Source organism: Cytobacillus horneckiae (assembly GCF_002835735.1).
In the GTDB taxonomy this organism is placed as follows: Bacteria; Bacillota; Bacilli; order Bacillales; family Cytobacillaceae; genus Cytobacillus; species Cytobacillus horneckiae.
The window spans coordinates 1-42,456 of record NZ_PISD01000053.1; the positions used below are offsets into that span (position 1 = coordinate 1).

Consider the following 42,456-nt stretch of genomic DNA (forward strand, 5'->3'; position numbering starts at 1 on the left):
GTGCGTTCTCTTTTGTTTCAAGTTAGAAATTAGTATTAAAATAAATTACAATAAATTTAATATTTTGCAGGAATATGGTATTTAATGTCGAAATCTATAAAAGTATGAAAATATATACAACAAAGGAGGATATTACATGAAGAAAACAAAAAGTATTTTAGGAGCGTTATTAGTCACCTTATTGTTTATGATTGTATTAGGTATTAGTACTGACGCTTCTGCAGAAGAACAAGACTTGGATCAGAGCATTGAGATTGAAATGATTGTGGAAAATCCCGGCGGAATCACACCACTTGCAACCTGGCAGGGAACTGCAGGATCTTTAAGATTGGATTACATGTCAGCTGCTAAATCTTTTAGTTGGGGAATGGTAATTCCTGAAGCTGCAGGAATGCCTTTAGTGTTTGCAGGCGTTATTCAAATTTATACTCAAAGCACAGGCGCATATAAAGGAACTGTTTATGTTACAGGCGCAGGTACTGGAAGAATGAGTGGAGTCGCTCCTATTACAAGTAATATTAAATTAAAAAGCGGAACTAACTATAAAGCAAAGTTTACAGGAACAGCTACTGCTGCAAATAAAAAAACCTATAAAACAAACCCTTTGGCATCAAAAGATGGACTTAATTTCAGATATTAAATAACTGTAAAACTAGAATAATTTGATTTTTTTCTATAAATGAGTTTAATCTTAATATGTAGATTAAACTCATTTATTATTTTTAAGGAGGAAAATTTCATGATTATAAATGAACCAAGTAATACAGAATTAAATTTGGTTATAGAAGCTCCATATTCATTAAACTATTTGATTTTCATACAAAATATATATCTGAATAACGATAGTAAATGTGAAAATTCGAACCGGCTTTTTCCCTATTTAGATAGTTCTAAGTGGGGGTTACTAGAACAGAAAAAGTTTAGTATAAAATTTAATGAAGTTTGGAATGAAGTAGTTCATAAAAATAATAAAGACCAACTATATGAGCATAATGGGGTTTTATATGATGATAGTCAGTTATTTAAGCAACTTTTTGAAAGTGATTCAAAAGGAGAAGTCGGCTTTTCTGAAAGTGTAAAATTATTTATGTCATGGTGGGATGAAGTTTTTGGGAAAATGGCTATAAGTCGAGTTTATGAAACCGAGGGCAGTGATATCTACAATGAATTTCTGAAAGCTATACAGTCAAATCAGTGTACTATTACAAATAATCGCTTTAATATTGATCTTATTTATGATAAAAACTCTATAGTTAAATCAACAAATACACCCTCATACTATTATATAATGCCGATTCAAGATCTCTTTTTTAACAGAGAAAATATTGTTCCTGAATTACTAAAGTGTCTGGATTAGTTATTAGCATAAACTCTTAATAGTGATTGTGAAGTAGAGAAGCAAATATAAAATTAAGACCATCTATGTGGTCTTTTTTTAAGAAATTTATACACAAAACCAAACATTTGTTCTATAATATACGTAAGGAGCTGGTTTTTATGGCCTTACGAGACAGAGGAAAAGTAAAATGGCAAAGTGCGTTTATGATGCCGGAACATTTAGCTGCTTTGAAACGATTCGAAAATGATTATTATCAAGAGAAGAAACCTATGTTAGATCAATATGAAATTGATGAAATTGAAAGTAAGATCCACTATGCAATGGAGTTTGCATTTAAAGTTAAGCTTAAGGTATGGAGAGACAGAGCGGAGGAGATTAGGGGTAGGATTTGTAGGTTAGATGGGATAAATAAGATGGTTTATGTAGACATTAATGAGAGTAAAGAGAAAGTGTTTTTTTGCAGATGTAATTGGAATTGAAGTGGAGGACGGAACCACCAGTATATAATTGGTGGTCTTATTTGTTTCTTTCCATTAACTTCCTGTATCTATTGATAAATAATCAAATTAAAATATTTAGGTATTTATTATTAGTAGTTTGTAGATAGATTTAAATAACATCAAGGTGGAAACTATATGACTGAAGAAGAAATTCTAGAACACTCAAGGCATTTAAAGAAAGAAGATCCTTAAGGTCATAGCAAAAGAAAATTACGGTATTGTATTTTTGAAACAAGAAAACCATAAAGGAAATCCCAAGGAACTATATAAAGTCATAGCAAAACTATTATATAAGCAAGCTAAAGAAGAATTAAATCGTAATAAAGTATAAGCATCCTTATAACAAAACCACCAGCAGATTATGGTTGGTGGTTTATTCGTTTTTTCCCCATTAATTATCCTATCTATTAATCAAATTAAAATAATTAAGTATTTATAATTTCAAGGGTGGATCCATATAAAAATGAAAAAGAAAAAGCAAACAATACACGACTATAAAATAATTCATACATATCCTAAAAATAATCCAGTAACACTCGATTACATATTAAGCAGCGAAGAGTTTAAAAAAATTGTACGTGAAATATTGATTAAATATTCTTAAAATAAAAACAACCACCAGCATTTATTGTTGGTGGTTTTGTTCTGTAGGTATAAATTCCACTACTTCCTCGATTGGACAATCTAAGTATTCGCAAATACTCATGATAACGGATAATGCTACATTTTCACCTTTTGACATTTTAGCCAATGTTGCTGGTGAGATTTTTAAATCTCTTTTTAAATCTGTCTTTGTTCTATCCCTTTTTATCAATGTTATTTCTAAAGGTTTGTAACTAGGTTTAAGCCCCATATGATATCCTCTCTCCTTACTAAATCCTTAAGTACATTATATTACAAATGAATAATTAATTCTATAAACAATAAATAAAGTTCAACTTGTTGAATTTTATTTTCACAAAAGTGTTGACTCTTGATTAAAGAAAGTATATATTGAGTTCAAGAAGTTGAATTAAATATATCGAAAAGTGAAATCGGGGTGAATCATGAAACTGAATCTTGAAGAAATCACAGTACAGTATGATGTAGACGACACGAAAGGTGAGTACTTTATTTCCTTCTTATTTAATCACGAAAATTGCATAGCCTTTGATCATCAACAAGTATATCTCATGAGAGTTAAGGAAGTTTCACCAGGGTTATATGAACATGAAGATAATACTAAGCCAATTATATTAGGCGATATTATGCGTGACGATTTATCTTATAAGGATTATGCTACACGAATTATAAGACACATACAGAATATGAGCATTTTTAGTTATCTAATGCAGATATACATTTGGGTTGGTGTTGATTTCATTGAGGATGATTTTAGGCTTACAAATATCAGACAACTGGAAAGCAATGTGAACAAATTAAATTTGTATTATGTAATAGAAAAGAAGCAGTGAACAAAATTTTAGAGTTTTGAAGCATGTATAAAGGGGATCGGAGTTTAACACCAATTTGTTGCCTCGTGGCAACGTTTCCTCACTATAAAACAAAGGGAGAGATACATATTGTGAAAAATTTCGTAAACGGACAAATCACATTAAACATTGCGGCATTAACTAATTTAAATTTAAGTGAAATTGAAGAAAGGTTAATGCTTGATATACAGCAAACTTTTAAAAGTGTAAGTGCTGACTTGGAAACTCTAGAGCTTGAAATTGAGAGTGTGGAGAGCATGGATTTACAAGTTGTGGATGCTGAGACGGGTGAAGAGGTATATGATGAGGAACTGGTGTGAAATGAGCAACTTTTGGGCAACGGATTATAAAAGAATAGATAATTCTTAATGATATTATAGGTAATTAAAACATTGATATATAAGTAATCGAAGGGAAAAGGTGAGAATGAAAAATACGCACTCCCTACCTTGACAGGGTAGAGGTCGCTGGTTCGAACCCAGTCGGAATCATACTGAAAGCCTTGATATATCAAGGCTTTTTCTTATGTCTAAATTTCTAAAAGTAATAGAAAAATCAATTTGTCGTCATTTTGTCGTCAAAATAGAGGAATTAGGATTTTTTTATGAAAAGTGTATCTAATTTATTTGCTGCTTCATGATCAGCTTTTCTTAATGCATGACCGTAAGTATTCATTGTAACTTTAATATCAGAGTGACCTAATCGCTCGGATATTATTTTTGCGTGAACACCTTGATTAATTAATAGAGTAGCTGAGGTGTGTCGTAAATAATGAAGACGAATAAATCTTACATTAACTCTTTTTGTAAATCTTCTCCACCAGGTAGTAGGAGTAGTAGGGTAGAAGTGGGTACCATCTTCATTGCAGAATAACCACTCGTGTTCGTTTTCAATCCACATATCCCTAGATTTCATTTTTTCCTTTTTCCAATGTAATTTATAGTGCTTCAATTCCTCTACTACAGAGCTGGGAATTGAGACAAGACGTTTTGACTTTTTTGATTTGGGAGTCTTAATTACAGAACCACTTTTTCCGCGAACAATTACTTGTGTTATATCTAAAGTTCCTTTTTCTAAGTCTACATGTTTCCATTCTAGCCCTAAACATTCACTTCTCCTTAAACCTGCAGCAAGACTTAGCATTAGGTATATCCTCCAATGAAACGGCTCATTTATTGCTGCTTCAAAAAGTGATGCCACTTCTTCTTCATCATAAACGCTAGATTCTTCTTTCATCATAAACGCTAGATTCTTCTTCATCATAAACGCTAGATTCTTCTTCATCATAAACGCTAGATTCTTCTACATCATCAATTTTTGGTTTAGGAACACCAGTAACAGGTGTTGTTTTTAATACTTTCCACTCTACTGCACGATCAAAGACAGACTTCAGTACTTTGTATATATCCTCTTTTGTTGATGATTTAAGAGGGAGGCCGTCGACTCTTTTGGTTTTATCTAATAAATCTATAAGATGTATTTTTTTTATTTTATCTATTTGTTGGTGACCGATAACAGGGAGTATATGAGTTTGTAAATGGTTTAATTGTTTATTTAATGTTGTTTCTGAGAGTTTTTTTACTGCAAATTTATTTTCCCAATCAACAACAAACTTTGAGAAAAGCATTTTTTCTGGTTTTATATATTCTTCAGAAAGTACTTCTGCTTTAAATTTATGGTATTCAGATTCAAGATGGTCTTTTAGTTTTTTCCTTGTCTTTAAAAGTGCTTTGTCACTAATTCTGTGCGTTTTGTATCTCCTTAATCTTTTTCCTTTTGCATCGAAGCCAAGATCAACAGAAAAAACATAGGAATTTTCACTTCTTTTACGAATGTTTGCCATGTTAACCCTCCTTATAAGAATATTTGTTCGATTTTGTTTGTATAATAAAAGCCTAATCTGGTTAGGCCATTATTAATATATCATTTGATATCTATTTTAATTTATTAAAAAAACTATCGATATCATCTACTTTAGAAGTGAGATTTGGAATATCTCTAAAAGATAAGTTTGGTATACTACTTTTTAGAAAATACTTAATTTCATTAGTGTTTTTATTCAAACGAGTTGCGAGTCTAGCATTAATAAATCCTAACTCTGATACAACAGGATTTTCCTTAATGAATTTTTCTATTTCGTTCGATTTAACTGTATATAGCGTAGTATCTTGACGATTGTTATAGTAGTGACCAATTAAATATCCTACAATGGAATTTCCTTGAACAAGTACAGATGATACAAAAAAATCACTTAATGGGTTGCCTTTTTCCACAGAGTACTCTGAATCTGGAATCTTGATCAGATTTTTATAAGATTCGACATTGGGAAGTACAACTTTAATACTTTCAAATTCTTCAAACGTTCCCAAAGTATTAATCTCTTCTTGTGAATAATACATTTTCTTCTCAGTAACTACTGACACTTCTGTTGTAACTGATACTTCCTGTAATTCATGATGATTCAAAGATAAATCAAATCGTTCACTTATAATTTCACTTAATGATTCTTGAATACATTTCTGCACCAAAGGTCTAGAAGTGTTAATAAATTGCTGAGTTACTTTGAACTTGAATCGTTCTTTAATAACAAACCTGATGAAATCATCACTTGGATTTTCGAATATTTCTTTAATTACAGACTTAAAGGAGTGAGTATACATTAGGGATTCAGCCAGAGATTTAATTCCTTCATAATCATATAAGTTTTTAGAGAATTTTATTAAGTTATTGAAATCTTCATCGTTATAATCAATTATGTTGAAAACAAAAAATGGGCTTGAATCCATAATATTTGTATTATTTAAGTCTGTGAAAAAATGATATTCAATTCCATTTGTTAGAATACCTAAACGAACGCTAGGGAAAGTACTAAAATATCTACTTAATTGTGGAGCACTCTTATTAATCTTTTGATTAATAGATTTTGCTTCAAGGAAAATCTTCGGTTCTCCATTTAATGTGATTGCATAATCAACTTTCTCGTTTTTTTTGTGAAAGTCAGCCGTAAATTCAGGTGTTACCTCTTTAGGACTGTATGTATCGTATCCTAACCCTCTTAATAAAGGAAGTATTAGGAATTGCTTGGTTGATTCCTCGTTTTTTATCAATTCACTGTTTTCGGTCACAACTTTATTCAACATTTCTAATGTTTCTACAAGGTTCATTAACTTATAACCCCCTATATAATATTTATTCTTTAAAATTAATTCCAGAAAATAATGTGCATTAAACTCAAAGGAAAACCATTAGTAAAGAGGGGGGATACCCCCCTAAATTAACGCTCACAAGCCCAATTATCTTTGTCTCTATCCATTTTTGGCTGATATGCTGGATGATCAGAAGCTACTCCGTTTGGATAAACCTTTGTTAATTCTGTACAGTTTTGAAAATACTCAGTTTTATCTGGTTCAGTGGTCGTTGTTGATGTACTATTTGAATTATTGTTATTGCTGGCCGAGTTATTATTATTGTTGCTGCTGTTTGAAGTATTGGAAGAGCTTGCTGTTTTTTTAGTCTCTTTAGGGTCTAAATCACCTTTTGTTGTTCCATTTTCTCCAAATGCCCATAAACCAGTGTTTTGCTCTCTGGCTACTTTAGCAAATTTAACAAAGTAATCACTGTACTTTACGTCTGGTGGATATGTAGAAGGTTCCGCAAATCCGTTAATTACAAAGTCAGCATTGAACATTTTTGCTCTAATTTCATTTTCATTCATATCATCGGATGGGATATCAAGCCAAACGATTCTAAGTAAACGATTATATCTATCTGAGTCAGATACATCTTTTTGTAACCATACTTTTTTACCTTCAAGTATAGAAGAGGTATAATTACTAGCTTCTTTACCGTATTCTTCAGTTCGGTTTGTAGATTCAGGAGTATTGACTCCAACTAAACGAACCTTACTTCCATCGGAGAGCTCAATAGTATCTCCGTCAACAATTCTAGAAACTGTAGCTTCTATTAATCCTAAGTCGTTAGCTTTTGCTATTTTTTCCTCTTCAACTTTTTTAGCAGCATCTTTTTTTGCTTGTTCTTCCTTAGCTTTTTTCTCAGCCTCAGCTTTAACTTTCTGTTCCACATCTTTTTGTTCGCTTTTTACCTCGTTTTCTTTCTCTACCTCTTCATCCAGAGGTTCTACTAGTGTTAATGCAATAATAAAACTTAGAATAAAACCTCCTGCGATTTTTACAGCTGGCCTAGAAAAGAATGATTTTTTTTTGAGAACTTCTTGGCTTCTTTATTTGGTATAGACCAATTGCTGTGATTATAACGCCTATAAATACAGCTGGTGAAATTGTTATAAGGGATAATTGAATTAATAAAAGTAAAAATGCAAAAATCCAAAAGAGTGCTTTTCTCATGATTTTCCTCCTTTTTATGATATATAGATTAGATATCTAACAGTTAATAACTATATATAAAGATAAATAAAACTATAGATTTAAAACTATTTTCCTATAAAATTAGTAAAATTTTTTAACCAAATATGATAATTCTGTTGGGATACCAAAATGCCGACATAAATGTTCCAGATTATAAAAATCAGTTAATTTGTAATTATGAAGAAGGAGGGAGAGCGAGAATAAATGCGCTTCCCTTTCTAATCGATCTTTAGAATACCAAGTTTTTGATTTTAAGAAGAACGTGTTAACCTTTGGATGAATAAATGAATGGCCAATTTTATGTCCACAGACAAATGCTTTCTTCTTTTCATCTAGATTGGAGTTAAGATAAATAAACTTATTTCTTTTGTAGTATTTATAAACACATTTTATCTCTGAAGGGAATTCCCACTCATAAACATGAATGTTTAAGTAACTCGCTAATTCAAATGGATTATTGGTTTTATATGTGACTATTAACTTTTCCGCTTCCGGTATAATCCAAGACAGTTTAATTACCTCCCGAATTAATCCTCTTCCTTATACTTTTTCGGAGTATATTTCCTGTTAATTCTCTTAGCTTGCTTTACCATATGTTCCATAGATTCAAGAAGTGATTCCATAGCTTCTTCACTTAAGGGTTCACCGTAAAAGCTGAGTCCTTCTTGTGATTCCAAATTCTTTTTTATTTCTTCCACTTGTTTAGCGATATCTTTTTCTTCCTTTACCGTAAACGATTCATTTGAATCTTCTATATAGCCAGCCACTTTCATTAATTGTGCATAATCAGCTTTAAGAGCATCCGCAATTTTTCTGATAGTAGATGGTTTAGGAATACCACGCTTCCCAGTTTCAATTCTTGATAATTGAGCAGCACTTATTTCTGAGTACATAGCTACTTGATTTAAAGTTAAATCTCTAGATTCTCTTAGGTGTTTAATATAAGAACCAAAATCAGTCATAATAAACCATCCATTCAATTTATTTCTTAATATTTACATTTTAGGATTACTTATTACCAAAAGGCAATAAAAGAAGAGAAATTTTGAAAAAAAGTATTGCCTTATGGTAAAAAATACCTTTTATTATTACCAAAAGGTAATAAAAGGGGGGTCAATTTTGAAAAACTCAGTTGATATTGTAGTAAATACTGATTTCTTAAAAGCATATCTAATCAGTAAACAATTATCTGAAAGTGAATTTGCAAAAACAATCGGTGTCTCACACAGCACAGTTAACCGAATACTTAATGGTAAAAGAAACCTTGGAAGCAAATTTATTGGAGGTTTATTGAAGAACTTCCATGATTTAAGTTTTGAATTAGTATTTTCATATGAAAATAAATTACCAAAAGGTAACGAAGTTCAATCTGTAATATAAGGAGTGTAAAAAATGAAACGTAAAACACTAACTGTACATGAAGTGGCTGATTATATCGGCGTAAGTATCGACACAATCTACACCATGGTTAGAGAAAAACAAATCCCGCATGTTCGAGTACGTCGCCGTATTTTCTTCTCAATTGAAACTATTGACTCTTGGATGAAAGATCAGGAACAAAAAAGTCTGGAAGTAATTTAAATAGGTTGGAAGAAAACTAAATTCCGAAAAGAAGCTGCCAAGCAAAGAATCGGAAAAGTTCCTTCCTAAAATATATTTTATTAATTATCTATGAATCTAGCTGTTCAACTTACGAACTTGTTCAAACTTAGAACATTGAGAGGAGGTGAGAATTATGCAATATGGCTCTCTATTGAAACAGGTAAGAAAATTATCAGGGCTTTCTCAAGAGAAGCTTGCAGAAAAAATGTATATGCCTCGTAGCACGATTTCAAAAGTGGAGAATAACAAAATGGAGTTGAAGCTTTCAGATGCAATTAGATGGTTTCAAGCTTCCAATGCACCGGATGCCTTGGCAGCTATGCTTTGTGGAGTGGATGTAGCATCATTAGCTCAATTTTTATCACTATTTTTTGGAGGGGTAATTAAATGGATGTAGGCTACATAGTCGCTATTATTGTATATCCATTACTGACTTTCTTTATAGGAGTTATTTATGGGGATTATAACAATAGAAAACAAGAAAAAGAGCAGTAAGTTGGCAGACTCACTACTCTACGACAAATATGAAAATAACAACTATATCAATAGTAGCACACTAAAAAAGGTGAGACAAGAACCTTTGTTCTCACCGTGATGAGTCAGAGTGATTCTCCCCCTTTTCCATTCGTTGTGGCTTATCACGGTGCGAATAAAGCACTGTAAAAACAGACTAGAAGGGAGGTAATAAAATGGAGCATCCATTAGTTACACAAATTGAACGAACAGGCTATCCGAACATGATTGAACAACCTGAACATATTGGGATTGATTTTTTCGGTGATGAAATCCTTGATGGTGACGAATTTGTGGAATACGAGGATGAGTTAATTTTAATAGATAACTTGAATCGTTATCTTGTAGAAGAAATGGGCTTTTAGTTTAAAACGGCATGAAAAAACTCCTGCTGGAACAGGAGTCGAATAATTGCTAAACAAAAATATGTCATTGTCATTCTAGCATAATCAATTATTACGGTAAAGGGAGGAGATTACTTGGCTATTAGTAATGCTATTTCTATAAAGGATATGACACGTTTCGAATGGCTACAGGAACGTAATAAAGGCATTGGCGGGAGCGATGCAAGTATCATCCTTGGACTAAATAAATATAAGACAGCATTTGAGCTGTGGCTTGAGAAAACAGGCCAAGTGGAGCCTAGTGAACTTGATAATGAAGCAATTTACTGGGGAAATCAAATGGAGAATGTCGTCGCGAAGGAGTTTGAAAAGCGCACAGAAAAGAGGGTGCGTCGCCGTAATTTTATGTTTTCCCATCCAGATTATCCTTTCATCAAAGCAAACCTAGACAGAGAGGTATTAAGGGAATCTGCCATTTTAGAATGTAAAACAGCGAGTGCTTATTTAAAAGGTGAATGGGAAGGTGACGAAATTCCTGCTTCTTATCTTGTACAAGTTCAGCACTATCTCGGTGTAACCGGGAAAGAGAAAGGCTATATTGCTGTTCTCATAGGTGGTAATTATTTTGTCTGGAAAGAAGTTGAGCGTGATGATGAATTAATACAAATGATTATCAAGGCAGAGGTTGATTTTTGGAACACTAACGTATTAGGAGGAATACCTCCCAAGTTAGACGGGTCCAGTGCCTTTATCATCCACGGAAATAAATTCCGCGGATAGTGCCGGAGGTCGTTCCGCGGGTAGTTCCGCAGGTAGTGCCCGAGATAGTTCCACATTAAATAAACTAAAAGAAACTAAACAAAACGAAACTATTATATCTGCTACTACAAGCGTGAATTATTACGATGAATATTATCTCTGTTTTGAAACCTACCCGAATGCAATACAAAGAGACGAGATTAATAGTTATATTGATTGTGACGGAATAAATGAAGAAGTCATTTGTGCTGCATTTAAAAAAGCTGCTGAAGCTGGAGCAAAGTATCCTTATGCAAGAAGTATCCTAAACAATTGGGCCAAAAAAGGCATAAAAACAATCGAAGACGTAGAATATGAGCATCAAAATTTTCTTGCAAAGAAGCAACAAAGTCGTTCGATTAAAAGAAAAGGAGCTATACGACAAGAGCTGCTGCCAGATTGGTTTGATGAAAAACCTAAAAATTTGGACAAGCCTACATTAAAAATTGTCGGTAAAAATAATCAGATGGATGAGTACCAAAGGCTTATGGAAATGCGAAGAAAAAATAAATTAGGGAGTTGATTTTTATGAAGAGAAGCCGAAGAGTTGCTGAAAACACAAGAAATTTGAAGAGAGAGGCGTTCTTAGAAAAACTAACATCTATGGGAGTCACTGTCAGTTGTGTTACTCGGAAAGGGTTGCCTATAAGCGAATTGACGTATCAAGAACTTAAAAGTGAATGCTTATTTGCAGCTGTAAAAAATGAGGGGCGATTGCTATGAATATTCAAAACGTAAAGCCTGTTACTAAATGTCCACGTTGTAAGGGTGATGGTTTTGTGATTGCTCCTAGAGAAAATCTTGTCATGTTGGAATGTGAAGAATGCGCTCATATGTGGTTAACTCACTCTAAAATTTGTCCGGATTGTAAACAACCAAATGGCTATTTTGTAGACGGTCCTTGTAGGCCCTGTTATTCGGTAAGGAAGCAATTATTATGAGGAATTTTATATGCAATTTTAATGTTAGAAAAGCTTCATTAAGCCAGCTTTATTACATAGCAAGGTATACACATTTTGGTTTTGAAGCCAAGGAAGAGATTCTCAGAAGGTTGCAGACTTATATTAGAAGGTGAGTTAGATGATTAAATTTACTGTATTTGGGGAGCCTGTTGCTCAAGGAAGGCCGAGAGCAACCACAATCAATGGTCAAGTTAGGATGTACGATCCAGCGAAGTCTAAAAATTTTAAGGAATATGTGAGGTATCCTTAATCCCTTTTACATAATTATCAACATCAGGTTTTGTCACAGGTCGCAGTTCCCCACTTTCAGCAGCTGCAACCTTATTTTTGCTAAAGCTTTTTAATACTGGCTTATACACTATTACTGACATCACCAATGGACCTGTTAACAATTCGGGAGGTCGATTTTGTGAAGCTACTAGCCTTAAAATCAGTAATTTGGAAAGATGACAGCCAAGTGGTGGACTTATTAGTGAGTAAGTATTATAGCCAAAATCCGAGAGTAGAAATTACCATTCAGCAATTTTAAAAAAAGGGGATTTTTATGAAATTAGTTAGCTGCAGTAAATGTTTTAATATTCTCCCTCCTAAACAAACTGTGGTAATTGAGAAAAAACGCATTTGTGGGGAGTGCCGCAATAAGGCGAAAGAACAATAATTTAAGATCAGTTAGTCAACTCTTGAATTATTATGTTTCGTGGAAAAAAACACAAAAAAGAAGTGGTTTTTATCCCACTTCAATTAATTTCACAGTGTTATTTTGCCTTCAAGGGATAAAAACAATTCTTTATAGGTCTTTAGATTTTGTACCTTTCGTTTTAGTTGAGCTTGGAATCAATAATCGTTCGAATCTTTCATAAAAATCTAATAAACGGTAAGTTAATTTTAGTTTGGGGAGAACATTGAAAACGAAAGTTGCAGATATAACACTAATTATAGCACCAGCAAAGATATCTGCTGGATAATGAACTCCAACCCAGATGCGCGATATACCTACTAGGCAGGCAATTATAATCAATAAAAACCACAACCCTTTTCTAAAAAGCCAAATGGATACACAAAACGAGAAAAATAAAATCGTATGGTCACTCGGAAAGGAATTATCGACAGTTTTTTCAATCAACTGATTAACATTTGATAACTCAGCAAACGGTTGATGATTAGAATAAAGTTTCCCGGATAATTTTCCAATGATTTCAGCAAATACAAAAGTAATAGTTCCACAAATAATCATTATTCTATTTCTTTCTTTTCTGGTAAGCCAAAAAGCTAAAACAATAGCAGCTAAGAAATATACTAAGTATTCTGCAATGAAAATCATAGGAGGGTTTAAGAGAGTATATTCTTTTCCTAAATTGTTAATCAATCTAAACAAATCTGTATTCATTTCTAATAATGACATTTTTCATTCCCCTAACGCTAGATAGTATAAATTCATACTAAAGGTAATGTTGTTTATTTTCCTTTGAAACGACTAACAATTAGCGGGAATAAGCAAACGTTTTTGTGTGATTAAAGTGACATTTTTGTAACTTTAAACTTAATTTTAATTAACAAAAGAGTAAATGAATTTCATAAAAAAAGAAAAGTCTTATTGGGACTTTTCAAAGTGTGGAGAAATTGTACTCCTTATTATTTATGAAAGCAAATGTAAAAATGATTGGCAAAACGGTGTTATTAGGGGTAAATCGGATACTCAAAACATTTTATGATAAATGCCTAGTAAAGGTTCCAAAATTAAAGAAATGGTTATCCTTTCAATGTGGAGTATGAAAAGAAATGTCCCTGCTGCGGAAAACTTCACAAAATAAAAGAGTAAAGGAATTTCCAAAACAAAAGAGCCCATAAAGGGCTCATCCTATAGGAGGAAATCTTGGCTACAAGATCTATATATTTTATGAAAATTTATCAAAAAGTGCTTGGATAAATTAATTGCGGTATGCATGGAATTTTAGATAACACGATAAGCAGCGAGTTTCGTTGGAAAGAAGAAATAGCTATAGTTAAAAATAATAACTATAGCTCAGAAGTTTAACAATTGCAGATCATTAGAACGTTCCCGTCTAAGTCTTGAAAATTAAAATAGGCGAAATCGCCAATACGTTCTATTTCTCTTACAATGGTAATTCCTTTTCCTTTTACAAAGCTATATGCCTCGTCTATATCTTTTGCAAAAAAGTTAAATAATACGTGGCTAGAAGGATTGAATTTAAAACCAGGATCAAAGCTATGATCGTCTAAAGTAAGTCCTGTCATAGAAGTGACAGGGATATTAAACACGGGAGAATTTATTTCGTCTAGGTTGATAGTTAATCCAATTAAACTGCTGTACCATTCAGCCGACTTTTTCAAGTCACTTACATGAATAAAAACATTGTTAACTTTACTTTCAATTGGACTAGATATTGACTGCATAAAAAAAATCACCTCAAAATTAGATTCACTTAATATTTCTATAGATTAATAAGATTACCTTTAAAATATTTAGAATAACTAAACAAAATGATAGATAAGTAAACTAATTCTAGTCTCGTCTCAAATAAATAACAGTATTCTTAAGAATCTGATGCTAATTTGGAATATATTTTAAGATCAATATATCGACCCTTAGATTTCGCTGATTGTCTTAATGTACCCTCATATGTGAAATTTAGCTTTTCAATCAATTGTATTGAATTAGTATTTTCTGGTTCGATTTTAGCTTCTATTCTATTGAGATTTAAATCATTGAAAGCATGTTGGATTAAACAAGTGATTGCCTCTTTAGCAAATCCTTGTCCCCAATATATTTTATTTAGGTCATATCCAATTTCGGCTTTAGCGTTCTCAAAATCAATATAATTAAATCCACATGTACCAATAATTTGGTTTGATTTTAATTCGATTAGAGTGAAACGAATTGCTTCTTCATTTTTTGAAAGTTTGTCAAATAATAAAATCATTTCTTTGACTTGATTTTCATTATTAAAACTTTCGATGTTCATAAATTTTGTTACTTCAGGATTAGACCATATCTGAAAAAGCTCGGCTGAGTCTAATACGTCCATTTTTTTTAATAATTATCGTGGTGTGTTGAGTATTTTAATCAATATTTTTACCTCCGTATTGTTTTTATTATCTGAGGGTTTGATATTGATATCTGTGCATAGTTCAGTCCCTTCATTTAGGTGTTTTTATATTATAACAAAATTGTTTTTAGAAATAAATTTGATGGGAAACAAAAGGTAGGGGTGTAAATTAGGAAATAAAAAAGCACCTCAAAAGAGGCACCTAATAATTATGATTCTGTTCCTTTACTGATATGCAATGGTGGGGGAATTAACCACCCTTTTTCCTTATTAAGTTTTAACATTTTTGCACCAAACTGAGCTTTATTCATATGGAACTGACCATACATCATTGCTACATCTTCTCTAATTGATTGTCCAATAGCCTGACTACAGGCAACCAAAGCTGCTGCGGTATCAGCAGAAATAGCTGCGCTAATTTCCGGATCAGTGGATCTTGCTCCAACAGGAATGTCATCTAAATTTGCATTAGGACGAGCGGGTGGTGAAGGAGGAAGTCCAACACCGTTACTTTTCAATAGTTCTTCTAATTGTTGGTTTTCAGCTTGTAGACCTTTGATTGCTTCTTCAATAAGTTTTTTTAGGTCTTCATCACCTGCGTGATTAATCAATGTTTGATAACCGGAAATTGTACCGGTGTTTGCTAAAAGGTTGGTGAACAGACCATAAACCTCACCATAATGTAAAGGTTCATCTTTTGGGTTTCCGCTTAAAATGCCCATAATTACACTCCCTATCCTATTAAGTATCATGATTTTCTCCTTATGTAAGGATGTTGGTCACGATAGATAGTTTGTGTTTGAAATATGTAAAGTATTCATGAATCTTAAAAAAATAAGAAACAAAAAGTAGGGAGAGTTAAATTAGAGGTTAATTCTAAAAAGTTTAGGCTGACTGCATCTATGCAAACTATAATTTTTGTATAGTCAGCCATTATTATTTGTAACTTTGTTTATCTAATTAATTCGCACGCTTTACCCCATGCTCCGCATGATTGAGGTTCCATAGTTGCTGCTGAAACATTCCCAGCTAAACCAATAGTTAAGACTGCTACTAGACCTAGTCTTATTATCCATTTTTTCAATATTTTCACCTCCTTTTGTATGAATCTGTAAATATATTAGCAGAAAAAACTTGTGTTGTTGAATAAAATTTTGTCTATTCTGAAAAATGATTATCATTTACTATCAAGCTGACGTAAGGTAGATAAGTTAATTAGGAGGGGAAAGGATTGAGGTTAAAAGTAGGAGACACGGTAAAACATGAAGATGCTGCATTCTCTGAGGATTTCCGTGCCGTGAGTAAATGTGAGAACAAAAAGGGCTTTTATATGATTCAAGGTCCTAAACCTAAATATAGTGAGTCGTTCATTGTAGCAAGGAAAAAGTTGATTAAGGCTTAGTAAACAAAAGGTAGGAGGAGTTAATCAGTGGATAGTGGATGGATTATTAATTATAAAGACGGCACCGCCGTCATCCTTTCAGGAAGCAAGTATAAGGAGTATGAAAAAACTGTTGATAAAAATACAGTGGCATGTGAAGAACATTGGTTTGACATCAAAGAAGCAATAAGAAAGCATCCATGGATTGAGGTAAATCAATAGGTAGGAGGAGTTAATTTGGAACGAATTGAAGGTGAACTTTCTGCTTATTGTTATCAAGTAACTAGAGGAAAGGCAGTTGCTTGTATGGCTGTTCAAGAACGATATGTACAGAAGTGTATAGTAATAGTTTCTCGTGAAAATTTATTTCACATGGTTGCTCCTCTATCCGATGGCTGGGTTACATTCTGGGTTTACAAATACCCTCACATGTTAGAAATAATTAAAAATATACCTGACAAGCCAAAAACTGTTACAGATCATTGGGTATTAGGTAAGCTCTTTGGATATGATGAACTGTCAATAAGTGACTTCTTAATAAAGGAAGGTAGGAAACGTTGAATAAAAAAGCACCATTAAAGGTGCTGAAAATTTAATTTACTTGGATTCGAAATTTTAATAGATAGCACCTCTCCACAATCTAAGCAGAAAGTATAAATTTTTTCAGAACCAATTGTAAACTTTTTATCTAATGGTCGGATATTTATGTAGTCACTTCCTCGGGCAAATGATGTTCCTCCACATTGAGTGCATTTTTTGTCTGTTGGATTCATTTTTTATCACCTCTTAATAAATAGTTACGATTTATTTATAAAAAGGTTTCAAGTAAACAAAAGATAGAAGGAGTCAATTTGAAGAAGGCTGACAAACGGGATAGTAATTTACAAGGTTGAAGTCAGCCTTGAGAGAAATTATTTGTCAAACTCGCATAAATTTGTACCTATAGAACAACCTTGCGGGTCAACCTTTGCAGCGGAAACAGTAGTTGTCAAAGCAAAGGATAAAACTGTTATTAAGCCTAGTCTTATCAATAACTTTTTCATAATCTCACCTCCTTATAGTTATTCGATAATATATTAGCAGTTATTGGAAGAATATTAAACATATTTTTGTATTTTTCTGGTAAAATAGTTACTTATAACTATAAGTAAAGCGAGGGGTAAACTTGGAATTTACAAAACGATTTAATCAGATCAAAGATAGGATTGAGCGGTTAGAGGAGCACAGTGTTAATGGATATGTAAAATTAAATGTATTTACTTTGACCAACGATATAGAGTGGCTTTGCCATGTAGTTCATCTTCAACAAGAGGAGATAGTAAGGCTAGAAAAAGAAAATTTAAGATATTTTCAAGCGTTAAATCAAATAGAACCTATTCATAAAAGTGGAAAGGTTAAGCAAATAGCAAGAGAAGCTTTAGGAAACAAAGGATAGATAAAGTACAGTATTTAATAAATGAACAAAATTCTTCCCGGAATATTAGATGTTAATATAGTAAAATAGTCATGAAATTTAATGGGGAGATAGGTGACTTTTGTGAAGTGGATTAAATATATCAGACAAAAAAAAGAAAAAAGAGATTTACAAAGATAATTATATAGGTAGTGAGATAGAGGTTTATAAGCAAATAAAAGAACATATTGTTTCTGTAGAAAAAAAATTAAATTATACAGGTGCAAGATTGTTGCCCTTGACATTTTTGGTAGGAATTATAACTCCAATTTTTGTATCAGTATTTTTTAAAGATGACAATGAAAAAGCACTTTTAATTCAGTTTAAAAATAGTGTGGAGGATTTCACAACTCAAATCAATGATATATTTATGATTATTTTGTATGGACTTTTACTATTATTAACAATCATCATCATGTTTGTAATAACCGTGATGTGGATAATTTTTTTATTTCAATCTTTTGATAATAGATTCAGGAACTCAATATATAAAATAAGTATGATAAATGAAATATTAGATGGAAAGATTAAAGATTTAGAAAAAGATTAAAAGCCAGGACTTCTCCCGGCTCATCCAACTAAATTATATCATGGGAGGGGTCCTCGCCCCCTTTAGTTTATAATAATTCGTATAACCAGAATATTTTACCATTCAACCCTTATCATTCTTTTGAAATCGGTTGAAATAAGTCAAATGCGTTACCATACAAATCTTCGAAACCTACGCCTTTTCCGCCTGGAACATTTTTCGGTTCCCCATGAAAGGTCACGCCACGGTCTTTCATTTCAAGATAGTCCTTTTCAATATCGTCACTTAAAAACATGATTAACACCTGGTTTGCTGCTTGTCTACCAATAATCGCTTTTTGCCCCGGTGTGTCTGCTTTGACTAATTCTAGTCTCGTTTCATTTGCAGAATTCGGTGAAACAGTTAGGTACTTCCACCCCGGTGAAAACTCTATTTCATCACGAACAATGAACCCTAATTTTTGGGTATAAAATTGTTTTGCTTTTTCAAGATCCTTAACTAAAATAGAAACTTGGGATGCTTGTGTAATCATCTCAACATTCCTCCTCTATCAATTATCTTACCAACTATTAGCCAAAAAAACACATTATCAGACATTTAATATATACTTTTTAATTTCTCAAGTTTCTGTTCTATCAAATCCCAAATCGCCCCCTCTTTTTATTGCTCTTATTCGCTCATTTTGATGTAATATCCTTCTTTCACTAACCTACCCAGTTTGTTGAATAATTAGTTATTGATCTCAAATGTGCTTAAGGAGGTAGGGAGTGCAATTTAATACTTTAAAAAATGCTGAAAAAACAACTTTCGGCAACAGTTCAGCCACAGGCATTTTTTAACAATCATTTTGGATAAGACAAAAATAAAGGAAGCCAAGATAAATCAAGGTTTCTTGGTATAGAGAATAAGGGCTCGAACTCCTGACCTCATTGTTCCTAGAGTAAAGATTATTGGTCGAGAAAATGATAATTGTGTAAATTAAAAAATGGCAGTTCTAACTTCCGGCAAACCTTTTTAATCAAAGTTTATCGGCTGAACTTTAATTGTCGTCAAAAGTCGTCATCTTGTTTCAAAACTAAACCTAAAATATCCTACAAGTGGTTTATAGAAGCTTAATTTATATAGCTTTATAGTATGTGAACTATCTATACCTTAATAAGGATGTTACATTGACAGGGTAGAGGTCGCTGGTTCGAACCCAGTCGGAATCATACTAATAAACGTTGAAATGGCGCTATTCCTAGATTATCTGGAGTAGCGCCATTTTCTTTTTTTGTTATATGGGCAACGTTTTTTATTTTTCATTATTTGAGCAACTTATGGGCAACAAGCTAATTTTTTATAAGGTGGTTATCCATTGCTTTAACTGCTTCAATTTGCATAGTTTCTAATACATGCGAATATATATCTAATGTAATAACCACCCAACTATGCCCAGTCTTTCACTTATTACTTTAATATTTACTCCATTTTCTAAAAGAAAAGTAGCATAAGTATGTCGTAAGTCATGAAATGTTATTTTAGGTAATTTAGCTTTTTCAGTTAAACTATAGAATGATCTTAATAAATTTCTTGGGTTAATTGGTGTACCTGTTTCTGTACATATGACTAAGTATTTTGTATCTATAATAAGACCAAAGAAAAAGCAATTTTTTCGATGGAATTTTTTCCTTTGTACTCTTCAATGAAAAGGGACATTAATACAAACAGTATAAAGTTGGAGCTATTATATGTCCATGATGAATCCTTAAGACGAAAAGGAATCACAGGATATTACATCGATAAACTTAAGAGACTTGCAATTGATGTAGGTGTCGAATGTATTTATGTTGTTGCAAATGTAAGTGTTGATAATTTTTCAAAAGACAAAAAAGGGAATGCTCTATCTCAAAATGATTTAGAGGAATACTACAAAAGAAAAAGTTCTCCCGAAATGCCAATAATAATTATGGATAAATAAAACAAGTCCTTTGCATAAAGCAGGGGACTTGTTTTATTTAAGATGAAGAGATTATCTAAAAATAATATTTAAGCTCTCTCAGTAATACCGTTTACATACCATGTGCTCTTGGAAATTTTCAAACCAGATTCACTATTAGTGATTTCAATGGCATATTGAGTATTTGTCTCTTTTTCAAATTGTTCTGGTGAAAATTGAACTTCTGCTTCTTGGTTCGCAAAAGCATAATCCCAATTAATATTTTCACCTATTTTTTCTATAGTATTGATGATATTTTTTTCTACTGATTCTAAACTATCTACATCATAATTACTTAATATATCAACTTCTTCAAATTCAAAGCCAAAGCTATAATAACTATTTTCATGTTTTTCAATCTTAAGCAGCCCATCTATAAAGAGGTTTCCAAATGGAAAATTATTAAATGAAAGCTTCAAATAATAAAAGTCAGGTGATTTATCCATTATATTCTCCAAAAATGTCTGGTTAGGATTATTGTAATCTATTCCATTAAATCCTTCTTCATCATTAGAAATATGTAAAGAAGAAAAACCAATAGAATTATTTAAAAAATAATTTAAGAGTGAGGAAAAATTATTTTTCAAAGTAGATAAATCGCTTTTAACAAAAATCACATTCATTGTTGCACCCATAATATAATGACCACCTTTATTTAATATTATTGCTTCTTAGCCTTCATTCCATTGCTTCTATGATAACTGCCTTGAGCGTCTGTGTATTTCCATCCTGAGATAAAATCACCTTGTGTATTAGTATAAACGAAATTATCACCTTTAAAAAACACAAAAACATCCTGTCCGCTGTATTTTGATAGATAAATTTCTGTAGAGTCTCTAACGTGATCTCTTAATGCATCTTCAAATTTCGCACGATTGATTAAGTTGTAATTACCAGTTACGCCAAAGTCTTTTGCATGTTTAAATTTCTTTTGTAGTTGAGATGCACTAGCTGAATATTTTATTGCATATTCAATCCCCTTTTTAGCACCAGTGGTTATTAATAATCTTAATGCTAATGCTGGTAAAATCATTGGCTGTACTTCCCCATTTAATGACTCAGTACTTTCAGGAATTTGAATTGTTGACGGAACTGTAACCTCAACAGATGATGCTTCCTTAGTTGGTGTTTCTGCATTGGCGAATAACGGCCCTAAAGAAGAAACCATTAATACAAATACCATAAAGATCGATAGTGCTTTAAAAATCCCTTTCATTGTTTGATGCTCTCCTTTTCTGTAAATATTTTACTTACAAATGGAAGTATATAACATATAATGACAAATTAATAGACTATTAACTGCTAATATTTTTTAAATTAATTTTTTAAAAAATATATAAATAATTACAAAATAAAGTATAATCGGCTTACCTAACTTTTAGAAAATTGTACTTTTGGGTAATGTTTGTTAGGTTAAAGAATCTTTCGGTAAGTTTTATTGAAATAAAAAAGACCCACTAGGGGTCTTATGCATTCTCTTCCTCTTCATCATAAGGCTTGTGATCAATAATAACTGTGCGGGTAGAGAAATCAATTTTATGATTAAAATTATATGCACTTTGATGGAATTCAACAAAATTCTCTTCGACTGAAAAGATTGCTAAACCATCATTTTCAGAATCAATAATTGAAAATTTATTTTGTGATTCTACATCTACAAATAAACTATATTTCTCATGCAAAGTAATATTCCAATTGTTCACTAGCTTTAAAGTTTTAGTTTTCATTTTTATTCCTCCGAGAAAAAGTTTGTAAATATACCATATTATTGTAATATATTTGTATAATTATAACAATTATTTTTTTCTTTTTTGTTTTAATATAGTCTAGCAACATTCCGACTACTAACCCAGTAACGATTAACTCGCTTATCTTACCAAATAACACACGGAAAATTTGTAGGTGAAATTGCTATCTCTAATGTCTTTGAGCTTGAGTATATAGTAAAAGAATTTGTAAAATTAGAAGAAACACTAAAGTATAGAATAGAGGAGTTTTCTGCTATCATGGTAAAAGACTTTTTGACTTTTGAAGCATATGGAAATTAGAGGCGTTAATAAAGGATCAAATGGCGATAACGTTTACATTATAATCCATTTGGATGACGGTGATTATGTATTACTTGAAAAAGCAAAGCAGTTAAATATTAGAACTATCCCATTATCCAAGTTTAATAGTATGATTTTAGCAAATGACTCTTTATATCATTAAGTTGATCTCTACAAATATCTAAAAAAATCCACAATTTATTTGCTAAAAAAATATTTTACAACAGATTAAAGAAAAAACAAGGAAAAGCCATCAAAAATAGATGGCTTTTCCTTGTTAAAGTATATTATTTCATGATTCAAAAAAACTATAAACCCCAAATCCTAATAGTACTATGAGGATTAAAGAAACAACCAAGACAGAAGCAACTAAAATTTTATTATTCATAAATCGTTTGATAGACATTTTATAGGTCCCTTAACTGCTTGCAAGCTTTTTTTATCTGGGAATATTTTTTCATTTTTTACAGTAGCCTGCTGCGGCAAGTTTATACATATCAGCAATCATGTTAGCAGCGATCGTTGCACCAACAAAAGTTACTACTACCATCACTGCTGCTAATAGAGCTACGGAAATTATTGGTGAGAAAAGAATAATCTCATCTTTTATCTCACTTTTATAAATTCATACATCATTGCTAGTTCTTTTAAAGAAAGATAATCTGAATAGAATGCATCAATATATTAAATTGTTCATCAGTTAGATTATTTTCTCCAACTCTATATGAATCGAACTTATAAACGCCATTCTCGATAAATAGTCCATTTTTAATTACTTGAACAGCATGATCGAATTCTTCATCTGTAATCTGTTCAACTTCGTTATTTATCCTTTCAACAACATCAGGTGATTCTGCAGATACGTGATTAAAAGAAGGTAAAGCAATACCTAAAGCTAACATCAAAGACATTTAAATCACAGTAATTCTCTTCATTTCCAATCAATCCTCATATAGGGTATTTATTACATGATAATTATATACCAAATTAATCCAAAAAATATATAAAACTCTTAAAGAGTGATTAAGTACCTATTTTTATATTCATAAATTAATTTTGATTTAAATTTGCTAATGCATCTTTTGATATAATCTCACTTATCCTAAATAAGCATGAATGAAGTATATTACAAAATAGTAAAATTTTCAAATATCCTACATAACAATAACGTTTGTTCTGTGATAGGATTGCTTTTTTAAAGATAAGCTAAAGTGGTATGGAGAGACAGTGCGGAGGAGCTTAAGGGTAGGATTTGTAGGTTAGATTGGATTAATAAGATGGTGTATCTACGCCACCAGGTGGTAGCGGTAGTGGGGGAGAAGTGAGTACCATCTTCTTTCATGTGTATCTTCTATCCATGCATCACCAGTTCTCATTCTTTGCTTCTTCCAGTGTAGCTTAAACTGATGCATGTCGAAAGTGGCTATGAAACGATTAAGGTTAAGTTTATAGATATTCTGTATATACTAAGCACTCCACAATGAGAGAGCTTTTTTTATTGCGCTGCCAGTACTATTTAGATCAACTAATATGTGTCCATGAAAAAATACGAGCAAGCTGCATTAAATTGAACTTAGATAGGAGATTTACCAATTTTTTATTTATATAAATCAAAATAGGTCAATATCTAGAACGCCTGTCCAGCCTTATTCATATGATATAACAAAGGAGGTGATTGGAATGTCTGGTTGCTGTAGAGACAATGACAGAAGAAGAGATTTTGAATTTGATGCTAAAATTAAAATTGACCGAGATGATTTCTGTCGTGCTGTAGATAGTTGCATTGAGGACTTACTTGATCGTCGCAGGGATGATCGTCGCAGGGATGATCGTCGTAGAGATGATCGCCGTAGAGATGATCGTCGTAAACGTTGCTGTAATTGGAATTGGGGCTTCTAAAAAAACTCCTTGTAATAAGACTAACTCCCCTGTCTAACATGACAGGGGAGTTAGTTTTTATTACAGATTTTTCGCTGGATCTTAAACGTTTTGAGCACTGCCATAAAATGGTGTAGCTGGTTTAATTCAGTTTTCATCCCCAATTACTCTAACAGCCATATTGAGTTCTTTTGAATACTAGAAAGAAATTCTAAATGGTTAATTACAAGTGATATTGAATAGAGATAAAAAGCAAACAACGTAATAAAAATCACCATGTAAAATATGAATAAGACCACCACCAACTGAATATTGTCGGTGGTAGTCTTATTTTTATAGATTTATTAAATTGCCCATTAGGATATTAAAAATATGATCAAATGATGGAGACGATTTAATCCAGCCATTCAGTTGGAATTGGATGGCTGGTATTGGCGTAGTCTTAGTTTCTAGTTATTTATTTTTTACTACGTATATAGACTATGAAATTAAAATCAAGTTTACTAAACAGATGTTATGATTAGGAAGGCAACCCTAAAATGGATAGTCGCGATAAGTCCAGTATTAAAGGTAACCAAGATAAGAAAGAGGCAGAAAAGGTTGGTGGATTTAACTTCGCATGTGAAAAATAGAGCTTTTTAATGATCAGATGTATATTCATTCTGTCACTATCGTTTTTTACAGGAATTGTATATAATGATGTGCTACATGGGTATGAATATTCAAAAAATGCAAGTGGTTAAAGTCTATTTTGACCCTGAAGGAGGGGCGATTATGTCTGTATCCTTACGTAACTATGCAATCATTGGCCTGGGATTATTATTTTTAATTTTATTCTTTTTATCAGTTAATTCTTATTTCGGTCATAAAGAAATTTTGGCTGCATCAAATGGCTGTTATGAATCAAATGGGATGCCAGTAGTATCCAAAGACCGGTTTGCCCTAAACTGGTCATTTAGTTGTGATTATAGTCAAAAATAAGTAACTGCAGAGGCGTATAAGCTACCTATCTAAAATGTAAGGAATTTAAAATTCTATAGGTAGGAGGAGTTAATGATTCGTATCTTTTTCTCTTTCATAAAAGTATTTACGGAATTCATAGCCTGATGCTAGTAACTCTAAGATCATCATAATAAAGAATAAGATTTGACTCGTTGAACTAAGTGAATCAGGCGACCAACCGCCATTAATAAAGTGTCTGAATGAAGTTAAAGTTGCACCTAATGTAGCAACAAATAATAATATTATACGAATCATTACAGTACTACCCTTGTTTGATTAGTTTATTTGAAATTAACATAATTTGGATAATTAAACAAGGGAAGAAAAATTTTATAAAGGTCCATTTATCCAATTAAAAAAATAAAGGACATACCAACAAACTTAACATGAAATTTTCTTGGTGATGGGCAAGCCTGCGGGAGATATTTTAAATCGTATATATAACAGATGTGACCAAGGTGAAGGGCAATTGCTAATCCACTTGGAAATACTATTACAGGAGAGCACGAAATTGTGCTCCCCCGATACTAACGTCGATGCTCTACAAGATCAATTGCACCTAAAACAACGTGGGCTAAACCAAATTCAAAAACAGTGTCTGCAATCATTTTATTTGAACCACGCTTTTTCCTCAATGCATATCCAGTAGCCGTAACAGCTGAACCTAATACAGTTGGGATTAAACCTTCGCGAATATTCATGTAAAAATCCCTCCACATCTTAGTTAGTAGGGCGTAATTTCTTGTAACACCCTAATATACTATTTGTAAACAAATCATTATATATGCAAAAGACTAATTGAACAAATACTTAGACGAATTAATTTAAAATGATAATATATTACCAAAGCAACTAATGGAGAAGTCATTAGGTAACTTGTACATATAGATTTTCTATGCCTTTTAGGAGTATTTGTTCGCTTAATTCTCAGCGTGTCCTTACAACAAATTGAATAGAGAATTTCCCGAAAGCAATCTAATATTAAACAACGGTGCATGTATTAGAAAATTCAACAGCCTTTTAAAATAGAGATGATTTTTTTTACCAATTCATAGTATTTAATGGCTTGGAGATATGAGAGAGTTTCTTGATGAGAGTGAGCTGCGGTGTTTCGGAGTTCTCTTAAGTCGTGTAAGGTTGCAATGGTTTCATTATCTAAGAGTTCATTTTTAAGAAGTAGATTTATTAAGCTTAAAGGGTTTGATTTTTTATTTTCAAGGAGATTATTACTGTTTAATAAATTTTTAAGCTCGTGCTCTATCAATGCCCATGCCATAATAATTGCGGCATTTGGAGAAACTTGCGCAATCGTTAATATTTCTAAATCTTTGTTATTTGTTTGATAAATGTCAAAGTTCATTTGTTCGTTATCATCAAGAGTGGTTTCGAGTTGATTCAGTTTTTGCTCGAATACCATTTCTAGATTGTTATAAGATAACCTATTTAGATTGGTTAGAATTTTGCTTAGTGGATTCCTTAGTAAGAAAACACAAATAAGAACGACCATTGGCCATGAGAGCGCTTTTATGATTGCAGAAACGAATTCTAAAGTGTTCAATGTATTCATCCTTCCAAGTGAAATGTGACTAAATTTACAGCTGGAAAAATAAATGTAAACAAGAGATGATTTAAACTTTTGGAGGAAAATGAAAAGAAACGTAAAATGATTGAAAATAGTGTAAGGTTATAGACTCTATAAAGATGTATACGGAGGTTTATTGAACAATATTCGTTATGGATTATAAAAAGAATTGAGCGAATTAATACCCGATAATTAAGCCTATAGCCATGAGGATTACTGCAACAGAGGGTTTTTTAAAGTAATTCCTCCTGATTTTTAAGTTAATATAACTAGAAAGATTAAAAAGAACCAGAAAAATAAGGCACCAGTAATTGGCACCTTATTAAGAAGAAAAAATTTAATTTTTTTCACGATCATAATAAATGGCTATAAACACACAAATTGCAATTGGTATCCAAAGGGCAAATTCCATTTATACACCAGCCTTAGTTGTAGATTTATTATATGACGGATGTATAAGCAATTAGTTCATTTTAATCGTTTATTCCATTAGTTTTTTTTCGAATATAATTTCCATTGTAAGGGCCTGTCCTCCGGCAGCAAAAGGAGGGGTTAATATTTGATGTAGCCTCCAGCCTTCTTTTGCGTGTGTATGAATAATTTCTTGATAATCCTCTTTAGGGGTCCCTGTAAATGAGCCAACAGATATTTCAACAAACTTATAATCGTACATATTTCCCACCTGCTTAAAAAGTATTTATTATTTTTACGAGTGAAATGGAAAAAAGTTTCAAGCTAATTTTTCTTCAGGAATACGGAAGTTCGTTTGTCTCGACAAATGCTTTTGATTTGCCAAGATTTGCTCGAATCCTGTCTATTAAGGCACTTTTGATCCTTCATTTTGAGAGGATAATTCGAAGGAAAAGCAGAGGTTGTTTGAATCTGAACAATAAGTGGATTTTTGGTTCTGTTTAGTTTTATGTTCTAAAGCCGTACCTCTGCTACAGAATAAATACTAATACAGCCCTTCACAAAAATTGAGAGGGACTTAAATACGAAAAGCACTTAATGAAATTTCAATTTAATCCTTCGGCCCAAATAATAGCTTCTGAAAACCATAATTAATAAACGACAAAATGTATGAAGTAAGGAAAAGTGTAGCTGAATTAAATTTTTTCAATTTATAATGGCCGATTTTTTGAAAGAGGTCATTTAGTGGATAGGCAAAGATTAAATCCATCAATAAATTTACTATAGAATAAAGCGGGAATTTTCCATAAGTAAAGTGAAAAACCCATAGGTTAATGGTAAAGAAAGGGCCGAAAATAAAAGCGAGGGCATCGAATACTAAATATTTTACTCCGCCTTTGACTTTCCACCATTTAAACACAATTGATAAAAGTGTTTCAATGAGTAATAAACATGAGGTGAAAATTGTAACCGGTATATATTTTCTAAAGGAACCTTTAGGTAGAAAGAGTATGGTGATTACCCATAAAAAAATAGCGTTTCCAATTCTGAATAAATTTGCAGTCACATTTTCCCCGCCTTTCTATTTAATATAATTTGATGCAGGCCTTTATTTTATTCTTAAATTGATACAGGATTGTTAAGTAAACCTGCCTTTTTACTATAAAAACTTATATATAATGATTGAGGATAAAAATATGAAATAGTAGGGAGGCTGTCCACACGGGCAGCCTTTCCTGTTACATAAACTATGAGAAAGGAGTGAATAATTAATGGTAAAGATTTTTATTGATCCCGGTCATGGAGGGACGGATACAGGAGCAACTGGCAATGGCTTGCAAGAGAAAGCATTAACTTTACAGATTGCTACGAAAATTAGAGATTTATTACTGCGTGAATATAATAATGTAACCATTCAGATGAGTAGAACAGGGGATCAAACGGTCTCATTGAATCAGCGAACAAATGCTGCGAATAGTTGGAATGCTGATTTTTATCTTTCCATTCACATTAATGCTGGCGGTGGATCAGGGTATGAGGATTATGTTTATACAAATGTTGGTGCTTCGACAGTATCCTACCAAAATATTATACATGGAGAAGTAATGAAAGCAGTCGATTTTGCAGATAGAGGGAAAAAGCAAGCTAATTTTCACGTTTTAAGGGAATCGAATATGCCAGCCATTCTCACAGAGAATGGGTTTATTGATTCAGCTGCGGATGCCAATAAACTTAAACAGTCGTCCTTTATTGAAAATATCGCGAAAGGACATGTAAATGGTTTGGTCGAAGCATTCAATTTGTCAAAGAAAACACCAGCCACCAAGCCAGTCGAGCCTAAGCCGACAGTTCCTGATAGCGACCCAAAACCTCGTGCAAGCAGCATTGTTGATTATTTAAAATCAATAGGTGTTGATTCTTCGTTTAATCATCGGAAATTATTAGCATCACAGTATGGAATTAAAAATTATACTGGTACAGCCGCGCAAAATACGCAGTTGCTTAACAAGGTGAAGAAAGGGCACACACCAAGGCCTAATGCGCCAGTTAAAGGAGATATGGAGACAAACAGTATAGTGGATTATCTTAAATCCATTGGCAGAGATTCCTCTTTTTCTGGCAGGCAAAAACTTGCCGCCCAATATGGTATTAACGCTTACACAGGTACAGCTGCACAAAATAGCTTATTATTAAAAAAAATACGAGGATAAATGAGTTACCCTTCAATAGGGTATTTTTTTTGAGAAAATATGTGTTCTTTGGCAGAAGGGAATGAGATTCCCAAATAATGAATAAAAATCTGCTCCTTGAACAAAATGAAGCAGAGTAATTTAAAGGAGGTAAGTACAGTGGATCGTAATGAATTGCTCGAACAAATTAGTTGGAAAACCGATGAACTAGCGCATTTAGTGGCTGAATATTGGCATCAGTATTCTGATTATACTAATTGGCAATTTTGGTTTGTTCTTTTTGTCTTAATTGCTCCTTTAGTTTTGCTGTACTTTACTATAGATAGAAACAGACTCTTTGAAATATTTTTTTTCGGATATACTGTCAATATGCTTTGGACAATGGTTGAGGCCGTTTTAACAAGAGAGGGCTTATTTGTTTATCACTATTTTTTAATGCCATTTTTACCTAGTGCCACGAATATGACCACTTCGCTATTGCCTGTAAGCTTTCTTCTTTTGTATCAATACTGTACAAACAGGGGTAAAAATTTTCATTTGTATGTTTTAGTTCTTAGTGCATTATATGCTTTTGTGTTTGCAAATGTAGAAGAATATGTTGGCTTGCTTTCATTAAATAGAGGAATGAGTAATTTTTATATATTTTTTATTGATGTTGTTATAGCTTATTTTTCCTATTGGTTTACAGTATTTTTGCTGCGATTTAAAGAGATGCCCAAATTTAAGTAATAAATCAGTTAAAACAACCAATGTCAGTTTATTTACATTATTATGTTAAATATATTAACAAAAAACAAAAAAGAGGTGTCAACAATTATTGTTGACACCTCTATCGGTTTTGAGCGGCTTAGTCTATTGCTTTTTGTTGTGGAGCTGCTGCTCTCCTAATGCGACGAGTCGCTTCGTCATTTCCCCGCCGACAGAGCCATTTGCACGTGCGGTTGTTTCTGCACCTAGCTGTACGCCAAACTCTTGAGCAATTTCTTGCTTCATTTGATCCAATGCGTTATTTGCACCGGGTACTAAAAGTTTGTTTCTTGCCACGGATACATCACTCCCGACAAACGATTTTGAGCAATAGGACTATCGCTCGTTTTTAACCTTTCCAAATGTAAAGGTTATCATTCGCCTAGGTAAATTTTATTAGTAAAATTAGTAACTAAATTTTCTAAAAAATATAAAAATATCATTGACTTATAGGAATTTTGCGATAAAATAAAAAATAACTTAATTAATGTCATATAATCTAACATCAGTTAGTTAAAATGTATGACGTGAAATGAATGAGGGGGAATATAGATGGACGAAATGTTCTATTTGAACAGTTTATGGACGATGCTTGCTGCAATTTTAGTTATTTTTATGATAGGCGGCTTTATATTACTTGAAGCTGGTTCAACAAGAATGAAAAATGCTGGCCATATTGCCGGTAAAACCATTTTTTCTGTAGGCTTAACATTTTTAGTGTTCTGGGCCGTTGGCTATGGCTTTATATTTGGCGGAGATGGGAATTTCTTTGTTGGCATGACAGATTTCTTCGTTTCAGGGGCAGAAAGTGGTGCTTCTGATGTCTCTGATGCTGTGTTCTTTGTTTTCCAAAGTGCATTCGCTGCAATTGCCGTTTGTATTGCTCTAGGAGGATTCGCAGAGAGAGCAAAATTTCCTGTCTATGTTGGCTTTACTATCCTTTTCTCAGCTTTTGTCTATCCAGTTGTGGCTCATTGGATTTGGGGCGGCGGATGGCTTGCGGCACATGAAAAACAAGATTTTGCGGGTTCGACAGTTGTTCACTTAACTGGTGCAATGGCTGCACTTGCAGCAACGATCCTGCTTAAACCGAGGATTGGAAAATATAATAAAGATGGCTCGGCAAATAATTTAGCAGGACATAACCAAGTTTATACAACACTTGCAGTGCTGATTCTTTGGGTAGGATGGTTTGGCTTTAATGCTGGAAGTACGACGTCTGTAGATGGTGCGTTTTTTGGGTATGTTGCATTAAATACGAACTTAGCAGCAGCTGTTGGTGCGGTAGCTGCACTAGCAATATCATGGGTTGTTCTCGGAAAGTCTGATATTGTGACAACATTAAATGGCGCATTAGCCGGTTTAGTAGCAATCACTGCATCCTGTGCCTTCGTCGAACCGTGGGCGGCAGTAGTAATTGGTCTTGTAGCTGGACTGTTGGTATTCTATAGCACGAAGTTCTTTGATAAAATGAAAATAGATGACCCAATATTTGCGCTATCAGTACATGGTGCTGCAGGTGTTTGGGGTACATTATCAAACGGTCTATTTGCAACTCCGGAATTAGCGGCAGCCAATGGCGGAAGTGCTGGTTTATTCTATGGTGGAGGGTTCGGTCAATTAGGCGTTCAGGCAATGGGCGTTTTTACTGCTGGATTGTACGCATTCGTTGCATCTTTCATTATCCTTTTTATTCTTAAGAAATTAATGAACGGTCTTAGAGTTAGTGAGGAAGAAGAGATTATGGGTCTAGATATAAGTGAACATGGTAACTACGGGTATCCTGAAGAGTTTTTAACTGAAAAAAACAACAATAATAAATTAACATCTTAATGAAAAAAGCCTCCTTTAATAAGGGGGCTTTTTAGCAAAAAGACATTCGTAAAGTTTTCTAATTAAAAGGAAGTGTATGATTGGATAAACAAATAGAAACATACAAGGACATTAAAAACTGGAAGGAAAGTGAAATACGAAATCATATTTCAGATACTGTTTCCTTAAATTCCTTTCATGATGAAGTAATGAAGGCTGTGTTTTCATTGGCGTTGAAAAAGATGAACAAAGAGCCTCCATGCCGTTTTTCTTGGTTTATCACAGGCAGCGGAGGAAGGAGAGAACAAGGGTTAATAAGTGATCAAGATCATGGCATCATTTATGAAATAGAAAATAGTGAATGTGCAGGTTATTTTTCCAGCCTAGGTGAAAAATTAGCAGATGGATTAAATATCTCAGGATATCCATATTGCGATGGCAATGTAATGGCGAGCAACCCGCTATGGACTAAATCTATAGCTAAATGGGAAGAGCAGCTTGCTTATTGGCTGAAGGAAGAGAGCTGGGCAACGATTCGCAGCCTGCAAATCTTTTATGATGGCAGGTCATTAATTGGTGAGGAAGAATATATCCGGCATTTAAAATGTTATATTCACCAATCGATTCAGCATAACCCAAATCTTTTAAAAAGGCTGCTTGAAAATGTCAGGCATATTAAAAATTCAATTGGTCCTTTAGGACAAATTCTGACAGAAGAAACCGGCACATATAAAGGAAGTATAAATTTGAAATATACCGCCTTTATACCATATGTGAATGGGGTTCGGCTGCTTGCATTAAAGGAAGGAATAGAAGACACGTCGACAAATGGCCGGATGGAAGCATTAATAATGAAAAGTCCATATAATGAGGATTTGCATAAATATATAGAGAGTTTTAAACAATTGCTAACTTACAGACTACTTTTAATGAATGATGTTGAATCTTATGATGATGCTCATCACTTGTTTATTAAGAATTTAAATAAGGAAAAGAAAAATGAGATTAAAAAAATATTAAAAAATGGCAAAAGACTTCATCAATATGTAGCCAATCTTATTGAACAGGGTGTGAAGTCATGGCTTTAGAACCTTTTTTTCAATTTGTACGAAAGCTGAACAATAACCGATTTGGTGGATTACAATCTCAAAATTCACAGCATTTAGCTTTTATGAGGCAATTGCATAGGGAAATGAAAGATTATAACGTGATGGAAGAGCCTCTAGAAAAAATCAGTGCGGTCGTGTTTGATATTGAAACGACTGGTTTTTACCCTGAAAAAGGAGACCGGATTCTCTCAATCGGAGCAGTAAAAATCATCGATGGACAAATGCTTGAAAGCGAATCCTTTTATTCTTTAGTTCGTTTTGAGGAGGAACTCCCGGAAGGCATTAAAAAGTTAACGGGGATTAATAATAAAGAATTATTGGCTGCACCGAGTTTATCAGAAGTAATGATACAGTTTTTTAAGTTTGCTCAAGACCTACCTTTAATCGCTCATCATTCAAGTCATGAAAAAAAATTTATGCAGCATGCTTCATGGACGATGTTTAAAACATCGTTTAAACATAGATTATTTGATACATCCTTTTTATATCGCTTAATTGAACCGCAAGGAATATCAATTAAGCTGGAAGATTTCTGCGTAAGAAATGGAATTGAAATTGTCGATCGGCATCACGCGCTAGGAGATGCCAAGCTGACTGCCGAATTATGGCTGTGCTATATCATAAAGGTACGAAATGCTGGATGTGAGACAATGAAGGATGTATATGAGAAAATTGCGAAGCTCTCATAAAGACGCCATAGATGATGAATCTATGGTGTTTTTTTGTCTCCAAAACATTAGAATTGAGTCATTTTGTTTGAAATGACTTTTGTCATATTTAATTGATGACATAATCCACTAATTTAACAACAATTACTCCAATATACTTAAAATAGTAAATCAGGAGGTGATTGTTTGGAAATAGTTATAAGTCTTAATCAAATTACAAAGCAATTTAAGAAACAAACGGCGGTAAATAACATCTCAACAGTTATTCATAAGGGTGAATTAGTGGCGATTTTAGGACCGAATGGTGCAGGGAAATCGACTACCTTATTAATGATGCTCGGTTTAATTGAGCCGACTAACGGCGAGATTACTTTAATGGGGGATCATCCGAAACATAAGCGGAATAGAGAGCGAATTGGGGCGATGCTTCAAGAAGTCAGTATGATTGATGCGCTTACTGTAATGGAGGTCATTCAGCTGTTCAGGAGCTATTATCCTCAGCCGATGGCATTTGAACAGTTGATTTCAATAACGGGTTTACAGGAGGAGGATTTAAAGAAAAGAGCTGATAAGCTATCAGGCGGGCAAAAGCGAAGACTAAGTTTTGCATTGGCGTTAGCTGGTGATCCGGAAATTATTTTCTTTGATGAACCAACTGTGGGAATGGATACGAGTGCAAGAAGGAATTTTTGGAGAACCGTTGAGGAAATGAACAAAAAAGGAAAAACAGTTATTTTTACAACTCATTATTTGCAAGAAGCAGATGATGTCGCTAAACGTATAATACTATTTAATCAAGGAAAAATCATAGCAGATGGAGCGCCAATTGATATTAAAAGAAAACTGACAGCATCATCGGTTTCTTTCGCTGCGAATGACTTCATAAGTTTAGAAATGCTGGCAACCATCGCTTATGTAATGAAGGTTGTTGAAAAAGATGGAAGAGTTTTCTTAGAGACTGATCATACCGATGAAGTACTGGAAGAGATATTTGCCAGGAAAATCAAGGTAAAGGATATTAATATTCATCACGGTAGATTGGATGAAGCATTTGAGCAATTAACAAGAAGGGGGGGTGAATTTGTTGAATCCAGTTTGGATGCAGTGTAAAGCAGAAATATTACGGATATTTCGCAATCCTTATTTTGTTTTCTGGTCATTATTTATGCCGATATTATTCTATTTTCTTTTCACTAATGTTTTTAATGTAGGCATGGGTGATGAATGGCATGCTCATTTTTTAATGTCTGTAACATGTTTTAGTGTGATGGGCTCGGCGATTATGACATTAGGCATTCGCTTAGTGGAAGAGCGAACGAAAGGATGGTCCATGTTTATGAGGCTGACGCCACTTTCTGATGGAGCGTATTTCTTTGCGAAAATGGTGGGCCAAACGATGATTCATATCTTTTCAATCATCATTATTTTTACAGTGGGCTCTTTCATTAATAATGTTACTTTAACAATTAGTCAATGGCTATTATGCGGCATGTGGATTTTGCTAGGCTCATTCCCGTTTTTAGCTTTAGGCACACTTGTCGGATTGATGAAAAAAGTGGATACTGCTTCAGGTGTAAGTAATGTGATCTATATGGGATTAGCCATATTAGGCGGTATGTGGATGCCGATGGAAATTATGCCTAAATTTATTCAATCGATTGCACAATGGATTCCTTCCTTTCATTTTGGAAGCGGTGCTTGGGAAATGGTAAGAGGCAATGCTCCTTCGCTAGTAAATATTTCTGTTTTAATAGGATATCTTATCGTGTTTGTCGTATTATCAATATATATAAGGAGAAAGCAGGAAGTGGTGGTGTAACGTGGAATGGGTACGGCAAACAAGTTTAGGTTGTTTCCAGAAAGATATGGATTTCTTCCGTATGTGTTTCTTCTTTATCTATTAATGCCAGCTTATTACATTGCTGAAGAATCTGGATGGAAGATGGTTGCCGGATACGGGATGCTCTTCTTATTCTTTATGTCTTACCGTCAGCTTTATTGCAATCTAGAAAATAATGTATCAATCGGTTGGTTAGTTATTCAAGTTTTAATTATATTGATATTTTCAATTTTCTATAATTTAAATAGTTTGTTTATGGGTTTTTTTACTGCCCATTTCATTGGCTGGTTTAAAAGTAAAAGAGCTTTTTGGACCGCATTAATATTATTTTCGATTTCTATATTTACAACGCTGTTTGCGTTATTTGACGAGTTCCCAAGCGGTGCGTATTATTTGTTAATTATGATGATCGTTATGTTGTGTTCCCCGTTTGGGATTCGATCAATGAACACAAAGATAGAGCTCGAAGAAAAGCTGAATGTAGCAAACGAACGAATAGAATCCTTGGTGAAAAGAGAGGAAAGAATGCGAATTTCCAGGGATTTGCATGATACATTAGGTCATACATTATCATTGATTACATTAAAGTCACAGCTTGTTGTAAAAATGGTGGATAAAGATACCGGTGGTGCCAGAAGAGAAGCTAAGGAAATCGAACGAACTTCCCGAATTGCTTTGAAGCAAGTAAGAGAGCTCGTTTCTGATATGAGAGCATTAACCATTTCAGAGGTATTGTTTGAATCGCAAGCGATTTTGGAGGCTGCAGGGATAAAGGCTCGGATTAATATTTCTCATGAGTTGGAGGAAATACCAAGCATGACACAAAATATATTAGGAATGTGTGTACGTGAAGGGGTAACAAATGTGGTGAAGCATAGTCAAGCTACTATGTGTTCGATATTATGCGAAAAGCATGAAGGAGAAGTATTCATCAGAATTAAAGATAATGGTAAGGGAATGAGCAATGAGATTGAGAGAGGAAATGGGATATGCGGCATGTCAGAAAGGCTGGAGCTAATTGAAGGCAATTTAAGTGTCCAAACTGATTCTCATAAAGGGTTTATCCTAGAGATGAAAGTACCTGTAATTATTAAAGAAGGGAGGAAGGGGGTATCTTGACAATAAAAGTGATTATTGGAGAAGATCAGCGTATGTTAAGAGGGGCATTAGGCACTCTGTTAAATTATGAAGATGATATAGAGGTAATTGGGCAGGCTGAAAATGGAAGAGAAGTTGAACGCCTCGTTGAGCAGCTTCAACCTGATGTATGTTTATTGGATATTGAAATGCCATTGAAGAGCGGTTTAGCCGTAGCTGAAAAGCTATATATAGAGAAATCAGCATGCAAAATCATTATCTTAACTACTTTTGCCAGACCGGGGTATTTTGAAAAAGCTGTAAGGGCAAATGTCCATGGTTATTTATTGAAAGACGGTCCAAGTGAGGATTTGGCACAATGCATTAGAAATGTCATGAAAGGGAAAAGAGAGTTTGCACCAGAACTAATCTTCGGAAGTTTAAAGGAGGAAAACCCGTTAACTGAACGAGAGCAGGAAGTTTTAAGGATGGTATCAAGCGGCATGACATCAAAGGAAGTTTCCGCGCACCTGTATTTATCTGCCGGGACGGTGCGCAATTATATGTCAGAAATAATCAATAAGTTACAGGTAAAAAATAGAATCGAAGCAATCTCTGAAGCAGAAGAAAAAGGGTGGATATAAAAGGTATATTACATGAATGGCGGAAGACCTTTGCTAAATTCTGAAACTACTGTTGATATTGACTGAATTTGTTGGTCATCCAAGTCAAATGCCGCTTTTATTTTATTCTCTAAATCTGCTGTTACTCTTCTTTTTCCCACCTCTACTAGGGCGATAAGTGAGAAGCTGCAGCTGACGATTCTCGCAAAATCACGCTGGGTCATATTGTAGCTTTCCCTTAAAAACTTTATTACGTCTTTGTTCATATTTTTGCTCATTTTCTTCACCTACTATATAGCATTTAGTCGTAATGCTTCTATATAAAATTAGCATTGTTCTAAGCTATTTGTCAAAGTTATATTATTGAATGAGGAAATTTTGTATTTATCAAAAAATGACTGCCCGATAAAATGGAGGGCAGTCATTACACGTTGGAAAGCTATTTAAACATTCTTTTCTTCTTGCTAGTTTCAAAATCTACTTTATACTTTTCCTGTGTTGATGAATGATTTTTTTGTTCTTTTTTATTTCTTTCTTCTCTTTTTTCCAGCTTTAAATCTTCCATCGGCAGAGGATCAACATTTTTTTCCTCTGGAAAGGTATCAAACAAGCTTTCTTCTTTTGTTTTGTATTGTTCAGGATGGTCCATATTTTTCTTATCTTTTCTCATCATCTTTCACATCCTTATCAGGTTTATTCATCTTTACCCTTAATAAAATCAAAAAAACATAGCAAAACACATGAGAATCCATGTTTTTGCTATGTTTGAAGTTAAGCAGCTGTTGTATTTGATTGATTTTTTCGTTTATGAGATTGAATGATTTTCACAATATACCAAAATGTAACAATGATTGTGATGGCAGTTCCAATTGCTAGTGAAAGATTATATGACATTTGAAATCCTTCTGGAGCATAAAAAATGTAAGTCCCAGAGACCCCTGTCATAAATAGTGCTGGAATACCACAAATCCAATGGAACTTTTTATATTTTAATAAAAATATAGTAGCAGTCCAAAGCATGATTGTTGCAGACAATTGATTTGTCCATCCAACATATCTCCATAGAAATGAATAATCTATATTGGCTAGCAGGAAGGTAGGTACACCAACTAGTGCTGTAACTAATAAAACTTGCGCTTTTCCTTTAAGGTGAATTATTTTTTCTAATAATTCAGACAACATCATTCTTGAGGACCTCAAAGCAGTATCTCCAGTTGTAATCGGTAAAATAATTACACCCAAAATGGCAAGTAGTCCACCTAATGTTCCTAATAGAGATGTAGAGATTTCGTTAACTACTCCGGCTGGCCCTCCAGTGGCTAATGCTTCTTGAAGACCTCCTGTACCGCCAAAAAACGTCATCCCAGCTGCTGCCCAAATTAAGGCAATGATTCCTTCACCAACCATAGCGCCATAAAAAACTTTACGGCCATCAGATTCCTTTTTTAATGTTTTTGATACGATAGGGCTTTGCGTGGCATGAAATCCTGAGATAGCTCCACATGAAATGGTTACCATTAAAAGTGGCCAAATTGGAAGTTCACCTGGATGGAGGTTATCTAGTGTCAAATTAGGTAGCGTCTGTCCACTAAAAATTAAGGCGATTCCAATTGATGCTGCCATAAAAATGAGAATGGCTCCGAAAACAGGATAGATTCTGCCGATAATTTTATTAATTGGTAAAACAGCAGCAAGGATAAAATAAGCAAAAACAATTAATAATGAAACAGTAAAGTTTAAAGGTGTTATGCTAGATATTAATTGTGCAGGACTTGCAGTAAATGCAGCTGCAACTAAAATCATTAAAACGATAGATAAGATATTAATAAAGGCCTTCATGCTATTTCCTAAGTATCTGCCAACTAAATTTGGAAATTGCTCCCCTTTATGTCTGAGAGAGAGCATGCCAGAAAAATAATCATGGACAGCTCCTGCGAAAATACAGCCAATGACGATCCAAATGAATGCAACAGGTCCATACAGTGCACCCATTAGTGCACCAAAGATGGGTCCAGTTCCAGCGATGTTAAGTAATTGAATTAAGTTTCCTTTCCACCAGCTCATTGGAACAAAATCCATTCCGTCAGAGTGAGTATATGCTGGGGTTTTAATTGAATCATCCGCACCGAAAATTTTCTCTACAATTTTTGAATAAATAACATACCCTAAGATTAATAAGGCAATTGAAGCTAAGAATGTGATCATATGTTATTCCTCCTGTTGTGAAATATTTCAGAAACTTGTGAATATAGGAAGTATTTTATAGGTAAATTGCAAGTAAATCAATAGTCTTTTCAGAAAAAATACTATTTTTGAATAATTGTTCAGTTTAATTAATCTTTCTACATAAAAATGAGTATGATGAACGTCCTTTCCCGATTTAACATAAAGTGCTATAAGGTTTTATGTAATCTATCTCAAAATATATGGAAACAAATGCAAATGGAAAAGTTTTTGAGGAGGTAAGAGATGACAGTCATTGTACAGTCTTCACCTAAACCGCCAGTCAGCCGTTTTCGTGGAATACAAAGAGACATATATCATGCTTTGGAAAACAGTGAACAGCTCCATCATTATAATACTTTGCATGAATTGTTATTCGAGTTGCTTTTAAGAGAAAATTTAATAAAAGCAGCAAATCAAATGCATAACAGCCAGGCTGAATTTGCACCTTTCACGCATTCTAAATTCAATCCGGAAATATGGACAAAAACAAAGTATGGATATGTGCTCAAGCCATATATTATGCCCTCGGATGCCATTTTGGATGTATTTTATAACAGCAAAGAATATGCTTTTGAATGTTCAACTGCCATTGTGCTTTTGTTTTATAAGGCAGTGCTTGATTCGATTGCAGTCAGTCGGTTTAATACTCTTTTTCAAGGTTTGCTCGTGTGGGATTGGAACTATGATCAGGATTTAGGGATTGATACAAGGATAGGAAGGGACTTTATTCCAGGAGATGTTGTTTATTTTTATAATCCAGATTTTGATCACCCAATCTGGACTGGTGAAAATGCCGTTTATTTAGGAAATAATCAATATTTTGGCCATGGGGTTGGACTGGAAACAGAGCAGGGTATGATTGAAGCTTTAAATACGCTTAGAAAGCCTGGTGCCACTAGAGATGCATATTTAATCTCCCAGCATAGCCGGCTGAATTATAAATATTTATCGCAGTTTGCAAGGCGAATATTATCATAATTCCAGATTTTGATATGTCCTTTTGAGGGCATATTTTTTTTGTTGCAGGGAATAAAAAAAGTATAGATATTATGCTTCTATTCAAAGGAGATTACATATGAAATTAGCCGAGATATTTGCAATTTTAGGGAATAGAAGTGGCGGAATTTCGGACTTGTCTATAAATGGTATACAATCGGATTCTAGAAAAGTGAAACCAGGTGATGTTTTCGTTGCTGTTAATGGAAATGTCGTTGACGGACATCAATATATAGCCGAAGCGATTGAGCAAGGGGCAGCTGCTGTCATTGGTCAACAATCTTTATCAAGCAGGCTTGCTATCCCTTATATAAAGGTAGATAATTCCCGTGAAGCATTAGGAAAATTAGTAAGCCACTTTTATCATTATCCTTCAAAAAAACATATTATGATTGGCATTACCGGAACGAATGGTAAGACAACCACCTCCTATTTAATAAAACATATTATTGAGAAAACAGGGAGAACTTGCGGACTGATTGGGACAGTGGAGAATGTAATAAATGAGCAAAGCTTTTCACCATCTAATACGACTCCAGATGCAGTTCTTTTACAAAAACTATTGCATGAAAGCAGAGATGAGTTCATCATTCTTGAGATATCTTCCCATGCGCTTAATCAGTCTCGAACAGAGGGACTGGAACTTGACTTTGCTTTATTTACAAACCTTTCTCATGATCATTTGGACTATCATCACAATATGGAAAATTATTTTAGTGAAAAGAAAAAGATATTTCAATTATTAAAAACGACTGGTGAAGCGGTGATTAATTATGATAACGAATGGGGAAAGGTATTATCTGGAGAGCTGACAGCTATACCGTTCACTTTATTTGGCAAAGATACAGAGTTCGAAATAAAGGACGTTGCTTTGAAAGGACAAACATCATTCACCATTCATCACAATGGGGAAGCGTTTTCCATTCAATTGCCTCTTCAAGGGATTCATAATGTTTATAATGCATCAATGGCTTTTGTTACTGCATACAAAATGGGTATTCCGCCGCATAATATCTCTGCAGCTTTTCGTTCATTCCCCGGCGTTCCAGGCAGGTTTGAAACATTTTATAACGATAAAGGCGCTAGGTTTGTTATCGACTATGCCCATACAAAAGATGCTTTTGAATATTGCCTTCAAACAGCAAAATATCAACATGCGAAAAATATTTATCATATTTTTGGATTTCGTGGGGGAAGAGATCATACAAAGCGAAAAGAAATGGTAGCAGCATCAGCAAAATATAGTGATGGGATTATTTTAACGCTTGATGATTTAAATGGAGAAGCAAAAGAGGATGTTATTTTGGAACTGAAAAAACATCGTGCCAGCTTTCCAAAGAGTCAAGTGATTCCAGATCGAACTATTGCTATTCAAACTCTTTGGGAAGCGGCACGTGAGGGGGATTGGGTATTTATCACCGGCAAGGGACCGGAAGAATACAAGGATGATTATCAACTAGGAACAAGCGGTGACTTAGATACTTTAAAATTTTTAAAAAGTAAAGAGGCTGGGACATAACAAAATGAACCATTCCTAAAACCGAATAACTTCTAATTTAATAAAGCGATGTTAATAAATAAACCGACCTATTACGAAACTCTAAATGAAGTGACCCATAAAAGTTAGACACGGTTATTTCATCAGGCAGCGGTTTGGGCATGAGTTCGATATTGAATCGGACTCATGCCTTTTAATTTTGCCTTAATACTATAATCCCGGCATAAGCCACAAGTGCCTTTACCGGATATTTATACCTTAATTCACAAATGAGTTTTACTTTGTCTTTCGTGGTGATTTTTCCTTGGCTTGAACTAAGGCATTCAACTTTTTTAAATACTCGTTTTCCATACGTAAACGTTCAATTTCTGCTTGTAGTGGTTCTGTAGACCCTTCAACAGGTGATTGTTTTGTTTGTTTATTCGA

Annotated in this window: 58 protein-coding genes and 5 pseudogenes; 32 read left to right on the top strand and 31 right to left on the bottom strand. The window is 33.5% G+C overall.

Annotation, left to right across the window (positions count from 1 at the left end):
* The first annotated feature begins 136 nt into the window (after nt 1–136).
* The 3 genes from CWS20_RS21120 to CWS20_RS21130 all read left to right on the top strand — a co-directional run bounded on the left by CWS20_RS21120 (nt 137) and on the right by CWS20_RS21130 (nt 1,818).
* The gene (locus CWS20_RS21120; RefSeq protein WP_066196474.1) at nt 137–640 is read left to right on the top strand and encodes a hypothetical protein; all 504 of its coding nucleotides are present in this window, start codon (nt 137–139) and stop codon (nt 638–640) included.
* A gap of 99 nt (nt 641–739) precedes the next feature.
* Nucleotides 740–1,357, top strand: coding sequence for a hypothetical protein (locus CWS20_RS21125; protein ID WP_066196479.1), 618 nt, complete (start codon nt 740–742; stop codon nt 1,355–1,357).
* Between the two features lie 140 nt (nt 1,358–1,497).
* Nucleotides 1,498–1,818, top strand: a complete 321-nt coding sequence (locus CWS20_RS21130) for a YolD-like family protein (protein ID WP_158237025.1) — start codon at nt 1,498–1,500, stop codon at nt 1,816–1,818.
* 646 nt (nt 1,819–2,464) lie between these two features.
* Here the strand turns inward: CWS20_RS21130 and CWS20_RS21135 are convergent.
* Nucleotides 2,465–2,692, bottom strand: a complete 228-nt coding sequence (locus CWS20_RS21135) for a helix-turn-helix domain-containing protein (RefSeq protein ID WP_066196482.1) — start codon at nt 2,690–2,692, stop codon at nt 2,465–2,467.
* A 193-nt stretch (nt 2,693–2,885) separates the two neighbouring features.
* On the opposite strand from CWS20_RS21135, the gene CWS20_RS21140 reads away from it, so the two are divergent.
* Both CWS20_RS21140 and CWS20_RS21145 read left to right on the top strand, forming a co-directional pair.
* On the top strand, nt 2,886–3,293 hold the full coding sequence (locus CWS20_RS21140; protein WP_066196485.1) for a hypothetical protein: 408 nt from the start codon (nt 2,886–2,888) through the stop codon (nt 3,291–3,293).
* A gap of 110 nt (nt 3,294–3,403) precedes the next feature.
* Nucleotides 3,404–3,631, top strand: coding sequence for a hypothetical protein (locus CWS20_RS21145; protein ID WP_066196487.1), 228 nt, complete (start codon nt 3,404–3,406; stop codon nt 3,629–3,631).
* A gap of 271 nt (nt 3,632–3,902) precedes the next feature.
* On the opposite strand, the gene CWS20_RS28830 is transcribed toward CWS20_RS21145, so the two are convergent.
* The 7 genes from CWS20_RS28830 to CWS20_RS21170 form a co-directional block, all read right to left on the bottom strand.
* The gene (locus CWS20_RS28830; protein ID WP_241504236.1) at nt 3,903–4,550 is read right to left on the bottom strand and encodes a site-specific integrase; all 648 of its coding nucleotides are present in this window, start codon (nt 4,548–4,550) and stop codon (nt 3,903–3,905) included.
* Entirely contained in the window at nt 4,531–5,154 is a 624-nt protein-coding gene (locus CWS20_RS28835; RefSeq protein WP_241504237.1) for an N-terminal phage integrase SAM-like domain-containing protein, read from the bottom strand. Before CWS20_RS28835 ends, CWS20_RS28830 begins: the two co-directional genes overlap by 20 nt.
* A 91-nt stretch (nt 5,155–5,245) precedes the next feature.
* Nucleotides 5,246–6,475 (bottom strand): type I restriction endonuclease, encoded by a 1,230-nt coding sequence (locus tag CWS20_RS21155; protein ID WP_066196489.1) that lies wholly within the window; start codon nt 6,473–6,475, stop codon nt 5,246–5,248.
* 110 nt (nt 6,476–6,585) lie between these two features.
* Nucleotides 6,586–7,392, bottom strand: a complete 807-nt coding sequence (locus tag CWS20_RS21160) for a thermonuclease family protein (RefSeq protein ID WP_241504238.1) — start codon at nt 7,390–7,392, stop codon at nt 6,586–6,588.
* A gap of 118 nt (nt 7,393–7,510) precedes the next feature.
* Nucleotides 7,511–7,675: a hypothetical protein gene (locus CWS20_RS28145; RefSeq protein WP_157090525.1), complete on the bottom strand. Its 165-nt coding sequence runs from the start codon at nt 7,673–7,675 to the stop codon at nt 7,511–7,513.
* A gap of 102 nt (nt 7,676–7,777) precedes the next feature.
* Nucleotides 7,778–8,224: an ImmA/IrrE family metallo-endopeptidase gene (locus CWS20_RS21165; RefSeq protein WP_083957492.1), complete on the bottom strand. Its 447-nt coding sequence runs from the start codon at nt 8,222–8,224 to the stop codon at nt 7,778–7,780.
* Entirely contained in the window at nt 8,224–8,658 is a 435-nt protein-coding gene (locus tag CWS20_RS21170) for a helix-turn-helix domain-containing protein (protein WP_066196492.1), read from the bottom strand. Before CWS20_RS21170 ends, CWS20_RS21165 begins: the two co-directional genes overlap by 1 nt.
* A 157-nt stretch (nt 8,659–8,815) precedes the next feature.
* Between CWS20_RS21170 and CWS20_RS21175 the strand changes: the two genes are divergently transcribed.
* The 8 genes and pseudogenes from CWS20_RS21175 to CWS20_RS29220 all read left to right on the top strand — a co-directional run.
* Nucleotides 8,816–9,076, top strand: coding sequence for a helix-turn-helix transcriptional regulator (locus tag CWS20_RS21175; RefSeq protein ID WP_158237026.1), 261 nt, complete (start codon nt 8,816–8,818; stop codon nt 9,074–9,076).
* Nucleotides 9,077–9,088: 12 nt separating this feature from the next.
* On the top strand, nt 9,089–9,277 hold the full coding sequence (locus CWS20_RS21180) for a helix-turn-helix domain-containing protein (protein WP_066196495.1): 189 nt from the start codon (nt 9,089–9,091) through the stop codon (nt 9,275–9,277).
* A gap of 154 nt (nt 9,278–9,431) precedes the next feature.
* Nucleotides 9,432–9,695, top strand: coding sequence for a helix-turn-helix domain-containing protein (locus tag CWS20_RS21185; RefSeq protein ID WP_066196496.1), 264 nt, complete (start codon nt 9,432–9,434; stop codon nt 9,693–9,695).
* Between the two features lie 292 nt (nt 9,696–9,987).
* Nucleotides 9,988–10,176 carry a YqaI family protein gene (locus CWS20_RS21190; protein WP_066196499.1) on the top strand — a complete coding sequence of 63 codons (189 nt, stop codon included), beginning with the start codon at nt 9,988–9,990 and terminating at the stop codon, nt 10,174–10,176.
* A 90-nt stretch (nt 10,177–10,266) separates the two neighbouring features.
* Nucleotides 10,267–10,902: pseudogene (locus CWS20_RS21195) on the top strand (YqaJ viral recombinase family nuclease); the annotation flags it as partial.
* A gap of 145 nt (nt 10,903–11,047) precedes the next feature.
* Nucleotides 11,048–11,476, top strand: a complete 429-nt coding sequence (locus tag CWS20_RS21200) for a DnaD domain-containing protein (protein ID WP_241504241.1) — start codon at nt 11,048–11,050, stop codon at nt 11,474–11,476.
* 5 nt (nt 11,477–11,481) lie between these two features.
* A complete protein-coding gene (locus tag CWS20_RS21205; RefSeq protein WP_066196505.1) occupies nt 11,482–11,676 on the top strand; it encodes a hypothetical protein in 195 nt (64 codons plus the stop codon).
* A 357-nt stretch (nt 11,677–12,033) separates the two neighbouring features.
* Nucleotides 12,034–12,153, top strand: a pseudogene (locus CWS20_RS29220) (RusA family crossover junction endodeoxyribonuclease); the annotation flags it as partial.
* Nucleotides 12,154–12,157: 4 nt separating this feature from the next.
* Here the strand turns inward: CWS20_RS29220 and CWS20_RS28150 are convergent.
* Nucleotides 12,158–12,337: pseudogene (locus CWS20_RS28150) on the bottom strand (RusA family crossover junction endodeoxyribonuclease); the annotation flags it as partial.
* Here CWS20_RS28150 and CWS20_RS21220 point away from each other — a divergent pair.
* A complete protein-coding gene (locus CWS20_RS21220; protein ID WP_083957349.1) occupies nt 12,292–12,444 on the top strand; it encodes a RusA family crossover junction endodeoxyribonuclease in 153 nt (50 codons plus the stop codon). The pseudogene CWS20_RS28150 and the gene CWS20_RS21220 sit on opposite strands and share 46 nt — an antisense overlap.
* 258 nt (nt 12,445–12,702) lie before the next feature.
* Here the strand turns inward: CWS20_RS21220 and CWS20_RS21225 are convergent, their stop codons facing one another.
* The 5 genes from CWS20_RS21225 to CWS20_RS29085 form a co-directional block, all read right to left on the bottom strand.
* Complete coding sequence (locus CWS20_RS21225; protein WP_066196510.1) at nt 12,703–13,317, bottom strand: undecaprenyl-diphosphatase; 615 nt, start codon at nt 13,315–13,317, stop codon at nt 12,703–12,705.
* 629 nt (nt 13,318–13,946) lie between these two features.
* Entirely contained in the window at nt 13,947–14,330 is a 384-nt protein-coding gene (locus CWS20_RS21230; protein ID WP_066196513.1) for a VOC family protein, read from the bottom strand.
* Between the two features lie 140 nt (nt 14,331–14,470).
* On the bottom strand, nt 14,471–14,962 hold the full coding sequence (locus tag CWS20_RS21235; RefSeq protein ID WP_066196516.1) for a GNAT family N-acetyltransferase: 492 nt from the start codon (nt 14,960–14,962) through the stop codon (nt 14,471–14,473).
* 230 nt (nt 14,963–15,192) lie between these two features.
* A complete protein-coding gene (locus CWS20_RS21240) occupies nt 15,193–15,705 on the bottom strand; it encodes a DUF3231 family protein (protein ID WP_066196517.1) in 513 nt (170 codons plus the stop codon).
* A 230-nt stretch (nt 15,706–15,935) separates the two neighbouring features.
* A complete protein-coding gene (locus CWS20_RS29085; protein ID WP_276328332.1) occupies nt 15,936–16,067 on the bottom strand; it encodes a hypothetical protein in 132 nt (43 codons plus the stop codon).
* A 147-nt stretch (nt 16,068–16,214) separates the two neighbouring features.
* On the opposite strand from CWS20_RS29085, the gene CWS20_RS28155 reads away from it, so the two are divergent.
* The 3 genes from CWS20_RS28155 to CWS20_RS21245 are packed head-to-tail and all read left to right on the top strand — an operon-like array spanning nt 16,215 to nt 16,925.
* Nucleotides 16,215–16,385 (top strand): hypothetical protein, encoded by a 171-nt coding sequence (locus tag CWS20_RS28155; protein WP_157090526.1) that lies wholly within the window; start codon nt 16,215–16,217, stop codon nt 16,383–16,385.
* A gap of 27 nt (nt 16,386–16,412) precedes the next feature.
* Nucleotides 16,413–16,586 (top strand): hypothetical protein, encoded by a 174-nt coding sequence (locus CWS20_RS28160; protein WP_157090527.1) that lies wholly within the window; start codon nt 16,413–16,415, stop codon nt 16,584–16,586.
* A gap of 15 nt (nt 16,587–16,601) precedes the next feature.
* A complete protein-coding gene (locus CWS20_RS21245) occupies nt 16,602–16,925 on the top strand; it encodes a hypothetical protein (RefSeq protein WP_066196520.1) in 324 nt (107 codons plus the stop codon).
* A gap of 14 nt (nt 16,926–16,939) precedes the next feature.
* Here the strand turns inward: CWS20_RS21245 and CWS20_RS21250 are convergent, their stop codons facing one another.
* Both CWS20_RS21250 and CWS20_RS29090 read right to left on the bottom strand, forming a co-directional pair.
* A complete protein-coding gene (locus CWS20_RS21250; protein ID WP_066196522.1) occupies nt 16,940–17,137 on the bottom strand; it encodes a hypothetical protein in 198 nt (65 codons plus the stop codon).
* Between the two features lie 138 nt (nt 17,138–17,275).
* Entirely contained in the window at nt 17,276–17,407 is a 132-nt protein-coding gene (locus CWS20_RS29090) for a hypothetical protein (protein ID WP_276328323.1), read from the bottom strand.
* Nucleotides 17,408–17,529: 122 nt separating this feature from the next.
* On the opposite strand from CWS20_RS29090, the gene CWS20_RS21255 reads away from it, so the two are divergent.
* Together CWS20_RS21255 and CWS20_RS21260 are read left to right on the top strand one after the other, a co-directional pair.
* Nucleotides 17,530–17,799, top strand: a complete 270-nt coding sequence (locus tag CWS20_RS21255) for a hypothetical protein (protein WP_066196525.1) — start codon at nt 17,530–17,532, stop codon at nt 17,797–17,799.
* 250 nt (nt 17,800–18,049) lie between these two features.
* Complete coding sequence (locus CWS20_RS21260; protein WP_066196528.1) at nt 18,050–18,367, top strand: hypothetical protein; 318 nt, start codon at nt 18,050–18,052, stop codon at nt 18,365–18,367.
* A 112-nt stretch (nt 18,368–18,479) separates the two neighbouring features.
* Here the strand turns inward: CWS20_RS21260 and CWS20_RS21265 are convergent, their stop codons facing one another.
* Both CWS20_RS21265 and CWS20_RS21270 read right to left on the bottom strand, forming a co-directional pair.
* Nucleotides 18,480–18,878, bottom strand: coding sequence for a VOC family protein (locus tag CWS20_RS21265; protein WP_066196531.1), 399 nt, complete (start codon nt 18,876–18,878; stop codon nt 18,480–18,482).
* 799 nt (nt 18,879–19,677) lie between these two features.
* A pseudogene (locus CWS20_RS21270) lies at nt 19,678–19,958 on the bottom strand (tyrosine-type recombinase/integrase); the annotation flags it as partial.
* A 60-nt stretch (nt 19,959–20,018) separates the two neighbouring features.
* Here CWS20_RS21270 and CWS20_RS21275 point away from each other — a divergent pair.
* Nucleotides 20,019–20,306, top strand: coding sequence for a hypothetical protein (locus CWS20_RS21275; protein WP_066196533.1), 288 nt, complete (start codon nt 20,019–20,021; stop codon nt 20,304–20,306).
* Between the two features lie 68 nt (nt 20,307–20,374).
* On the opposite strand, the gene CWS20_RS21280 is transcribed toward CWS20_RS21275, so the two are convergent.
* The 4 genes from CWS20_RS21280 to CWS20_RS21300 form a co-directional block, all read right to left on the bottom strand.
* A complete protein-coding gene (locus tag CWS20_RS21280) occupies nt 20,375–20,959 on the bottom strand; it encodes an Imm64 family immunity protein (RefSeq protein ID WP_066196535.1) in 585 nt (194 codons plus the stop codon).
* A gap of 26 nt (nt 20,960–20,985) precedes the next feature.
* Entirely contained in the window at nt 20,986–21,540 is a 555-nt protein-coding gene (locus CWS20_RS21285) for a colicin D domain-containing protein (RefSeq protein WP_066196539.1), read from the bottom strand.
* Nucleotides 21,541–21,790: 250 nt separating this feature from the next.
* Complete coding sequence (locus CWS20_RS21290) at nt 21,791–22,051, bottom strand: hypothetical protein (RefSeq protein WP_066196542.1); 261 nt, start codon at nt 22,049–22,051, stop codon at nt 21,791–21,793.
* A gap of 968 nt (nt 22,052–23,019) precedes the next feature.
* Nucleotides 23,020–23,283: a hypothetical protein gene (locus CWS20_RS21300; RefSeq protein ID WP_142385405.1), complete on the bottom strand. Its 264-nt coding sequence runs from the start codon at nt 23,281–23,283 to the stop codon at nt 23,020–23,022.
* A 1,741-nt stretch (nt 23,284–25,024) separates the two neighbouring features.
* Here CWS20_RS21300 and CWS20_RS21305 point away from each other — a divergent pair.
* A complete protein-coding gene (locus CWS20_RS21305) occupies nt 25,025–25,231 on the top strand; it encodes a hypothetical protein (RefSeq protein WP_142385406.1) in 207 nt (68 codons plus the stop codon).
* Nucleotides 25,232–25,300: 69 nt separating this feature from the next.
* Here CWS20_RS21305 and CWS20_RS21310 read toward each other — a convergent pair whose 3' ends face one another.
* From CWS20_RS21310 to CWS20_RS21325, 4 genes are all read right to left on the bottom strand, one after another.
* Nucleotides 25,301–25,507: a hypothetical protein gene (locus CWS20_RS21310; RefSeq protein WP_066196553.1), complete on the bottom strand. Its 207-nt coding sequence runs from the start codon at nt 25,505–25,507 to the stop codon at nt 25,301–25,303.
* A 272-nt stretch (nt 25,508–25,779) separates the two neighbouring features.
* Nucleotides 25,780–25,953, bottom strand: a complete 174-nt coding sequence (locus tag CWS20_RS21315; RefSeq protein WP_066196556.1) for an asparagine synthase — start codon at nt 25,951–25,953, stop codon at nt 25,780–25,782.
* A 308-nt stretch (nt 25,954–26,261) separates the two neighbouring features.
* On the bottom strand, nt 26,262–26,810 hold the full coding sequence (locus CWS20_RS21320; protein WP_066196559.1) for a DUF4145 domain-containing protein: 549 nt from the start codon (nt 26,808–26,810) through the stop codon (nt 26,262–26,264).
* Nucleotides 26,811–27,315: 505 nt separating this feature from the next.
* Nucleotides 27,316–27,507 carry a DUF4177 domain-containing protein gene (locus CWS20_RS21325; RefSeq protein WP_066196560.1) on the bottom strand — a complete coding sequence of 64 codons (192 nt, stop codon included), beginning with the start codon at nt 27,505–27,507 and terminating at the stop codon, nt 27,316–27,318.
* A 1,009-nt stretch (nt 27,508–28,516) separates the two neighbouring features.
* Between CWS20_RS21325 and CWS20_RS29450 the strand changes: the two genes are divergently transcribed.
* Nucleotides 28,517–29,455, top strand: coding sequence for an N-acetylmuramoyl-L-alanine amidase (locus CWS20_RS29450; protein WP_083957350.1), 939 nt, complete (start codon nt 28,517–28,519; stop codon nt 29,453–29,455).
* Between the two features lie 138 nt (nt 29,456–29,593).
* A complete protein-coding gene (locus tag CWS20_RS21340) occupies nt 29,594–30,163 on the top strand; it encodes a hypothetical protein (RefSeq protein WP_083957351.1) in 570 nt (189 codons plus the stop codon).
* Between the two features lie 123 nt (nt 30,164–30,286).
* On the opposite strand, the gene CWS20_RS21345 is transcribed toward CWS20_RS21340, so the two are convergent.
* Nucleotides 30,287–30,478 (bottom strand): alpha/beta-type small acid-soluble spore protein, encoded by a 192-nt coding sequence (locus tag CWS20_RS21345; RefSeq protein WP_066196566.1) that lies wholly within the window; start codon nt 30,476–30,478, stop codon nt 30,287–30,289.
* A gap of 255 nt (nt 30,479–30,733) precedes the next feature.
* On the opposite strand from CWS20_RS21345, the gene CWS20_RS21350 reads away from it, so the two are divergent.
* The 7 genes from CWS20_RS21350 (at nt 30,734) to CWS20_RS21380 (ending at nt 37,331) form a co-directional block, all read left to right on the top strand.
* Nucleotides 30,734–32,014 (top strand): ammonium transporter, encoded by a 1,281-nt coding sequence (locus CWS20_RS21350; protein ID WP_066196570.1) that lies wholly within the window; start codon nt 30,734–30,736, stop codon nt 32,012–32,014.
* Nucleotides 32,015–32,094: 80 nt separating this feature from the next.
* Entirely contained in the window at nt 32,095–33,081 is a 987-nt protein-coding gene (locus CWS20_RS21355; RefSeq protein ID WP_066196576.1) for a DUF294 nucleotidyltransferase-like domain-containing protein, read from the top strand.
* Nucleotides 33,072–33,791 (top strand): exonuclease domain-containing protein, encoded by a 720-nt coding sequence (locus tag CWS20_RS21360; RefSeq protein ID WP_066196580.1) that lies wholly within the window; start codon nt 33,072–33,074, stop codon nt 33,789–33,791. Before CWS20_RS21355 ends, CWS20_RS21360 begins: the two co-directional genes overlap by 10 nt.
* A gap of 165 nt (nt 33,792–33,956) precedes the next feature.
* Nucleotides 33,957–34,880: an ABC transporter ATP-binding protein gene (locus CWS20_RS21365; RefSeq protein WP_066196583.1), complete on the top strand. Its 924-nt coding sequence runs from the start codon at nt 33,957–33,959 to the stop codon at nt 34,878–34,880.
* Entirely contained in the window at nt 34,855–35,589 is a 735-nt protein-coding gene (locus CWS20_RS21370) for an ABC transporter permease (RefSeq protein ID WP_101226383.1), read from the top strand. Before CWS20_RS21365 ends, CWS20_RS21370 begins: the two co-directional genes overlap by 26 nt.
* A 6-nt stretch (nt 35,590–35,595) precedes the next feature.
* Nucleotides 35,596–36,729, top strand: coding sequence for a sensor histidine kinase (locus tag CWS20_RS21375; RefSeq protein WP_066196586.1), 1,134 nt, complete (start codon nt 35,596–35,598; stop codon nt 36,727–36,729).
* Nucleotides 36,726–37,331, top strand: a complete 606-nt coding sequence (locus CWS20_RS21380; protein ID WP_083957352.1) for a response regulator transcription factor — start codon at nt 36,726–36,728, stop codon at nt 37,329–37,331. Before CWS20_RS21375 ends, CWS20_RS21380 begins: the two co-directional genes overlap by 4 nt.
* 8 nt (nt 37,332–37,339) lie before the next feature.
* Here CWS20_RS21380 and CWS20_RS21385 read toward each other — a convergent pair whose 3' ends face one another.
* The 3 genes from CWS20_RS21385 to CWS20_RS21395 all read right to left on the bottom strand — a co-directional run bounded on the left by CWS20_RS21385 (nt 37,340) and on the right by CWS20_RS21395 (nt 39,515).
* On the bottom strand, nt 37,340–37,588 hold the full coding sequence (locus CWS20_RS21385) for a helix-turn-helix transcriptional regulator (protein WP_321202686.1): 249 nt from the start codon (nt 37,586–37,588) through the stop codon (nt 37,340–37,342).
* Between the two features lie 161 nt (nt 37,589–37,749).
* Entirely contained in the window at nt 37,750–37,983 is a 234-nt protein-coding gene (locus tag CWS20_RS21390) for a YczO family protein (protein WP_066196589.1), read from the bottom strand.
* 98 nt (nt 37,984–38,081) lie between these two features.
* Entirely contained in the window at nt 38,082–39,515 is a 1,434-nt protein-coding gene (locus CWS20_RS21395) for a carbon starvation CstA family protein (protein ID WP_066196592.1), read from the bottom strand.
* A gap of 264 nt (nt 39,516–39,779) precedes the next feature.
* Here CWS20_RS21395 and CWS20_RS21400 point away from each other — a divergent pair, with 264 nt between their 5' ends.
* Both CWS20_RS21400 and CWS20_RS21405 read left to right on the top strand, forming a co-directional pair.
* Complete coding sequence (locus tag CWS20_RS21400; protein WP_066196594.1) at nt 39,780–40,514, top strand: hypothetical protein; 735 nt, start codon at nt 39,780–39,782, stop codon at nt 40,512–40,514.
* 97 nt (nt 40,515–40,611) lie between these two features.
* Nucleotides 40,612–42,051, top strand: coding sequence for a UDP-N-acetylmuramoyl-L-alanyl-D-glutamate--2,6-diaminopimelate ligase (locus tag CWS20_RS21405; protein ID WP_066196595.1), 1,440 nt, complete (start codon nt 40,612–40,614; stop codon nt 42,049–42,051).
* 193 nt (nt 42,052–42,244) lie between these two features.
* Here the strand turns inward: CWS20_RS21405 and CWS20_RS28850 are convergent.
* Nucleotides 42,245–42,456 (bottom strand): annotated as a pseudogene (locus CWS20_RS28850) (IS3 family transposase); the annotation flags it as partial.

Excerpts from the sequence above, each read along its gene's own strand:
- CWS20_RS21400 (WP_066196594.1), top strand. The coding sequence starts at position 39,780 with ATGACAGTCATTGTACAGTCTTCACCTAAACCGCCAGTCAGCCGTTTT.
- CWS20_RS29450 (WP_083957350.1), top strand. The coding sequence starts at position 28,517 with ATGGTAAAGATTTTTATTGATCCCGGTCATGGAGGGACGGATACAGGA.
- CWS20_RS21290 (WP_066196542.1), bottom strand. The coding sequence starts at position 22,051 with ATGAAAACTAAAACTTTAAAGCTAGTGAACAATTGGAATATTACTTTG.
- CWS20_RS21125 (WP_066196479.1), top strand. The coding sequence starts at position 740 with ATGATTATAAATGAACCAAGTAATACAGAATTAAATTTGGTTATAGAA.
- CWS20_RS21185 (WP_066196496.1), top strand. The coding sequence starts at position 9,432 with ATGCAATATGGCTCTCTATTGAAACAGGTAAGAAAATTATCAGGGCTT.
- CWS20_RS28145 (WP_157090525.1), bottom strand. The coding sequence starts at position 7,675 with ATGAGAAAAGCACTCTTTTGGATTTTTGCATTTTTACTTTTATTAATT.
- CWS20_RS21170 (WP_066196492.1), bottom strand. The coding sequence starts at position 8,658 with ATGACTGATTTTGGTTCTTATATTAAACACCTAAGAGAATCTAGAGAT.
- CWS20_RS21190 (WP_066196499.1), top strand. The coding sequence starts at position 9,988 with ATGGAGCATCCATTAGTTACACAAATTGAACGAACAGGCTATCCGAAC.
- CWS20_RS21135 (WP_066196482.1), bottom strand. The coding sequence starts at position 2,692 with ATGGGGCTTAAACCTAGTTACAAACCTTTAGAAATAACATTGATAAAA.
- CWS20_RS28835 (WP_241504237.1), bottom strand. The coding sequence starts at position 5,154 with ATGGCAAACATTCGTAAAAGAAGTGAAAATTCCTATGTTTTTTCTGTT.
- CWS20_RS21120 (WP_066196474.1), top strand. The coding sequence starts at position 137 with ATGAAGAAAACAAAAAGTATTTTAGGAGCGTTATTAGTCACCTTATTG.
- CWS20_RS28830 (WP_241504236.1), bottom strand. The coding sequence starts at position 4,550 with ATGATGAAAGAAGAATCTAGCGTTTATGATGAAGAAGAAGTGGCATCA.
- CWS20_RS21310 (WP_066196553.1), bottom strand. The coding sequence starts at position 25,507 with ATGATTCGTATAATATTATTATTTGTTGCTACATTAGGTGCAACTTTA.
- CWS20_RS21375 (WP_066196586.1), top strand. The coding sequence starts at position 35,596 with ATGGGTACGGCAAACAAGTTTAGGTTGTTTCCAGAAAGATATGGATTT.
- CWS20_RS21130 (WP_158237025.1), top strand. The coding sequence starts at position 1,498 with ATGGCCTTACGAGACAGAGGAAAAGTAAAATGGCAAAGTGCGTTTATG.
- CWS20_RS21155 (WP_066196489.1), bottom strand. The coding sequence starts at position 6,475 with ATGAACCTTGTAGAAACATTAGAAATGTTGAATAAAGTTGTGACCGAA.
- CWS20_RS21300 (WP_142385405.1), bottom strand. The coding sequence starts at position 23,283 with ATGTCTTTGATGTTAGCTTTAGGTATTGCTTTACCTTCTTTTAATCAC.
- CWS20_RS29090 (WP_276328323.1), bottom strand. The coding sequence starts at position 17,407 with ATGAAAAAGTTATTGATAAGACTAGGCTTAATAACAGTTTTATCCTTT.
- CWS20_RS21285 (WP_066196539.1), bottom strand. The coding sequence starts at position 21,540 with ATGAAAGGGATTTTTAAAGCACTATCGATCTTTATGGTATTTGTATTA.
- CWS20_RS21305 (WP_142385406.1), top strand. The coding sequence starts at position 25,025 with ATGTCTGTATCCTTACGTAACTATGCAATCATTGGCCTGGGATTATTA.
- CWS20_RS21230 (WP_066196513.1), bottom strand. The coding sequence starts at position 14,330 with ATGCAGTCAATATCTAGTCCAATTGAAAGTAAAGTTAACAATGTTTTT.
- CWS20_RS21180 (WP_066196495.1), top strand. The coding sequence starts at position 9,089 with ATGAAACGTAAAACACTAACTGTACATGAAGTGGCTGATTATATCGGC.
- CWS20_RS21350 (WP_066196570.1), top strand. The coding sequence starts at position 30,734 with ATGGACGAAATGTTCTATTTGAACAGTTTATGGACGATGCTTGCTGCA.
- CWS20_RS21280 (WP_066196535.1), bottom strand. The coding sequence starts at position 20,959 with ATGGGTGCAACAATGAATGTGATTTTTGTTAAAAGCGATTTATCTACT.
- CWS20_RS21405 (WP_066196595.1), top strand. The coding sequence starts at position 40,612 with ATGAAATTAGCCGAGATATTTGCAATTTTAGGGAATAGAAGTGGCGGA.
- CWS20_RS21235 (WP_066196516.1), bottom strand. The coding sequence starts at position 14,962 with ATGGACGTATTAGACTCAGCCGAGCTTTTTCAGATATGGTCTAATCCT.
- CWS20_RS21240 (WP_066196517.1), bottom strand. The coding sequence starts at position 15,705 with ATGGGCATTTTAAGCGGAAACCCAAAAGATGAACCTTTACATTATGGT.
- CWS20_RS21325 (WP_066196560.1), bottom strand. The coding sequence starts at position 27,507 with ATGTACGATTATAAGTTTGTTGAAATATCTGTTGGCTCATTTACAGGG.
- CWS20_RS21140 (WP_066196485.1), top strand. The coding sequence starts at position 2,886 with ATGAAACTGAATCTTGAAGAAATCACAGTACAGTATGATGTAGACGAC.
- CWS20_RS21220 (WP_083957349.1), top strand. The coding sequence starts at position 12,292 with ATGGACCTGTTAACAATTCGGGAGGTCGATTTTGTGAAGCTACTAGCC.
- CWS20_RS21360 (WP_066196580.1), top strand. The coding sequence starts at position 33,072 with ATGGCTTTAGAACCTTTTTTTCAATTTGTACGAAAGCTGAACAATAAC.
- CWS20_RS21250 (WP_066196522.1), bottom strand. The coding sequence starts at position 17,137 with ATGAATCCAACAGACAAAAAATGCACTCAATGTGGAGGAACATCATTT.
- CWS20_RS21265 (WP_066196531.1), bottom strand. The coding sequence starts at position 18,878 with ATGATTACACAAGCATCCCAAGTTTCTATTTTAGTTAAGGATCTTGAA.
- CWS20_RS21395 (WP_066196592.1), bottom strand. The coding sequence starts at position 39,515 with ATGATCACATTCTTAGCTTCAATTGCCTTATTAATCTTAGGGTATGTT.
- CWS20_RS21205 (WP_066196505.1), top strand. The coding sequence starts at position 11,482 with ATGAAGAGAAGCCGAAGAGTTGCTGAAAACACAAGAAATTTGAAGAGA.
- CWS20_RS21390 (WP_066196589.1), bottom strand. The coding sequence starts at position 37,983 with ATGATGAGAAAAGATAAGAAAAATATGGACCATCCTGAACAATACAAA.
- CWS20_RS21385 (WP_321202686.1), bottom strand. The coding sequence starts at position 37,588 with ATGAGCAAAAATATGAACAAAGACGTAATAAAGTTTTTAAGGGAAAGC.
- CWS20_RS21315 (WP_066196556.1), bottom strand. The coding sequence starts at position 25,953 with ATGAATATTCGCGAAGGTTTAATCCCAACTGTATTAGGTTCAGCTGTT.
- CWS20_RS21225 (WP_066196510.1), bottom strand. The coding sequence starts at position 13,317 with ATGTCATTATTAGAAATGAATACAGATTTGTTTAGATTGATTAACAAT.